54 protein-coding genes and 1 pseudogene (1 of these 55 only partly in view) are annotated in these 55,947 nt (G+C 65.5%); 30 read left to right on the top strand and 25 right to left on the bottom strand.

The window, feature by feature from the left end:
• Window positions 1–76, bottom strand: the 5' end (the start) of a protein-coding gene (locus QDT69_RS27420) for a PA0069 family radical SAM protein (protein WP_279709583.1). It extends 1,091 nt beyond the left edge of the window; the window shows 76 of its 1,167 coding nt (coding positions 1–76); its start codon is at window positions 74–76; the stop codon falls past the left edge of the window.
• A gap of 164 nt (window positions 77–240) precedes the next feature.
• On the opposite strand from QDT69_RS27420, the gene QDT69_RS27415 reads away from it, so the two are divergent.
• Window positions 241–810 (top strand): glycosyl transferase, encoded by a 570-nt coding sequence (locus QDT69_RS27415; protein ID WP_146987164.1) that lies wholly within the window; start codon window positions 241–243, stop codon window positions 808–810.
• Between the two features lie 42 nt (window positions 811–852).
• The gene (locus QDT69_RS27410; RefSeq protein WP_279709582.1) at window positions 853–1,794 is read left to right on the top strand and encodes a helix-turn-helix domain-containing GNAT family N-acetyltransferase; all 942 of its coding nucleotides are present in this window, start codon (window positions 853–855) and stop codon (window positions 1,792–1,794) included.
• Between the two features lie 326 nt (window positions 1,795–2,120).
• Here the strand turns inward: QDT69_RS27410 and moaB are convergent, their stop codons facing one another.
• The 3 genes from moaB to QDT69_RS27395 all read right to left on the bottom strand — a co-directional run bounded on the left by moaB (window position 2,121) and on the right by QDT69_RS27395 (window position 4,071).
• Window positions 2,121–2,684 (bottom strand): molybdenum cofactor biosynthesis protein B, encoded by a 564-nt coding sequence (gene moaB / locus QDT69_RS27405; protein ID WP_279709581.1) that lies wholly within the window; start codon window positions 2,682–2,684, stop codon window positions 2,121–2,123.
• Window positions 2,685–2,862: 178 nt separating this feature from the next.
• Entirely contained in the window at window positions 2,863–3,798 is a 936-nt protein-coding gene (locus QDT69_RS27400) for a zinc metallopeptidase (protein ID WP_279709580.1), read from the bottom strand.
• Between the two features lie 96 nt (window positions 3,799–3,894).
• Entirely contained in the window at window positions 3,895–4,071 is a 177-nt protein-coding gene (locus tag QDT69_RS27395) for a hypothetical protein (RefSeq protein WP_279709579.1), read from the bottom strand.
• Window positions 4,072–4,179: 108 nt separating this feature from the next.
• On the opposite strand from QDT69_RS27395, the gene QDT69_RS27390 reads away from it, so the two are divergent.
• From QDT69_RS27390 to QDT69_RS27380, 3 genes are all read left to right on the top strand, one after another.
• Window positions 4,180–5,313: a site-specific DNA-methyltransferase gene (locus QDT69_RS27390; RefSeq protein WP_279709577.1), complete on the top strand. Its 1,134-nt coding sequence runs from the start codon at window positions 4,180–4,182 to the stop codon at window positions 5,311–5,313.
• Between the two features lie 162 nt (window positions 5,314–5,475).
• A complete protein-coding gene (locus QDT69_RS27385; protein ID WP_279709576.1) occupies window positions 5,476–5,802 on the top strand; it encodes a hypothetical protein in 327 nt (108 codons plus the stop codon).
• Between the two features lie 135 nt (window positions 5,803–5,937).
• Window positions 5,938–6,624, top strand: coding sequence for a glutathione S-transferase N-terminal domain-containing protein (locus QDT69_RS27380; RefSeq protein WP_279709575.1), 687 nt, complete (start codon window positions 5,938–5,940; stop codon window positions 6,622–6,624).
• A 75-nt stretch (window positions 6,625–6,699) separates the two neighbouring features.
• Here QDT69_RS27380 and QDT69_RS27375 read toward each other — a convergent pair whose 3' ends face one another.
• Complete coding sequence (locus QDT69_RS27375) at window positions 6,700–7,122, bottom strand: nuclear transport factor 2 family protein (RefSeq protein WP_279709574.1); 423 nt, start codon at window positions 7,120–7,122, stop codon at window positions 6,700–6,702.
• Window positions 7,123–7,273: 151 nt separating this feature from the next.
• Between QDT69_RS27375 and QDT69_RS27370 the strand changes: the two genes are divergently transcribed.
• A complete protein-coding gene (locus tag QDT69_RS27370; protein WP_279709693.1) occupies window positions 7,274–8,191 on the top strand; it encodes a LysR family transcriptional regulator in 918 nt (305 codons plus the stop codon).
• A 157-nt stretch (window positions 8,192–8,348) separates the two neighbouring features.
• Here QDT69_RS27370 and QDT69_RS27365 read toward each other — a convergent pair whose 3' ends face one another.
• Window positions 8,349–8,969, bottom strand: a complete 621-nt coding sequence (locus tag QDT69_RS27365) for a glutathione S-transferase family protein (protein ID WP_279709573.1) — start codon at window positions 8,967–8,969, stop codon at window positions 8,349–8,351.
• 174 nt (window positions 8,970–9,143) lie between these two features.
• On the opposite strand from QDT69_RS27365, the gene QDT69_RS27360 reads away from it, so the two are divergent.
• Complete coding sequence (locus tag QDT69_RS27360; protein WP_279709572.1) at window positions 9,144–10,409, top strand: flavin-dependent oxidoreductase; 1,266 nt, start codon at window positions 9,144–9,146, stop codon at window positions 10,407–10,409.
• 150 nt (window positions 10,410–10,559) lie between these two features.
• Here QDT69_RS27360 and QDT69_RS27355 read toward each other — a convergent pair.
• Both QDT69_RS27355 and mutY read right to left on the bottom strand, forming a co-directional pair.
• Window positions 10,560–10,979 (bottom strand): annotated as a pseudogene (locus QDT69_RS27355) (PaaI family thioesterase).
• Between the two features lie 99 nt (window positions 10,980–11,078).
• A complete protein-coding gene (gene mutY / locus QDT69_RS27350) occupies window positions 11,079–12,170 on the bottom strand; it encodes an A/G-specific adenine glycosylase (RefSeq protein WP_279709571.1) in 1,092 nt (363 codons plus the stop codon).
• Between the two features lie 141 nt (window positions 12,171–12,311).
• On the opposite strand from mutY, the gene QDT69_RS27345 reads away from it, so the two are divergent.
• The 8 genes from QDT69_RS27345 (at window position 12,312) to QDT69_RS27310 (ending at window position 22,400) form a co-directional block, all read left to right on the top strand.
• Complete coding sequence (locus QDT69_RS27345; protein WP_279709570.1) at window positions 12,312–12,791, top strand: DciA family protein; 480 nt, start codon at window positions 12,312–12,314, stop codon at window positions 12,789–12,791.
• A gap of 123 nt (window positions 12,792–12,914) precedes the next feature.
• Complete coding sequence (locus QDT69_RS27340) at window positions 12,915–13,571, top strand: DsbA family protein (protein WP_279709569.1); 657 nt, start codon at window positions 12,915–12,917, stop codon at window positions 13,569–13,571.
• A gap of 333 nt (window positions 13,572–13,904) precedes the next feature.
• A complete protein-coding gene (smc, locus tag QDT69_RS27335; protein ID WP_279709568.1) occupies window positions 13,905–17,369 on the top strand; it encodes a chromosome segregation protein SMC in 3,465 nt (1,154 codons plus the stop codon).
• A gap of 102 nt (window positions 17,370–17,471) precedes the next feature.
• Window positions 17,472–18,437, top strand: a complete 966-nt coding sequence (locus QDT69_RS27330; RefSeq protein WP_279709567.1) for a small ribosomal subunit Rsm22 family protein — start codon at window positions 17,472–17,474, stop codon at window positions 18,435–18,437.
• Between the two features lie 273 nt (window positions 18,438–18,710).
• On the top strand, window positions 18,711–19,271 hold the full coding sequence (locus QDT69_RS27325; RefSeq protein ID WP_092124555.1) for a LemA family protein: 561 nt from the start codon (window positions 18,711–18,713) through the stop codon (window positions 19,269–19,271).
• Window positions 19,272–19,404: 133 nt separating this feature from the next.
• The gene (locus tag QDT69_RS27320; RefSeq protein WP_279709566.1) at window positions 19,405–20,655 is read left to right on the top strand and encodes a M48 family metallopeptidase; all 1,251 of its coding nucleotides are present in this window, start codon (window positions 19,405–19,407) and stop codon (window positions 20,653–20,655) included.
• 224 nt (window positions 20,656–20,879) lie between these two features.
• Complete coding sequence (locus QDT69_RS27315) at window positions 20,880–21,623, top strand: hypothetical protein (RefSeq protein WP_146987181.1); 744 nt, start codon at window positions 20,880–20,882, stop codon at window positions 21,621–21,623.
• Between the two features lie 108 nt (window positions 21,624–21,731).
• Window positions 21,732–22,400 carry a hypothetical protein gene (locus QDT69_RS27310; RefSeq protein WP_279709565.1) on the top strand — a complete coding sequence of 223 codons (669 nt, stop codon included), beginning with the start codon at window positions 21,732–21,734 and terminating at the stop codon, window positions 22,398–22,400.
• 140 nt (window positions 22,401–22,540) lie between these two features.
• Here QDT69_RS27310 and QDT69_RS27305 read toward each other — a convergent pair whose 3' ends face one another.
• Both QDT69_RS27305 and QDT69_RS27300 read right to left on the bottom strand, forming a co-directional pair.
• Window positions 22,541–23,080 (bottom strand): adenine phosphoribosyltransferase, encoded by a 540-nt coding sequence (locus QDT69_RS27305; protein ID WP_074131621.1) that lies wholly within the window; start codon window positions 23,078–23,080, stop codon window positions 22,541–22,543.
• A 118-nt stretch (window positions 23,081–23,198) separates the two neighbouring features.
• Window positions 23,199–25,364 (bottom strand): anthranilate synthase component I, encoded by a 2,166-nt coding sequence (locus QDT69_RS27300; RefSeq protein WP_279709564.1) that lies wholly within the window; start codon window positions 25,362–25,364, stop codon window positions 23,199–23,201.
• Window positions 25,365–25,708: 344 nt separating this feature from the next.
• Between QDT69_RS27300 and QDT69_RS27295 the strand changes: the two genes are divergently transcribed.
• Window positions 25,709–26,707: a VOC family protein gene (locus QDT69_RS27295; RefSeq protein WP_279709563.1), complete on the top strand. Its 999-nt coding sequence runs from the start codon at window positions 25,709–25,711 to the stop codon at window positions 26,705–26,707.
• A 147-nt stretch (window positions 26,708–26,854) separates the two neighbouring features.
• Here QDT69_RS27295 and QDT69_RS27290 read toward each other — a convergent pair whose 3' ends face one another.
• From QDT69_RS27290 to petA, 3 genes are all read right to left on the bottom strand, one after another.
• Window positions 26,855–27,529, bottom strand: a complete 675-nt coding sequence (locus tag QDT69_RS27290; protein WP_050422030.1) for a dienelactone hydrolase family protein — start codon at window positions 27,527–27,529, stop codon at window positions 26,855–26,857.
• A 206-nt stretch (window positions 27,530–27,735) separates the two neighbouring features.
• On the bottom strand, window positions 27,736–29,808 hold the full coding sequence (locus QDT69_RS27285) for a cytochrome c1 (protein ID WP_279709562.1): 2,073 nt from the start codon (window positions 29,806–29,808) through the stop codon (window positions 27,736–27,738).
• Between the two features lie 72 nt (window positions 29,809–29,880).
• Entirely contained in the window at window positions 29,881–30,411 is a 531-nt protein-coding gene (gene petA / locus QDT69_RS27280; RefSeq protein ID WP_279709561.1) for a ubiquinol-cytochrome c reductase iron-sulfur subunit, read from the bottom strand.
• A gap of 278 nt (window positions 30,412–30,689) precedes the next feature.
• Here petA and QDT69_RS27275 point away from each other — a divergent pair, with 278 nt between their 5' ends.
• From QDT69_RS27275 to QDT69_RS27255, 5 genes are all read left to right on the top strand, one after another.
• Entirely contained in the window at window positions 30,690–31,175 is a 486-nt protein-coding gene (locus tag QDT69_RS27275) for a tRNA (cytidine(34)-2'-O)-methyltransferase (RefSeq protein ID WP_279709560.1), read from the top strand.
• Window positions 31,176–31,185: 10 nt separating this feature from the next.
• Window positions 31,186–31,818, top strand: coding sequence for a 7-carboxy-7-deazaguanine synthase (queE, locus tag QDT69_RS27270; RefSeq protein ID WP_279709559.1), 633 nt, complete (start codon window positions 31,186–31,188; stop codon window positions 31,816–31,818).
• A 95-nt stretch (window positions 31,819–31,913) separates the two neighbouring features.
• Complete coding sequence (locus QDT69_RS27265) at window positions 31,914–32,279, top strand: 6-carboxytetrahydropterin synthase (RefSeq protein ID WP_050404001.1); 366 nt, start codon at window positions 31,914–31,916, stop codon at window positions 32,277–32,279.
• 2 nt (window positions 32,280–32,281) lie between these two features.
• Window positions 32,282–33,178 (top strand): oxygen-dependent coproporphyrinogen oxidase, encoded by an 897-nt coding sequence (gene hemF, locus QDT69_RS27260; RefSeq protein WP_279709558.1) that lies wholly within the window; start codon window positions 32,282–32,284, stop codon window positions 33,176–33,178.
• The gene (locus tag QDT69_RS27255) at window positions 33,169–33,900 is read left to right on the top strand and encodes an HAD family hydrolase (RefSeq protein WP_279709557.1); all 732 of its coding nucleotides are present in this window, start codon (window positions 33,169–33,171) and stop codon (window positions 33,898–33,900) included. The genes hemF and QDT69_RS27255 overlap by 10 nt, the downstream gene beginning before the upstream one ends.
• A gap of 15 nt (window positions 33,901–33,915) precedes the next feature.
• On the opposite strand, the gene QDT69_RS27250 is transcribed toward QDT69_RS27255, so the two are convergent.
• Window positions 33,916–35,274: a hypothetical protein gene (locus QDT69_RS27250; RefSeq protein WP_279709556.1), complete on the bottom strand. Its 1,359-nt coding sequence runs from the start codon at window positions 35,272–35,274 to the stop codon at window positions 33,916–33,918.
• Between the two features lie 43 nt (window positions 35,275–35,317).
• On the opposite strand from QDT69_RS27250, the gene QDT69_RS27245 reads away from it, so the two are divergent.
• Entirely contained in the window at window positions 35,318–35,584 is a 267-nt protein-coding gene (locus QDT69_RS27245) for a DUF2158 domain-containing protein (RefSeq protein ID WP_279709555.1), read from the top strand.
• Between the two features lie 92 nt (window positions 35,585–35,676).
• Here the strand turns inward: QDT69_RS27245 and QDT69_RS27240 are convergent, their stop codons facing one another.
• Genes QDT69_RS27240 through QDT69_RS27225 form a run of 4 tightly spaced genes read right to left on the bottom strand, consistent with a single transcriptional unit; the run spans window position 35,677 to window position 38,499 of the window.
• Window positions 35,677–36,933, bottom strand: coding sequence for a CCA tRNA nucleotidyltransferase (locus QDT69_RS27240; RefSeq protein ID WP_279709554.1), 1,257 nt, complete (start codon window positions 36,931–36,933; stop codon window positions 35,677–35,679).
• Window positions 36,930–37,193, bottom strand: a complete 264-nt coding sequence (locus tag QDT69_RS27235) for a DUF6111 family protein (protein WP_050421967.1) — start codon at window positions 37,191–37,193, stop codon at window positions 36,930–36,932. Before QDT69_RS27235 ends, QDT69_RS27240 begins: the two co-directional genes overlap by 4 nt.
• Complete coding sequence (locus QDT69_RS27230) at window positions 37,190–37,861, bottom strand: CoA pyrophosphatase (protein ID WP_279709553.1); 672 nt, start codon at window positions 37,859–37,861, stop codon at window positions 37,190–37,192. The genes QDT69_RS27235 and QDT69_RS27230 overlap by 4 nt, the downstream gene beginning before the upstream one ends.
• Window positions 37,858–38,499: a DUF1285 domain-containing protein gene (locus QDT69_RS27225; RefSeq protein WP_279709552.1), complete on the bottom strand. Its 642-nt coding sequence runs from the start codon at window positions 38,497–38,499 to the stop codon at window positions 37,858–37,860. The genes QDT69_RS27230 and QDT69_RS27225 overlap by 4 nt, the downstream gene beginning before the upstream one ends.
• A gap of 253 nt (window positions 38,500–38,752) precedes the next feature.
• On the opposite strand from QDT69_RS27225, the gene QDT69_RS27220 reads away from it, so the two are divergent.
• The 6 genes from QDT69_RS27220 (at window position 38,753) to QDT69_RS27195 (ending at window position 48,806) form a co-directional block, all read left to right on the top strand.
• Window positions 38,753–39,757: a MoxR family ATPase gene (locus QDT69_RS27220; protein ID WP_074131611.1), complete on the top strand. Its 1,005-nt coding sequence runs from the start codon at window positions 38,753–38,755 to the stop codon at window positions 39,755–39,757.
• A complete protein-coding gene (locus QDT69_RS27215; protein ID WP_279709551.1) occupies window positions 39,757–40,698 on the top strand; it encodes a DUF58 domain-containing protein in 942 nt (313 codons plus the stop codon). The genes QDT69_RS27220 and QDT69_RS27215 overlap by 1 nt, the downstream gene beginning before the upstream one ends.
• Window positions 40,698–43,508, top strand: coding sequence for a DUF4159 domain-containing protein (locus QDT69_RS27210; RefSeq protein ID WP_279709692.1), 2,811 nt, complete (start codon window positions 40,698–40,700; stop codon window positions 43,506–43,508). The genes QDT69_RS27215 and QDT69_RS27210 overlap by 1 nt, the downstream gene beginning before the upstream one ends.
• Before the next feature lie 146 nt (window positions 43,509–43,654).
• On the top strand, window positions 43,655–45,718 hold the full coding sequence (locus tag QDT69_RS27205) for a hypothetical protein (protein ID WP_279709550.1): 2,064 nt from the start codon (window positions 43,655–43,657) through the stop codon (window positions 45,716–45,718).
• A 172-nt stretch (window positions 45,719–45,890) separates the two neighbouring features.
• Complete coding sequence (locus tag QDT69_RS27200; protein WP_279709549.1) at window positions 45,891–46,316, top strand: DUF2946 family protein; 426 nt, start codon at window positions 45,891–45,893, stop codon at window positions 46,314–46,316.
• Between the two features lie 111 nt (window positions 46,317–46,427).
• Complete coding sequence (locus QDT69_RS27195) at window positions 46,428–48,806, top strand: TonB-dependent receptor (protein WP_279709548.1); 2,379 nt, start codon at window positions 46,428–46,430, stop codon at window positions 48,804–48,806.
• Between the two features lie 152 nt (window positions 48,807–48,958).
• Here QDT69_RS27195 and QDT69_RS27190 read toward each other — a convergent pair whose 3' ends face one another.
• The 3 genes from QDT69_RS27190 to QDT69_RS27180 all read right to left on the bottom strand — a co-directional run bounded on the left by QDT69_RS27190 (window position 48,959) and on the right by QDT69_RS27180 (window position 50,431).
• Window positions 48,959–49,276, bottom strand: coding sequence for an EthD family reductase (locus tag QDT69_RS27190; RefSeq protein WP_029083699.1), 318 nt, complete (start codon window positions 49,274–49,276; stop codon window positions 48,959–48,961).
• 114 nt (window positions 49,277–49,390) lie between these two features.
• Complete coding sequence (locus tag QDT69_RS27185) at window positions 49,391–49,903, bottom strand: N-acetyltransferase (RefSeq protein ID WP_279709547.1); 513 nt, start codon at window positions 49,901–49,903, stop codon at window positions 49,391–49,393.
• A gap of 39 nt (window positions 49,904–49,942) precedes the next feature.
• Window positions 49,943–50,431, bottom strand: a complete 489-nt coding sequence (locus QDT69_RS27180) for an NUDIX domain-containing protein (protein WP_279709546.1) — start codon at window positions 50,429–50,431, stop codon at window positions 49,943–49,945.
• A 159-nt stretch (window positions 50,432–50,590) separates the two neighbouring features.
• Between QDT69_RS27180 and QDT69_RS27175 the strand changes: the two genes are divergently transcribed.
• Complete coding sequence (locus tag QDT69_RS27175; protein WP_279709545.1) at window positions 50,591–51,478, top strand: metallophosphoesterase; 888 nt, start codon at window positions 50,591–50,593, stop codon at window positions 51,476–51,478.
• Between the two features lie 100 nt (window positions 51,479–51,578).
• On the opposite strand, the gene QDT69_RS27170 is transcribed toward QDT69_RS27175, so the two are convergent.
• The 3 genes from QDT69_RS27170 to QDT69_RS27160 form a co-directional block, all read right to left on the bottom strand.
• Window positions 51,579–52,349, bottom strand: a complete 771-nt coding sequence (locus QDT69_RS27170; protein ID WP_279709544.1) for a hypothetical protein — start codon at window positions 52,347–52,349, stop codon at window positions 51,579–51,581.
• A 112-nt stretch (window positions 52,350–52,461) separates the two neighbouring features.
• Window positions 52,462–53,037 (bottom strand): hypothetical protein, encoded by a 576-nt coding sequence (locus tag QDT69_RS27165; RefSeq protein WP_279709543.1) that lies wholly within the window; start codon window positions 53,035–53,037, stop codon window positions 52,462–52,464.
• 290 nt (window positions 53,038–53,327) lie between these two features.
• Window positions 53,328–53,537 carry a hypothetical protein gene (locus QDT69_RS27160; RefSeq protein WP_016839740.1) on the bottom strand — a complete coding sequence of 70 codons (210 nt, stop codon included), beginning with the start codon at window positions 53,535–53,537 and terminating at the stop codon, window positions 53,328–53,330.
• A 243-nt stretch (window positions 53,538–53,780) separates the two neighbouring features.
• On the opposite strand from QDT69_RS27160, the gene QDT69_RS27155 reads away from it, so the two are divergent.
• Entirely contained in the window at window positions 53,781–55,223 is a 1,443-nt protein-coding gene (locus tag QDT69_RS27155; RefSeq protein ID WP_279709542.1) for an XRE family transcriptional regulator, read from the top strand.
• A gap of 189 nt (window positions 55,224–55,412) precedes the next feature.
• On the opposite strand, the gene QDT69_RS27150 is transcribed toward QDT69_RS27155, so the two are convergent.
• Window positions 55,413–55,670, bottom strand: a complete 258-nt coding sequence (locus QDT69_RS27150) for a hypothetical protein (protein ID WP_279709541.1) — start codon at window positions 55,668–55,670, stop codon at window positions 55,413–55,415.
• Between the last annotated feature and the right edge of the window lie 277 nt (window positions 55,671–55,947).

The raw sequence follows: 55,947 nt of genomic DNA, 5'->3' as shown, positions 1-55,947 counted from the left end.
TGGGTGCACCCGCCGGGTTATCGGAGGGCGCCGTTACCGGCGGGTGCTTGAGGGCATGAGAGGATGCTCGGCTCATGTTCCGAAGCTAACACAGCACAAGAACAAATCAAGAACATGAGCGGAGAAATTCCACAGAACCTTGCTACAAAATTCCGCAGGCGAACAGGCTGCTTTGAATATGACAAGGTGATAACACGGCCGGAGTTTCCAGAACCATTTGAGCCACCGAAGCCTCAAATCATGCTGAGCGTGATCATTCCAACCGACGGGATCGAGCGCACCGCGGTCGCGACATTGGCCGCGCTGGTGCCGGGCGCGGCCGCCGGCGTGATCCGTGAAGTGCTGCTGGTCGACCGCACCAATACCGACATCATGGAGCGCGTTGCCGACGTCGCCGGCTGCCGGTTCCTGCGTTTCGAGGGCACGCGCGCTGCGGCGCTCGCGGCCGGCGCACGGCAGGCGCGCTCGCCCTGGCTGATGTTCCTGCATCCGGGCGCGGTGCTCGATGCCGGCTGGATCGAGGAGACCACCCAGTTCATCCAGATGGTGGCGGCAAGCGGCAAGGACCGCGCCGGCATCTTCCGCTACGCCCGCGCACCCTACTCCGACCCCGGCCTGCGCGACGGTCTCAAATTCGTTGCCCGGATGATCGCCGGGCCTTCGGCCGAACAGGGCCTGCTGATCGCGCGCGAGCATTACGAGCGGATCGGCGGCTACCGGCCGGACGCCCGCCGCTCCGAGGCGCGGCTGCTGCGCCGGCTCGGCCGCTCCTCCCGCACCATGCTGCGCAGCCGGATCATGGTCGCATAAAGGCTATTGCATATTATTTGATTCCGTCAAATAATATATTTGATGAAATCAAATTCCTACGACGCCGCCCTCGAGAGCCAGGTTGCCGCGGTCCGCGGCTTCAGCCGGTTCTATACCCGCAAGCTCGGCATCATCGAACCGAAGCTGCTGCACTCCCCGTTCACGCTGCAGGAAGCGCGGATCATCTACGAGCTTGCGCACCGCGAGCACTGCATCGCGACCGACCTGGTGCGCGATCTCGACCTCGATGCTGGCTTCGTCAGCCGCACGCTGGCAGCGCTGCAGCGCCGCCAGATCGTGACGCGCAAACCGTCGAAGGCCGACAAGCGCGTCAACGAGGTGGCGCTGACCGCCAAGGGCCGCGCCACGGCCGCAGACCTCGACAGCCGCTCGCGCGACGAGGTCGCGGCGCTGCTGATGCAGATCGACAGCAACCACCGCGCCGCGGTGGTGCATGCGATGAGCACAATCGAACAAGCGTTGGAGCCAACCATGCAAAAACCCACCGGCTTCCTGCTGCGCAGCCACCGCGTCGGCGACATGGGCTGGGTCGTCTCGCGACAGGGACAAGCCTACGCCGCGGAATACGGCTGGGACATCAGCTACGAGGCGTTGGTAGCCGAGATCTGCGCGCAGTTTCTGCGATCGTTCGATCCTGTCCGCGAGCATTGCTGGATCGCGGAGGTCGATGGCGAGCCGGTCGGCTCGATCTTCCTGGTCAACGGCGGCGACGGGGTCGCCAAGCTGCGGCTGTTGCTGGTCGAGGAGAAGGCGCGCGGGCTCGGCGTCGGCCGCGCCTTGGTCGAGCAATGCATCCGCACCGCGCGCGAGAAGGGCTACAAGAAGATGACGCTGTGGACCCAGAGCATCCTGCTCGCCGCGCGCGGCATCTACGCCCGCGCCGGCTTCCAGCGCATCAAGGAAGAGAAGCACCAAAGCTTCGGCGCCGATCTGGTCGGCGAGACCTGGGAGCTCGAGTTGTGAAGCCGCAGCGCCGCGACACCGGGCGGCGCGTGACGGCTGAGCTGATCTCATTCTATACGCGCAGGGCGCATGCGCTGCGGGCCGAGACGTATCGCGACGCGGTTCGGACGTTGTGGCGCGGCTTGATCAGATTGATCGGCGGTTGATAGCTTCCCGATCGCGGAATCTTGACTCCGTAGCCCGGATGGAGCGCAGCGCAATCCGGGAACGCTACCGCCGCGGGGAAACTGCCCCGGATTTCGCTTCGCTTCATCCGGGCTACGGGGACCGGGCTCGAAATTCCGGCTTCGTGCTTCGCAGCCCCGGAATGACGAGGGGATAAAAGCCTACGCACTCGACCCCTTCGCCTTCGGGCGGCGCAGATGCTCGTCGAGCCGCGGCATGATCTCGACGAAATTGCAGGGCCGCGTGCGGTAGTCGAGCTGCGCGGCCAAAATGCCGTCCCAGCCGTCGCGGCACGCACCAGGCGAACCGGGCAGGCAGAAGATGAAGGTCGCGCCGGCAACGCCGGCGGTGGCGCGACTCTGGATCGTCGATGCGCCGATCTTGGCATGGCTCAGCATGTGGAAGGCGATCGAAAAGCCGTCCATCCGCTTCTCGAACAGCGGCTCGACCGCCTCCGGCGTCACGTCGCGGCCGGTGAAGCCGGTGCCCCCGGTGGTGATGACGGCATCGACGCCCGGATCCGCGATCCAGCGCCGGATCACCGCACGGATCGCCTCGACATCGTCGGTGACGATCTCGCGGCCTGCGAGCTTGTGGCCGGCCGCGGTGAGGCGGTCGGCGAGCGTCGTGCCGGACTTGTCATCCGCCAGCGAGCGGGTGTCGGAAATCGTCAGCACCGCGATGTTGAGCGGGACGAATTGCTTGGTTTCGTCGATCGAAGACATGGCCTGCTCTCTCGCTCCCTCTCCCGCTTGCGGGGGAGGGTTGGGGTGGGGGTGGCACCGCGAGTCATATAGTGGAGAGAGCCCCCACCCGCATCGCATCTAACGATGCGATGCGACCTCCCCCGCAAGCGGGAGAGGTGAACTGAACTCGCGGCCTTGCCCCTCTTGAACCGGCTTCCTAACCGCCGCCGAACGTGTTGCAGGCCTGCACGGTGCCCTGCTGGTAGCCGGTCATGAACCATTGCTTGCGCTGCGCGGCGGAGCCGTGGGTGAAGGAATCCGGCACCACCCGGCCCGTGGCCTGCCGTTGCAGCGTGTCGTCGCCGATCGCGTTCGCGGTGGTCAGCGCGGCGTCGATATCGCCGGCCTCGAGGAAGCCCGGCCGCTTCTTCTCCTCGCGATTGACCCAGACGCCGGAGAGACAATCGGCCTGCAGCTCGACCTTGACCTGCAGCGCGTTGGCCTCGGCCTTGCTGCCGGCCTGCTGCTGCAACCGGTTCACGCGCGGAATGATGCCGAGCAGGTTCTGGATGTGATGGCCGGCCTCATGCGCGATGATATAGGCCGCGGTGAATTTGCAGGCGTTGCCCGAGCAGCCGCGGAAGCGCGTCTCGACCTCGCGGAAGAACCCGGTGTCGAGGAAGATGGTCTTGTCCGGCGGGCAATAGAACGGTCCCATCGCCGACTGCGCCATGCCGCAGCGGCCGCCATTGGTGGCGTTGCGGAACAGCACGATCTTCGGACCGGTGTAGGACTGACCGCTGGCCTTGAAGATCTCGCTCCAGCGATCGTCGATCTCGCCGAGGATGCCGGCGATCATGCTGCCCATCTCGTCGGTCGGCGCGCCGCGCTTGGCCTGCCCGCCCGACGACTGCCGATCGGTCTGGTAGGTCGGCGCCTGGCCGCCGCCGGTGAGAATCTCGGCGCCGCCGATCAGGATGCGCGGGTCGATGCCGAAAGCATAGCCGAGCAGGCCGAGCACGATGACCGTGCCGATGCCGAGCCCGCCACCGCCGCCCATCGGAATGCCGAAGCCGCCACCACCGCCGCCGCCTCCGCTGTCGTCGCGACGGTCTTCGATGTCGTCGCTGCGGCGGAAATCATCATAACGCATGGCGGTTTCCCTTCATCCCCGTCGGCGACCCATTGCGGGACACACCAACCTAAAATTTCCATTCTGTTAATCAATATCCTGCCCGGCAAAAATTGCCTAGCCCGTTGCACGCGCATCCTTTGCGCCGCGAACGCTGCAAACGCCGGCCAATTTACCGGCCGAATCGTGCCGGTTTGATGATCCGAAAAATTTTTCGCAGAACGCGCTGATGTTGCAGCACAACGCCGACGACAATGCGCCACGTCGTTCAAAAACTGCTGCAATCTTTTGCATGAACATTTCCAATTAAGTCGATTTTTACTTTGCCGGGTCAATGTGGCGCCAGTCGGTTGTTTAGTCCCGCGTCGCCGACAGCGTCGCCTGAGTCAGAGTTCTTGAGTCATGGTAGTGTCGCGTCGCGGGGCGTCTGCAAGGGCGCCCCGCACTAAATTTGAGAGTGCCCCGTCGAGCCACATCGTCATTGGCGATTGCGTGGCCGAATTGTCGAAGCTTCAGGCCGGCTCGGTCGATCTGGTCTTCGCCGATCCTCCCTACAATCTGCAGCTCAAGGGCGATCTCAAGCGCCCCGACGAATCGCATGTCGATGCCGTCGACGACGACTGGGACAAGTTCTCGTCGTTCGCTGCCTATGACGATTTCACCCGCGCCTGGCTGCTCGCCTGCCGCCGCGTGATGAAGCCGTCGGCAACGCTGTGGGTGATCGGCTCCTATCACAATATCTTCCGCGTCGGCGCGATCATGCAGGACCTCGGCTTCTGGCTCCTGAACGACATCGTGTGGCGCAAGTCCAATCCGATGCCGAACTTCCGCGGCCGCCGCTTCACCAACGCGCACGAGACCATGATCTGGGCCGCGCGCGACGAGAAGGCCAAAGGCTATACCTTCAACTATGAAGCGCTGAAGGCGTCCAACGAGGACGTCCAGGCGCGCTCCGACTGGCTGATCCCGCTGTGCACCGGCGAGGAGCGCCTCAAGGGCGACGACGGCAAGAAGGTTCATCCGACGCAGAAGCCCGAGCAGCTGCTCGCGCGCGTGCTGCTGTCGTCGTCGAAGCCCGGCGATCTCGTGATCGATCCGTTCAACGGCACCGGCACCACCGGCGCCGTCGCCAAGCGCCTCGGCCGCAACTATATCGGCTTCGAGCGCGACCGGACCTATGCCGCCGCCGCCGAAGCCCGCATCGCCGCGATCGAACCGCTGCCGGAGGCAACGCTGGCGCCGTTCATGACCGCGCGCGAGGCGCCGCGCGTCGCGTTCTCCGAACTGATCGAGCGCGGCATGATCGTGCCCGGCGCAAAACTGGTCGACGCCAAGAAGCGCCACGGCGCCCTGGTGCGCGCCGACGGCGCCATCATGCTCGGCGACAAGGTCGGCTCGATCCACCGCATCGGCGCGGTCGCGCAGGGCTCCGGCGCCTGCAACGGCTGGACCTTCTGGCACGTCGAGACCAAGACCGGCCTCAAGCTGATCGACGAGCTGCGCGCCGAGATCCGCTCCGAAATGGCGGTGGGCTGAGCGGGCCGTAGAACTCCCCACTCGTCATTCCCCCGATGCGCAATTGCGCATCTGGGGATGACGCATGGAAATGACGCCGTCTTGAACGCGGGCCGCCTTGTTGCATCATATCGGCGGGGCTAGATTGAGCGACGTCACTTGCCGTTTCGATTGGTCGCCCCGATGCGAAGACAATCCGAGACTTTGCTGCTGGTGCCGCTGCTGCCGATCTTCCTGCTCGGCATGTTTCCGATGCTGCTGATCGGCCTGCTCGGATTCTTCGGCCTGATCATTTTCGGCATCCTGCTGGTCTGCGTTGGGCTGACGCTCGCGCTCGAGGCGCATGGCGAATTCAACGAAGAGATCATCGTGCATGGCTTTGCCCGCGGCTCCGAGCGCGCGACGCAGCTTTCGCACCTGCATGCCGCGACCCGCTCCGCCGCTTTGCTGGACCTTGCGGGAATTGCGCTGGTCGTCGTGGGTATCCTGGGCTTCTTCTGGGCCGGCTGACCAGCGCAGCACGCGACCCTGATTCACAAACTCGTCGCTTGCGCGTTGCGGCGAAATTTGCGCAAGAGGGACGCGTCTGCGGCCTTCCCCGCCGCGTCCCGTCTCGCCGGTCGCAAGAACCAAGGGAGTCACTTCATGATCAAATTCTATTTCAATGGCGCGCCGAACCCGAACAAGGTCGCACTGTTCCTGGAAGAATCCGGCCTGCCGTTCGAGGCGATTCCGGTCGACACCCGCAAGGGCGAGCAGTTCGCGCCTGATTTCCTGAAGGTCAATCCGAACGGCAAGGTGCCGGCGATCGACGATGACGGCGTGCTGGTGTTCGACAGCAACGCCATCCTGCTTTACCTCGCCGAAGAGCACGGCAAGTTCCTGCCCGCCAACACCCCGGCCAACCGCGCCGCGACTCTGTCATGGCTGATGTTCATCGCGACCGGCCTCGGCCCGTATTCCGGCCAGGCCGTGCACTTCAAGCATTTCGCGCCGAAGGACCTCGACTACGCCAACAACCGCTACCAGTATGAGGCGCACCGCCACTACAAGATCCTCGACGATCACCTGGCAAAATCGCGCTACATGGTCGGCGACAGCTACACGATCGTCGACATGGCGTTCTGGGGCTGGGCGCGGATGGCGCCGTTCATCCTCGGCGAGGAAGGCTACGCGAAGTATCCGAACGTGAAGCGGCTGGTCGACGAGATCTCGGCGCGGCCGGCGGCGACGCGCGCGATCGCGCTGAAGGACAAGCACACCTTCAAGGCCGAGATGGACGACGCGGCCCGCGACATCATGTTCGGCCACCTCAAGAACAAGGTGGCGTAAGCCGATCGATACGACAGCAAGACGGCGCCCTCACGGGCGCCGTTTTCATTTGTGCGGCCTTCTTGCGGTGCGCGGCTATGCCGGAAACGCGCCGAGCGCCTTCTCGGTCAGGACCGAGTCGCAATATTCCCGCACCTCCTTGATCCGGCCGCCGTCGAAGCGGAACACCAGGCAATAGTCGTTATCGTAGCGCTGGCCTTCCTTGGTGAGGTTGTTGCCCTTGGCCTCGACCACGACGATGTCGCCGTCAGCAATGATGCGATGCGCGACGGTGCGGCCGCGCTCGACCAGCTTCGAGCGGACGTGCCCATGCAGGTCGGTCATGATCGATTGCTTGCCGGTGAAGGTACGCGACCAGGAATACTGCCCGGTCACGGTCCAGATCGCGTCGTCGGCAAGGACAGTCATGAACAGCGATTTCTCGCGCACCGCGGGATCGGGACTGCCCGCGATCACAAATATCTCCTGCACCAGTTTCTTGTTGTCGGCTGCGCTCATGGCGCGTCTCCTTGCGATGGGTTGACTCTGATCTCGGGCGCTGCTGCGCGCGAACCGCGGTTCGCTACGCGTGAGAACGCCTTGCCTCCTGACCATGCGGCACCGACGCGCATTCTTCCAATCGATAGGTGATATGATATATATTCACCTGATGAATTTGAATTCGCTTGACCTCAATCTGCTGGTCGCACTCGACGCATTGCTGCGCGAGGCCAATGTCAGCCGCGCCGCGATGCGGCTGCGTTTGTCGCAGCCGGCGACCAGCCACGCGCTACAGCGGCTGCGCGACCTGATCGGCGACCCGCTCTTGGTGCGCAACGGCGCGCGCATGGAGCTGACGCCGCGGGCGCAGGCGCTGCGGCTGCCGCTGGCGCAGGCGCTCGACCAGGTGCGCACGCTGTTCATCTCCGACGAGTTCGACGCCGCGCGCAGCGAGCGGCATTTCCGCCTGATGATGCCCGATCTCGCGGTCGAGCTCTTGATGCCGTCGCTGATGGAGAAGGTGACGCGGCTTGCGCCCAACGTCACCATCGACGTGGTGCCGTGGCGGGGACCCGCGATCTTCGCACCCGAATTCGCCCGCACCATCGATCTCGTGATCTCGATCGGTGACTCCTTCAAGGGCTTTCACCGCCAGCGGCTCTACACCGACAGCGACGCGCTCGCGGTGCGCCGCGGCCACCCGGCCGGCACAAAGCTGAAGAAGCGCGAGGCATTCCTCGCCGCACGCCATGTCGCCGTCATCATCCGCGGCCAGAACGAGGATTTGATCGACACTTGGCTGCGCACCAAGGGCATCGAGCGGCCGATCGCGCTGGTGGTGCCGGGCTATATCGAGGCGCTGCACGTCACCGCGCGCACCGACCTCGTCGCCTTCGTGCCGCGCCGGCTGATCTCGGCGCTGTCGAAGCAGCTCTCGCTGGTGACGGTGACGCCGCCGCTCGATCCCGGGATCGACGAGCAGCACATGTTCTACCCGACGCGAGCACAGATGGATCCGGGCTCGATCTGGCTGCGCAAGCTGATGCTGGAGACAGGACGGGAGCTGGAGACGGGGAAGGCCACATAGCGCGGCGCTCTATCCCCGTCGTCCCTGCGAAAGCCGGGACCCATAACCACGGCTGTGAATTGGGGATGAAGGGTTGTGGCCCCAGCGTCGCGCCACAAAGAAGATTTGGGGTTATGGGTCCCCGGCCTTCGCCGGGACGACACCGAATGTTTGGCGTCTACGCTCTCTGCTCGGCCAGCACCTTCTGCACCGCCGGCCGCTGCTCCATCGCCGCGCGATGCGCCTTCACCTTGGGCAAGGTCGCGATGTCGACGCCGTCGCCGTCGAGCCAGAGCGTCAGCGTATAGAGGTAGGCGTCGCCCACCGTGTAGCTGTCGCCCATCACCCACGGTCCCGCGAGCATGTCGCGCTCGATCAGGTTGAAGCAAGCGCCCATGGTCTTCGGGATCATCGTCTTCATGTCGGCGAACGACGTCTCCTGCGTCGCCCAGCGCGCGCCGCGCATCTTGTGGGCGTGGCAGACATGCACCGTCGAGCACAGATAGGAATTGAAGGACTGCAGCCTGGCGAATGCGAAGGCGTCGTCGAGCGGTGCGAGCTTCGCCTGCGGATAGGTCTGCGCGATGTAGGCCAGCATCGCAGGGGTCTCGGTCAGCACGCCGCGATCGGTCACCAGCGTCGGCACGCGGCCCTTGGGGTTGATCTTGAGATACTCAGGGCTGTTCTGCTGGTTGACCTTGAAGTCGAGCCGCTCGACCGTATAGGGCGCGCCGGCTTCGGCCAGCGCGATGTGGGAGGCGAGTGCACAGGTGCCGGGGGCGGTATAGAGCTTGAGCATGACGTTGTCCTCTGCGGGCCTTGTCGGTTCGCTCTGAACCCGGCCCTTACCTTTTTATGGGATGCGGCGGACGTTAGCGGCAGCATCCCCTGCCGTCCACCCCGCGCGCTGCCGCGGACCTTGCCCGCGGCGCCGCCGCCGTGCGATGACCATGGCCAATCGAGAGGGCTTTTCATGACTGTACTGATTGCAGGTGGCGGAATTGGCGGGCTGACGCTGGCGCTCAGCCTGCACCAGATCGGGGTGCCCTGCCGCGTATTCGAGAGCGTGCCCGAGCTGAAGCCGCTCGGCGTCGGCATCAACGTGCTGCCGCACGCGGTGCGCGAACTGATCGAGCTCGGCCTGCACGATGTGCTCGATGCGTCGGCGGTGCGCACGCGCGAGCTCGCCTATTTCTCCAAGCACGGCAAGCCGATCTGGAGCGAGCCGCGCGGGCTCGAGGCCGGCTACAAATGGCCGCAATTCTCGATCCATCGCGGCCGGCTGCAACAGCTGCTGCTCGATGCCGCGACCGCGCGGCTGGGCGCTGCGAACATCCTGACCAGCCATCACCTCACCGGCTGGAGCGAGACGGCGGACGGCGTCCGCGCCGACTTCATCGACCGCGCCACCGGCAAGCCGGCGGGCGGCCATGACGGCGCGGTGCTGATCGCCGCCGACGGCATCCACTCGGCGGTGCGCGAGAAGCTCTATCCGAAGGAAGGACCGCCGATCTGGAACGGCCGCATCCTGTGGCGTGGCATCACCCGCGGCAACGCCTTCCTGACCGGCCGTACCATGATCATGGCCGGCCACGAGACGTTGAAGTTCGTCTGCTATCCGATCTCGAAGGAAGCCGGCGCCGACGGCAAGTTCGACATCAACTGGGTCGCCGAGCGACACATGCCGCCGACCTATCAGTGGCGCCGCGAGGACTATAACCGCACCGCAAAACTCGACGAGTTCCTGCCGTGGTTCGAGAGCTGGAATTTCGACTGGCTCGACGTACCCGGCCTGATCCGGAACTGCCCGCATGCCTACGAATATCCGCTGGTCGATCGCGATCCGATCCCGCAATGGACCTTCGGCCGCGTCACGCTGATGGGCGACGCTGCGCATCCGATGTACCCGATCGGCTCCAACGGCGCTTCGCAGGCGATTCTGGATGCGCGCACGCTGACGCGCGAGATCCTGGCGCATGGCGCGACGCAGGCGGCGCTATTGGCCTATGAGGCCGAGCGGCGGCCCGCGACCACCGATCTCGTGATGCTGAACCGCCGCAACGGCCCGGAGCAGGTGATGCAGCTGGTCGAGGAGCGCGCGCCTGATGGCTTCAAGGTCGTCACCGACGTGCTGTCGCAGCAGGAGCTGGAAGACATCGCCGCCAACTACAAGCGCGTCGCCGGCTTCCAGGTCGAGGGGCTGAACGCCAAGCCGCCGATCGTGCAGCGGCCGGGCTGACCTAGGCTCGGCTGCAATCTATCCCCGTCATGCTGAGGAGCGCGGTACGCGCGTCTCGAAGCATGCACGGCCCGGCCGGTGGCCGTCGACCCTTCGAGGCTCGCAAGAGCTCGCACCTCAGGGTGACGGATTAAGCTGGAGCGCAAGCCGCTAGCGCAGCGCCCGCGCCGCTTCCACCAGGCGGATACTGCTGCTCGCCGTCGCGAGCAGCGTGCCTTCAGCCGAAGTCAGCCGGCCCTCGACAAAGGCGATTGTCTTGCCGAGCTGCGTCACGGTGGCCTCGCCGGTGATCGGTCCGGGCTTGGCGGGCGCGAGGAAGTTCACGGTCATCGTGATCGTCGTGGTGTAGAGCCTGCCCTCGGTCATCACGAACACCGCCGGTCCCATCGTGTCGTCGAGCATCGCCGAGAGCATGCCGCCCTGGATGAAGCCGGCCGGATTGCAAAAATCCTGCTTGCCGTCGAAGACGATCCTGATCCAGCCGTCCTGCGGACGCGCGTCGACAAGCTGTCAGCCGAGCAGGTCTGCGCAGGGCGATCTCGGAATGTGGTCGAGTGCGGTTGCGATCATGGCGGCCTCCATTGTGACGGAGGTCGTAACCGAGCGCTGCTGCCAGCATGGTGTCAGCAGGTCAGAGCCTGATCCGGAAAAGCGGGAACCGGTTTTGCGTCAGAGGTCGAGCCCGTGTGCGACCACCTTGCGCATCACGTTCGGAAACGCCTCGCCGTCCAGCGTCGCCACCGGCACCCAGCGCATGCCCTCCGGCGCGCGGGTCCGCGCCGCAACGCTCGCGGTGTAGACGACGAGCTCGAGCGGAAAATGCGTGAACACATGCGTGACGACGCCGGCCTTGCGGTGCCAGCGCGCCATGCCCTTGAGTTCCGGCGCCTGTGCAAGTGCGGCAGCATCTTCCAGCCCGGCCTGCCATTGCGATCCGGGCACCTCGGTCATGCCGCCGAGCAGGCCTTTTTCCGGGCGCGAGCGCACCAGGAGTTCGCCGCCGCGCGTCACCACGAAGGCAGCGCCGCGGCGCAACGTGCCGCTCTTCTTCGGTGCCTTGCGCGGGAACGTCTCCTGGTCGCCACGGGTGCGTGCAGCGCAATCGTCATTCAGCGGACACAATGCGCAGGCCGGTTTCTTCGGCGTGCAGATGGTAGCGCCGAGATCCATCAAGGCCTGCGCGCTGTCGCCGGCACGAGCCGGGCCGAGCAACGTTGCCGCCATCTGCTTGATCAGCGGCTTGGCCTGCGGCAGCGCCTCCTCGATGGCGTAGAGCCGGGTGACCACGCGCTCGATATTGCCGTCCACCGGCATGGTGCGACGGTCGAACGCGATCGCGGCGATCGCGGCCGCCGTGTAGGGCCCGATCCCGGGCAGCGCGCGCAGGCCCTCCTCGGTGTTCGGAAATGCCCCGCCATGATCGCCCGTCACCGCGACCGCGCAGGCGTGCAGATTGCGCGCCCGCGAATAATAGCCGAGCCCGGCCCACATCCTCAGGACGTCGTCGAGCGAGGTGCGGCCGAGCGCGGTGACGTCGGGCCAGCGCGCGACGAATTTCTCGAAGTAAGGCCCGACCGCCCGCACCGTGGTCTGCTGCAGCATGATCTCCGACAGCCACACCCGGTACGGATCCGCCCGCTCCCCGGCCTTCGCGCGCCACGGCAACGTGCGGCGATGCCGGTCATACCAGGCGAGCAGCCGCGCCGGGCGGTTGGCCTGCTGGTCGGTCGATCTGGTTTTGGCGGCCGCGCGCGAACTCATGGACGCATCTTAAGGCACATCCCGCTACGTCATGCCCAGGCTTGACCCGGGCATCCACGTCTTTCTTTGCTGGCCGCGGAAACGCCGCCACAATGATGAACATTGTTTCGGCCACATCGCCACCGCTGCTATAACCCCGTCATGTCCAAACCCGGCCCGATCAGCGCAAAGCCCCTGTCGATCCTGCTCAGCGACGTCTTCACCGACGCCTACGCCAAGCAGGGCTTTGCCGCGCGCGAACTGGTGACGCGCTGGACCGAGATCGCGGGCGAGCGGATCGCCACCTTTTGTGAGCCATTGAAGATGCAGTGGCCGCGGCCGGTGGAGGGCCAGCCCCAGGAGCCGGCGACGCTGGTGCTGCGGGTCGAGGGGCCGATGGCACTCGAGATCCAGCACTCCTCCGACGTGATCCTGGAACGAGTCAACCGATTCTTCGGCTGGCACGCGGTCGGCCGCCTGACGATCCGGCAGGCGCCCCTCTCGCGCCGCAGCCGCCCGGCGCGGCCGCGCCCGCCCGACGCCAAAATCGTGGCCCGGGAGGCGGCAAATCTCGGGGCCGTGGAGGACGACGATCTGCGAGCGGCGCTGGCCCGGCTGGGTGCCTCGATCAAGCGAAATTGACGCTTTTCCGCAGGCCGGCCGCGAGACCCCGGCATTGCCACAATGGCCGTTTCAAGCTAGCGAAGGCTTCTTTTTCGGGACCCCCTTCATTGTGGCGTGAATGCGCCAATCCGGGAGCTGACCTTGATCATCACGCGCCGCGCTTTCACCACCGCTCTCTCGCTGACCGGGCTTGCCGCCCTCGCCGGCCTGTCGCCGCTGCGCCTGATCTCGGACGCGTTCGCGCAGACCGCCGCCGAGGTCGCCAAGCCGCAGTCGCTGCCGGACATGGGCCTGGGCCCGCAGGACGCCAAGGTGACCATCGTTGAATACGCCTCGATGACCTGCCCGCACTGCGCCAATTTCAACGAGACCGTGTTCCCGAAGATCAAGTCGACCTACATCGACAGCGGCAAGGTCCGTTACGTGTTCCGCGAATTCCCGCTCGACATCAAGGCCGCCGCCGGCTCGATGCTGGCGCGCTGCATCGCCAAGGATGACGCGCCGAAGTACTTCGCCGTGATCGACCTGCTGTTCCGCCAGCAGAACGACTGGGTGATGAAGAACACCACCGAGACGTTGACCCGGATCGGCAAGCAGGCCGGCCTCAGCCAGCAGGAGGTCGAGGACTGCCTGAAGGATCAGACGCTGCTCGACAAGATCGCCGCCGACCAGAAATACGCCAACGACGTGCTGAAGGTGAACTCGACGCCGACCTTCTTCATCAATGGCGAGATGCTGAAGGGCGAGACCTCGTTCGAGGAATTCAGCAAGCACATCGATCCGCTGCTGAAGAGCTGATCGCACGCCCTCGAGCCTGACATCGTCGTGCCCGATTTTGAGTCGGGCACGATAATTGTGGACGACTTGCGATCGCACATGCGGCGATCGCATTATTTCGTTGTTGAAAACTTGATTCGCCAGATGCGAATCTCCGCGGACATGCAAGGGCCATAAAACCCCTGCAAATCCCTTGGGAAAAGCTAGGTCAAGCGGTTGCCCTGACGCGCAGGCATCGCCATTGTCGCCGCTCATGAGAGCTGCACGCAGCTATTCACCCCAGACACCGACATTGCCATCCATGGTATTGTCACGGCAGGGAGATTCGCGCCCGGCCAAACGAGATTTGTGTACATGAAGCTCACGCGCCTCCGCCTGCACGGTTTCAAGTCGTTCGTTGAACCCACCGATTTCATGATCGAGCCGGGCCTGACCGGCGTCGTCGGACCGAACGGCTGCGGCAAATCCAATCTCGTCGAAGCGCTGCGCTGGGCGATGGGCGAGACCTCGCACAAATCGCTGCGCGCCGCCGACATGGATGCGGTGATCTTCGCCGGTTCCGGCAACCGTCCCGCGCGCAACCACGCCGAAGTCGTGATGACGATCGACAATTCCGATCGCTCGGCGCCGGCCGCGATGAATGACAGCCAGCTGCTCGAAATCTCCCGCCGCATCGAGCGTGAGGCCGGCTCGGTCTACCGCATCAACGGCCGCGACGTGCGCGCCCGCGACGTGCAAATCCTGTTCGCCGACGCCGCCACCGGCGCGCGTTCGCCGGCGCTGGTCCACCAGGGCAAGATCGGCGAAATCATCCAGGCCAAGCCCGAGCAGCGCCGCCGCGTGCTGGAAGACGCCGCCGGCGTCGCCGGCCTGCACGCTCGCCGTCACGAGGCGGAACTGCGGCTCAAGGCGGCCGAAACCAACCTCACCCGCGTCGAGGACGTGATCGGCCAGCTCACCGGCCAGATGGAAGGCCTGAAGAAGCAGGCGCGCCAGGCGATTCGCTACCGTGAGGTCGCGGCCAAGGTGCGCAAGTCCGAGGCGATGCTGTTCCACCTGCGCTGGATCGAGGCCAACGCCGACGTCAACGACGCCGCGCGCACCCACGATCTCGCCGTACGCGAGATGGCCGAGCGCACCCAGCATCAAGCGGAAGCCGCGCGCATCCAGGCGATCCGCGCCACCGAGTTGCCCGCGCTGCGCGATGCCGAGGCGCGCGCCGCCGCCGGCCTGCAGCGCCTGACCAATGCGCGCGAGATGCTCGACCGCGAGGAGCAGCGCGCCAAGGAGCGCGTCGGCGAACTCGATCGCCGCCTCACGCAATTTGCCCAGGACATCGCGCGCGAGCAGCAGCAGACCTCCGATGCCGACATCGCGCTGCAGCGGCTCGACACCGAAGACGCCGAGCTGAAGGAAGAGATCAAGTCGCGCGTCGAGAAGCGTTCCGGCGTCGACGAGCGCGTTGCCGAGGCCGAAGAGATGCTGGCCGCGACCGAGCGCCAGTTCTCCGAGCTGACCACGCAGCTCGCCGACCTCACCGCCAAGCGCAACCAGCTCGAAGCCGGCGTGCGCACGCATCGCGACCGGCTGGCGCGGCTCGATCAGGAGATCGCCAACGTCCAGGCCGAGGAGACCAAGCTCGCGCAGGAGACCGGCAATCTCGGCGACATCGACGCGCTCGCCGCCGCCATGGAGATGGCGCAGCAGGCGCTCGCCGAATCCGAGGCCGCGGTGCAGGAGAGCGAGGCGCACCACGCTGCCGCACGGCAGACGCTGGAAGCCTCCCGCAATCCGCTCGTTGAGGCCGAGAAGCGCGTGCAGCGGCTGGAGACCGAAGCCCGCACCATTTCCAAGCTGGTCACCAGCGAGACCAAGAATCTGTGGCCGCCGATCATCGACGGCATCACGGTCGCCAAGGGCTATGAAAAGGCGATCGGCGCCGTGCTCGGCGACGACCTCGATGCGCCGGTGGATTCATCCGCGCCGATGCGCTGGACCAATGTCGGTGAGGCCGCGGGCGATCCCTCGCTGCCTGACGGCGTCGAGCGGCTGGCCGATCACGTCCAGGCGCCGCCGGAACTGGCGCGTCGTCTGGCCCAGATCGGCGTCGTGGCGAAGGAGCGCGGCGCGGCGCTGGTGTCGCAGCTGAAGACCGGCCAGCGGCTGGTGTCGCTCGAAGGCGACGTCTGGCGCTGGGACGGCTTTGTCGCCGACGCGCATGCCCCGACCGGCGCGGCCCGCCGCCTCGCCGAGCGCGCCCGCCTGGTCGACATCGAGCACGAGCTGGAGCAGGCCCGCATCGACGCCGCCGCCAAGCGCCAGGCGCTGGAGACGGCCGAAGAAGAACTGCGCTCGGCGTCCGCCGCCGAGGGTGCCTCGCGTGAAGCCGTGCGCGCCGCCCGCCGCGAGACCGATGCCGCGCGCGAACGCCATGCCGCGACCGAGCGCGAGATCAACCGCCATGCCGCGCGCAAATCGGCGCTGACAGAGGCGCACAGCCGCGTCGCCGCCGACCGCGCCGAGGCCGAGGCTGCGCATGAGAGCGCGGCTGCCGCGCTCGCCGAGCTGCCGCCGGGTGTCGAGACCGAAGCCCAGCTCGCCGCCGTTCGCGCCGAGATCGACAATCAGCGCCGTGCCGCGGCGCAGGTCCGCGCCGAGGCGCAGGCGCTTGCCCGCGAGGCCGAGCTCGCCGACCGCCGCGTCCAGGCCATCGTTGCCGAGCGCAATGAATGGCAGAACCGCAAGACCAGCGCCGCCTCGCAGGTCGAGACCGTCGAGGCCCGCATCGCCGAGGTGTCGATCGAGCGTGAAGAGCTTGCCAATGCGCCGGAAGTGTTCGCCGAGAAGCGCAGCGCGCTGATCTCGGAGATCGAGCACGCCGAAGGCGATCGCCGCATTGCCGCCGACGCGCTCGCGACCGCCGAAGCCGCGATGGCGGAAACCGACCGCGTCGCCAAGGCCACGCTCGAAGCGCTGTCGTCGTCCCGTGAAGCCACCGCGCGCGCCGAGGAGCGCATGGAAGGCACCCGCCGCCGCCTCGCCGATATCGAGCGCGAGATCCACGACATGCTCGAGGTCGAGCCGAGCGCAGTCGTCGGCATGGCCGAGATCGAGCCGGGCCAGGAGCTACCGCCGGTCGCCCAGGTCGAGGAAGAGCTCGAAAAGCTGCGCCGCGACCGCGAGCGCCTGGGTGCCGTCAATCTGCGCGCCGAAGAAGAGCTCAAGGAAGTCGAGACCCAGCACACCGCGCTGACCACCGAACGCGACGACCTCGTCGAGGCGATCAAGCGGCTGCGCCAGGGCATCCAGAGCCTCAACCGCGAAGCGCGCGAGCGCCTGCTGACCTCGTTCGAGACCGTCAACAACCATTTCAAGCGGCTGTTCACCGAACTGTTCGGCGGCGGCGAAGCCGCGCTGCACCTGATCGAGAGCGACGATCCGCTCGAGGCCGGCCTCGAGATCATCGCCAAGCCGCCGGGCAAGAAGCCGCAGACGCTGTCGCTGCTGTCGGGCGGTGAGCAGGCACTGACCGCGCTCTCGCTGATCTTCGCGGTGTTCCTCACCAACCCGTCGCCGATCTGCGTGCTGGACGAAGTCGACGCGCCGCTCGACGACCACAACGTCGAACGGTTCTGCAGCCTGCTGCACGAAATGACCGGCTCGACCGACACGCGCTTCATCATCATCACGCACAATCCGATCACGATGGCGCGGATGAACCGGCTGTTCGGCGTCACCATGGCCGAGCGCGGCGTGTCGCAGCTGGTGTCGGTCGATCTGCAGGGCGCGGTCGACATCCTCGACCAGAACGTGGCGTAGGATACGATGTCGTCATTCCGGGGCGGTGCGTAGCGCCGAACTCGGATCTCGAGATTCCGGGTTCGGCTGCGCCGCCCCGGAATGACGTAGAAATGACGGCACATGACCTCACCTGACCTTCCCGCCGAACTGCGCGCCGCCCTCAACGCCCGGCTCGAAGGCCTGTCGCGCAGCGACGCCGCCAGCCGAGCGGCCATCATCTCGCAGACCTATCGCGAAGGCGGCGGCTCCTCGACGATCCGGACCGAGACCGATGCGCTGGCCTACGCGCTGGCGCGGATGCCCGCGACCTATGCCGCAGTCGTGGCGAGCCTCAATGCACTCTCCGAAATCAGGCCGGACTTCGCGCCCACGAGCGTGCTTGATGTCGGCGCCGGGCCGGGGACAGCAAGCTGGGCGGCCGCGGAAGCCTTCTCGTCGTTGCAGTCGTTCACGCTGCTCGATGCCAATGAAGCGCTGCGCACGCTGGCGCTCGACCTCACGCGCCGGAGTGACCGCCTGCGCCGCATCACCTACGAGCTCGGCCAGGCCCGCACCTATGCGGCGCATGCTGATGCCGCTGATCTCGTGATCGCGAGCTACGTCATCAACGAGCTCAATGATGCCGAGCGCGACGCGCTCACCGATGTCATGTGGGAGAAAGCCAGGGATACCCTGCTGGTCGTCGAGCCCGGCACGCCGGCGGGCTACGCCCGGATCATCGCACTCCGCGCACGATTGATCGCAGCCGGCGCGCATGTCGCCGCGCCCTGCCCGCATGACGTCGACTGTCCGCTGGTTGCACCGGACTGGTGCCACTTCTCGCAGCGCCTGCAGCGCTCGCGCGCGCACAAGCAGGTCAAGGGCGCCGACGCCCCGTTCGAGGATGAACGCTTTGCCTATGTCGCGCTGAGCCGCGCGCGCGTTGAGAACAGGCCATCGCGCGTGCTGGCGCAGCCGGATGTCGGCAAGGTCGAGATTGCAGCCAAACTCTGCACGCCGGAGGGCGTCGCGGTCGCCAGGGTCCCCCGCCGCGCCAAGGCCGATTACGCCAGCGCCCGGCGCTGGCGCTGGGGCGATGCGGTCTAGCCCAACAGCCTGAGTCGTCCCGGCGAAGGCCGGGACCCATAACCACCGATCTCAATTGTGAAGCAAAGCCGTCGCCCCTTGTGCCGCTTCCGCGGGCCGCGGCGTATGGGTCCCGGCCTTCGCCGGGACGACGTAGAGCCAGCGGGACGACGATGTTGAACCAATCGCGGCCAGCCCCGACCAACCCTTTGCCCACCTCTTCGCGGCGGGCTGCCCTGCGCCCCGATCTTGGGCTACGGTGCCGCCGTCTCGTCCATCAGGAGTTGCCCTGTCATGTCGACCAGCTGGATCGTTATCGGCGTCATCGTCCTTCTCGTGCTGTTTGCGTTCGGCGCCTACAACCGCCTGGTCGCGCTCGGCCAGCGGGTCAGCCAGGCCTTTGCCGACATCGACGTGCAGCTCAAGCAGCGCCACGACCTGATCCCGAACCTGGTCGAGACCGTGAAGGGCTATGCCGCGCACGAGCGCGGCACGCTCGATGACGTCATCAAGGCGCGCAATTCGGCCATCTCGGCGCAGGGTCCGGCCCAGGTCTCGGCTGCGGAGAACCAGCTCTCCGGCGCGCTCGGCCGGCTGATCGCGCTGTCGGAGGCCTATCCGGACCTCAAGGCCAACGCCAATTTCCAGCAGCTCGCATCGGAGCTTTCCGATCTCGAGAACAAGATCGCCGCCAGCCGTCGCTTCTTCAACAACGCGGTCCAGGAATACAACACCGGCATCCAGCAGATGCCGGCCGCGCTGTTCGCCGGCATGTTCGGCTTCACCCGCAAGGATTTCTTCGACCTCGGCGCCAGCCGCACGGAGGTCGAGGCGGCCCCGAGCGTGAAGTTCTGAGCGGCATGGTGTCCGCCTTGTCCCGTCATTCCGGGGCGATGCGAAGCATCGAACCCGGAATCTCGATCCACCAAAACACCTCTGGATTCCGGGTTCACGCCGTTGGCGTGCCCCGGAATGACGATGGTTAGTCATGGCCGCCTATGGTCTCTACACGCATATCGCATCGAACAAGTTTCGTTCGATGCTGCTGCTCGGCGGCCTGTTTCTGCTGATCTACGTGCTGGTCTATGCCGGTGCGCTGGTCGCGGAGGTGATGATCGATAGCGGCCGCACCGTCGACTATTACCTGACGCGGGCCTCGCGCGACCTGGTGTCCGCCCTGCCATGGGCGACGATTGCGGCGGTGGCCTGGATCGTGATCGCCTATTTCTTCCACCAGAAGATGATCGACGCCGTCACCGGCGGCCAGAGCGTGACGCGGCAGCAGCAGCCGCGGCTCTACAATCTCTTGGAAAACCTCTGCATCTCGCGCGGCATCCCGATGCCGAAGCTGAAGGTGATGGACAGCCCGGCGCTGAATGCGTTCGCGACCGGCCTCAACCCGCGCCAATATGCCGTCACGGTCACCACGGGTCTGTTGCGTGCGCTGAACGACCAGGAGATCGAGGCCGTGCTCGGCCACGAGCTCACCCATATCAAGAACGGCGACGTGCAGCTGATGGTGATCGCGGTGATCATCGCCGGCGTGGTCGGCTTCTTCGGCGAGCTGTTCTTCCGCCTGTTCACAAACCTGTCGTGGAACTCGAGCGGCGGCGGAGGCGGCTGGTCGTCGTCATCCTCCTCATCGTCGAGATCGTCCTCGGATCGCGACAGCAAGGGCTCGGGCGGCGGCGCGATCGTCGTGATCATCATCGCGGTCGCCTTGATCATGCTGGCCTGGCTGCTGTCGCAGGTGGTCAAGCTCGCGCTGTCGCGGTCGCGCGAATTTCTCGCCGATGCCGGATCGGTCGAGCTGACCAAGAACCCAGATGCGATGATCTCGGCGCTGCGCAAGATCGAGAACCGCGGCGAGCTGCCGGACGCCACCTCGGCGGTGATGGAACTCTGCGTCGACAATCCGCGCGAGGGCTTTGCCGACCTGTTCGCGACCCATCCGTCGGTGAAGTCCCGGGTCGATGCGCTGGTGAAATATGCCGGCGGCCACGATCCCGGACCGCTGGCGCTGCCGGATGAGACCTCGGACCAGACCGCGACGCAGGACCAACCGACCGCGGCCGGCGAACAGCCTCCACCGGTCACCCATGGCCCGTGGGGCGACACGCCGCCCGCGCAGCCGAACAGCCCGCCGCCGCTACCGGGCACCGGGCCCAGGCAGGGTCCGTTGGGGCCGCTGGACCCACTCCAAGGTCCTCTCCAAGGTCCTTGGGGCCGGCACCGCTGATCGCGCCGGCGCTTTGATTTGGGCGTGATTTTCCCGGAAAACCGCTGCGCCATTTTCCGGATCACGCCCTAGCCTACTCAGTCCATTAAGGAATTCCCCACCAAACCGATTGTGGGCGCCTTAAGGAATTGAATTCTCCCTCGTTTCTGCCATGTTCGCGCCCAAAGCAGTGTGGGGACTTGCCGGCCGCCATCGCGGTCGGGAGCGCGCTTTAAGGGACTTCCATGGCAAAGCCGGTTGTGATCGTGGTGGGTGCTGACAAGGGCGGGGTCGGCAAGACCACCGTCTCGCGGACGCTCCTGGACTATTTCAGTGCCAACAATGTGCAGACCCGGGCGTTCGACACCGAGTCGCCGCGCGGCACGCTGAAGCGCTTCCATCCCGACATCACCGAGATCGTCGACATGACGACGACCGCGGACCAGATGAAGATCTTCGATACCCTGAACTCGGGCCCCGCAGTCACCGTGATCGACGTCCGCGCCGGCCTGCTGTCGCCCGCGCTGGCCTCGCTGCGCGACATCGGCTTCCTCGACGCGGCGCGCTCCGGCCAGATCACCTTCGCCGTGTTCCATATCCTCGGCCCCTCGATCGCCTCGCTGGACGAGATCGCCGAGACCGCCGGCTTCATGGGCGGCGCAAAATATTTCCTGGTGAAGAACTTCATCAACGACACCCAGTTCTTCCAGTGGGACCAGGCGACCTACAATTCCTACTTCCATCGCATCAAGGACGCGACCGACCTCACGATCCCCAAGCTCAACGAAATGGCCTATGAGCAGGTCGAGGTGTCCTCGGTTCCGTTCCTGAAATTCGTCGCCAACAAGCAGATCAACGACGACGCCGCGAATTATTCGTTCGTCTTGCGCGGCTATGTCCGGCACTGGCTCGCCAATGTCTGGAGCGAGTTCGACCGGATCAAGCTGACCGACCTGGTCGGCGCCAAGTCGGCCAAGGGCGAAAAATAGTCGCTGCCAAGGCGGCGAGAAAGTCGTGCCCCGGGGCAACGAAAAAAGTCGCGCTCGGGACGGCGATGGGGCTGGATTAGGCGAAAATTTGGCCTGATATAGCGGGCGATGTCATCGACGCCCGTCTACATCATCTGCTCGCCCCGCCCGCAGGTCGGCAAGACGCTGATCGCGCGGCTGCTCGGCGAATTCCTGCTGCTCAAGAACGGCGACGTGGTCTGCTACGACATCAATTTGAAAGAGCCGTCGCTGCTCGACTATCTGCCGCGGATCACGGAAACCGCCGACGTGATCGACACCTACGGCAAGATGCAGCTGATGGACCGCGTCATCGTCAATGACGGCATCGCCAAGGTGATCGACCTCGGCTACCACGCCTTCGACGAATTCTTCAAAATGTGCGACGAGATCGGGTTGATGAAGGAGGCGCTGCGCCGCCGCGTCTCGCCCGTGATCCTCTATGTCGCCGACACCGACCGCGCCTCGGTGCGCGGCTACCAGACGCTGCAAGGCCTGATCCCGCCGAACGGGCTCGTCGTCATCGACAATGAATTCGTGGTGCGCGGCGAGCTGCCGCCGGTCATGACCGCAAGCAAGGTGCTGCGCTTCCGCGCGCTGCCGGTGTTCCTGAAGACCTATATCGACCGGCTGACCTTCTCCTTCACCGGCTATCTGCGCCAGGAGAAGGATTCATCGACCGAGCTGCACCAGTGGATCCGGCGGAATTACACGACGTTCCGGGATCTTGAGCTGAGCATGCTGCTGCAACGGGGTTAGCCGTCATCCCGGCCAAGCGAAGCGCGAGCCGGGACCCATAACCACAGCTGTGCGTTTGGCGAAAGCTGGAGCCGCAGCATTTTCCCACAACCAGCATCGTGGTTATGGGTCCCGGCTTTCGCCGAGACGACGCGGAGGGGTTAATGCCCCTCGAACGCCATCAGCGTGCGCACCGGCACGTCCATCGCGCGCAGCTTTGCCGCGCCGCCGAGATCGGGCAGATCGATGATGAAGCAGGCCGCGACCACATTGGCGCCGATCTGGCGCAGCAGCTTCACCGCGCCCTCCGCGGTGCCGCCGGTCGCGATCAGATCGTCGACCAGGATCACGCGCTCGCCGGGCTGCACGGCGTCGGCATGCATCTCCATCTCGTCGATGCCGTATTCCAGCGAGTAGGCGATCCGCACCGTGGTGTGCGGCAGCTTGCCCTTCTTGCGGATCGGCACGAAGCCGGCGGAGAGCTGATGCGCCACCGCGCCGCCGAGGATGAAGCCGCGGGCCTCGATGCCCGCGACCTTGTCGACCTTCGCGCCCGCCCAGGGATGCACCAGCTCATCGACCGCCCGGCGGAAGGCGCGGGCATCCGCCAGCAACGTCGTGATGTCGCGAAACAGGATGCCCTTCTTCGGGTAGTCCGGGATGGTGCGAACGGTCGCCTTGATGTCGTGGTCGAAGGTCATTGCTGTCTCGCCCTAACTGTCATTCCGGGACGATGCGAAGCATCGAACCCGGAATCTCGAGATTCCGGGTCTGGTGCTGACGCACCATCCCGGAATGACGATGGTGAAAATCCGTCTTTCAATTCGTGCTCACATTCAACCGGAATGCATTCTCGACAATGCGCAGGCCGACCTCGTTGCCGAGCGACATCAGCGATTCCGGATGGAATTGCACGCCGCCGACCGGCAGGGTCTTGTGCTCGATCACCATCGCGACGCCGTCTTCGGTGGTCGCGGTCACCGCCAGCACCTCGGGCACGCTGTCGCGCTCGACATAGAGCGAGTGATAGCGGCCGATCACGATCTCATTCGGCAGATTGTGCATCAGCCGACCGCCGCGCACCTGGACGCGCGACGGGCGGCCATGCGCCGGCTGGCCGAGCTGGCCGAGCTGGCCGCCGAAATATTCGCCGATCGCCTGCACGCCGAGGCAGACGCCGAAGATCGGCAGCTTCTTCTCGAGCGCGGTGTCGATGGTTTTCGCGATGCCGAAGTCCTCCGGGCGACCCGGCCCGGGTGACAGCACCAAGAGGTCCCAGCCCTTCTTCTTAAGCATATCCTGGGCATGGACGTGCCGGACCACGGTGACATTGGCGCCGACCTGGCGGAAGTAGTCGGCCAGCATGTGCACGAAACTGTCGTCGTGATCGATCAGCAGCACGTTCTTGCCGGAGCCGGTGGCGTCGGGCGCGAAATCCGACAGCGGCTTCGGCGGATCGCCGCGCAGCGCCTGGAACAGCGCCGCTGCCTTGACCTGGCATTCGCGGTCCTCGGCGGCGGGATCGGAGTCGAACAGGCAGGTCGCACCGACGCGCACCTCGGCGAGACCGTCCTTCATGCGGATGGTGCGGATGGTGAGCCCGGTGTTGATGCTGCCGTCGAAATTCACGCAGCCGATCGCGCCGGCATACCAGCGCCGCGGCGACCGCTCATGGTCCTCGACGAACTGCATCGCCCACAGTTTCGGCGCGCCGGTCACCGTCACGGCCCAGGCGTGGGTCAGGAACGCGTCGAGCGAATCGAAGCCCGGCCGCAGCATGCCCTCAACGTGGTCGACGGTGTGGAACAGCTTCGAGTAGGTCTCGATCTGCCGCCGCGCCAGCACCTTGATGGTGCCGGGCACGCAGACCCGCGCCTTGTCGTTGCGGTCGACGTCGGTGCACATGTTGAGCTCGAACTCGTCCTTCTCCGAGTTCAGCAGCTTGCGGATCTGCTCGGCATCGCCGATCGAATCCGAGCCGCGTGCGATGGTGCCGGAGATCGGGCAGGTCTCGACTCGGCGGCCGTCGGAGCGCACGAACATCTCGGGCGAGGCCGAGACCAGGAATTCGCCATCGCCGAGATTCATCAGCGCGCCATAGGGCGACGGATTGATGCGGCAGAGCCGCTGGAACACTTCCGCCGGCGAGCGCTCGCAGGGCTCGGCGAACAGCTGCCCGGGCACCGCCTCGAACAGGTCGCCGCGGGCGAACGCAGCGCGCGCCACCTCGACGGTCGCCTGGTATTCGCCCGGCGCGTGATCGGCAAAGCCCTGCCGGTCGGTCTTGGCATAGAGGCTCGGCGCGGTCTCGTGCGACTGGCCGGCGGTCGACCGGCCATTCCACGCAAACTCGTAATTCAGCGCCACGCCGCGGCCGGTGGCGCGGTCATAGGCCAGCAGCCGGTCCGGCACGTAAAGCACGATGTCGCGCTGGTCGGCCTCGCGGGTGCGCTTCTGCTTGAGGTCCTCGATCTGGAACACGAGGTCGTAGGCGAAGGCGCCGAACAGGCCGAGCAGCGGATCGGCATTGGAGGTGAACGCCGCCACCATGTCGCGCACCAGCGACATCACGCTGGCGCGGCGGGTGCGCTGGTCTTCCTCGACCGGTGCTTCACCGCGGATGATATGGCCGGCAAGCTTCGTTGCGCTCCGCTCCGAGATCACGACGCAGGGCTCGCGCAGCGCGTCGCCGAGGAAAGCGATCAGCACCTCGCCGCGTGGGTTCAGCGCCTGCAACGAGAAGTCGGTCCCCGAGGTGTCCAGCACCAGCGGCGGATCGGCGAAGCCGAGGTCGAAGCTCTCGTAGCGGCCCGGCACGGTCGTGCCCGAGGACAGCACCACGCCGCGGCGGCGGTCGAGCAGCGCGATCAGTTCGTCGAGGCGATTGGCGCCGCCGGTGAACTGCTCGACCACGCGCGCGACCGCAAGGCCACCATTGGTGAGGTATTCGCTCTTGGCCGGCAGGGAGAAGACTGTCCTGTTCATGTGATCCTCTTACGAGACTTGCCGAGAGAGCGCCACACAGGACAAACGAAGGGGACCGTCGCACTGCGATGGCGACCTTCGACGTTTTTGAGAAAATGAAAACGCACCGGCCACCTATGAGAAGGTGGGCCACCAACGACGCGATGGACTGGCGACAGTGCTCATGGCCGTTACACACCACCCGGCGCGGGCCGTGTCAAGGGATGGCCCGACACCCCTGCCCCAATCCTGGACGCCCCTCCAGGCGGCATTTTCGGGGTTTGAAGGGACGGGATTCCGCGTAGGATTTGTGGAAATGGCGGCCTGCCAGCCGCCCAAAAAACAGACAGATGGCGGAGGCGCAGATGGCGATTTTGGGTCTCGGATATGCCGGCTTCGGCTCCGACGCACTCGACGACTGGCGGCAATTCGGCACCGGCCTGGTTGGGCTGCAGGCGATCGAGCGCGGCAACTCGCTGCTCGCGTTCCGGATGGACGACCGCAAGCAACGCATCGTGATCGACCGCGCGCAGGGCGAAGGGACCAGGTTCTTCGGCTGGGAGGTGGCGGACGCCGCAGCGCTGGACGCGCTGGCGGCGCGGCTCGAGCGCGCCGGCGTTGCCGTGACATCAGAGCCGCAAACCCTCGCCGACGCACGGCGGGTGCGCGGGCTGATCTCGTTCCGGGACCCGGCCGGCAATCGTCTCGAGGCGTTTCATGGCGCCGAGATCGACGACATGCCGTTCAGGCCGGGACGCTCGATCTCGGGCTTCCGCACCGGCGCACTCGGGCTCGGCCATGCGGTGCTGACGGTCGAGCACATCGCGCCTGTCATGAGCTTCTATGTCGACGTGCTCGGCTTCGGGCTCAGCGACTACATCGAGAAACCGTTCCGCGCGTATTTCTTCCACGTCAATGCGCGCCACCACTCGCTGGCGCTGATCGAGACCGGCAGCAATGGCATGCATCATCTGATGGTCGAGCTGTTCTCGCTCGACGATGTCGGTCAGGCCTATGACGTCGCGCAGCAGGAAGACCGCGTCAACGTCACGCTCGGCCGTCACACCAACGATCTGATGACGTCGTTCTACGCCAAGTCACCGTCGGCCTTCATGGTCGAATGCGGCTGGGGCGGCCGCGAGATCGACCCTGCGAACTGGACGCCGTTCGAGATGCATGACGGCCCGAGCCTGTGGGGCCATGAGCGGGTCTGGCTATCGGCTGAGGACCGCGCCGTCGCGCGCGAGATGCGGATGCGCGCCGCCGCCGAGGGCAAGCGCGCACCGGTGCAGGTGATGGAAGGCAATTTCAGGCTGATGTCGGGCACCTGCCCGTGGTGGGACGGGGTGAAGGCGGAGAGCTAATCGCGCCGTCGTCCCTGCGAAAGCAGGGACCCATACGCCGCAGCCTTGGCAAAGGGCACACTGGCAGCCATCTCGCCAGACAACCGCATCCTGTGGTTATGGGTCCCTGCTTTCGCAGGGACGACAGGGCGTGTGCGGGACACGCCTTTACCCCAGATGCTTCTTGAAAAACTCCGTGGCCCGGTCCCAAGCCAGTTCTGCGCACTGGCGGTCGTGCACCGACAGGCGCTGCTCGTTGCCGAAACCGTGGTCGGCGTCATAGCGATAGAGTTCCAGCGATTTGCCGGCGGCCTTCATCGCTTTCTCGAAGCCATCGACCAGCGCCGGCGTGCACCAGTCGTCCTTGGTGGCAAAATGGCCCTGCAGCGGAATCCGAACATCCGCGGGCTTGGCCGCCTGCTCCGGCGGAATGCCGTAGAACACCACACCGGCCGTCAGCTCCGGGATCTTGGTGGCGCCGATGATGGTCACCGCGCCGCCGAGGCAGAAGCCGGTCAGGCCGACCTTGGCGCCGTTCTTGGCGAGATACTGCGCGGCGCCGCGCACCGTCTGCGTGGTGGCGTCCATGAAGTCGAGCGAGTTCATCTCTTTGCCGGCCGCGTCGGTGTCGTGATACGGCACCACTTTGCCCTTGTAGAGATCGGGCGCCAGCGCATCGAAACCGGCCCGCGCGAAGCGATCGCACATGCCCTTGATCTGGTCCTGCAGGCCCCACCATTCCTGGATCACGACGACCCCAGGCGCGTTGCCGCGGGCGGCGTTGGCGAGATAGCCCGACGCTTCCTTGCCGTCCGGACGCTTGAAGCTGATGCTGGTACCCATGAGTTCCTCCGCGATGTTAGCCGGCTGATTGGCCGGCATCTTGTCCGTACTCGGTGGCGGACGCAAATCCATTCGCCGTCATTGCGAGCGCAGCGAAGCAATCCAGATCCCCGCAAGCGGATAGGTGGATTGCTTCGCTACGCTCGCAATGACGTGAGCCAAACAAAAAAGCCCCCGAAGGGGCTTTTTCAAAGTCTCGCCTGAGATCAGTGGGCGTCGGCCCAGACCTTGCGCTTGGTGAAGTACATCAAGAACGCGAAGATGATCAGGAACACAAACACCTGCATGCCGATCCGCTTGCGCGCTTCCATGTGCGGCTCGGCGGCCCACATCAGGAAGGTGGTGACGTCATGCGCGTACTGCTTGACCGTCGCCGGCGAGCCGTCGTCGAACGTCACCTGACCGTCGGACAGCGGCTTCGGCATCTTGATGGCGTGGCCGGGGAAGAACTTGTTGTAGTAGGTGCCATCGGGGACGGTGACACCTGCCGGCGGCTTGTCTTCAAAGCCCTGCAGGATGGCGTCGACGTAATCCGGTCCCTGCTCCTGGTACTGGGTGAAGAAGTCGAACACGAACTGCGGGAAGCCGCGCTTGTAGGACCGTGCCTTGGCCATCAACGACAGGTCCGGGGGCGCCTTGCCACCGTTGGCCGCGGCCGCGGCCTGCTCGTTCGGGAACGGTGCCGGGAAGTAGTCCGCCGTGCGGCCCGGACGCTCGAACATCTCGCCCTGGTCGTTCGGACCGTCCTTGATCTTGTACTCGGCCGCGAAAGCCGCCGCCTGTGCCTCGGAATAGCCGGGACCACCGGGATCGGCGAGGTTGCGGAACGCGACGTAGTTCAGGCTGTGACAGGCCGAGCAGACTTCCTTGTAGACCTTCAGGCCACGCTGCAGTGAGCCGCGGTCATACTTGCCGAAAGGGCCGGAGAACGACCAGCTCTGCGCCGGCGGGGTGTCGCCACCCTCCTCGGCCTTGGCGTTCTGGATGCTGCCGGCGAACAGGCCACCGGCCAGCACCAGCGCGAGCATCACCGAAGCTGCGGTCGCGGCCCTGCCCTTGCTCTTCGCCAGCACGTCGTCGGCGATCGAGTTCGGCACCGGACGCGGCGTCTCGATGCGGGCGAGCAGCGGCAGCACGATCAGGAAGTAGGCGAAGTAACAGACCGTCAGGATGCGGCCGGCGATCACATAGATGCCTTCCGGCGGCTGTGAGCCGAGGTAGCCGAGCCCGATGCAGACCACCACGAAGATCCAGAAGAACTGCTTGGCCAGCGGACGATACTTCGACGAACGGGTCCGTGCGCTGTCGAGCCAGGGCAGGAAGCACAGGATGATGATCGCCGAGAACATCGCCACGACGCCGGCGAGCTTGTTCGGGATCGAACGCAGGATCGCGTAGAACGGCAGGTAATACCATTCAGGCACGATGTGCGCCGGGGTCACGCCGGGATTCGCCGGGATGTAGTTGTCGGCGTCGCCGAGATAGTTCGGCATGTAGAAGATGAACCAGGCGAAGAAGATCAGGAAGCACGACACACCGAACGCGTCCTTGATGGTCGCATAGGGCGTGAACGGAACGGTGTCCTTCTCGGTCTTGGCCTCGACGCCGGCCGGGTTGTTCTGACCCGCGACGTGCAGCGCCCAGATGTGCAGCACGACCACGCCGGCGATCACGAACGGCAGCAGGTAGTGCAGCGAGAAGAAGCGGTTCAGCGTCGGGTTGCCGACCGAATAGCCGCCCCACAGCAGGGTCACGATGCTCTCGCCGAAATACGGCACGGCCGAGAACAGATTGGTGATGACGGTGGCGCCCCAGAAGCTCATCTGGCCCCACGGCAGCACGTAGCCCATGAAGCCGGTCGCCATCATCAAGAGGTAGATGATGACGCCGAGGATCCACAGCACCTCGCGCGGCTCCTTGTACGACCCGTAATAGAGGCCGCGGAACATGTGGATGTAGACCGCGAAGAAGAACATCGACGCGCCGGCGGCGTGCATATTGCGCAGCAGCCAGCCGTAGTTGACGTCGCGAACGATCAGCTCGACCGACTTGAAGGCGAGGTCGGCGTGCGGCGTGTAGTGCATCGCCAGGATCACGCCGGTCAGGATCTGCAGCGCCAGCATCATCGAAAGGATGGCGCCGAAGGTCCACCAGTAGTTCAGATTGCGCGGCGTCGGATAGGCCACGAAGGAGGAGTGGATCAGGCCGAAGATCGGAAGGCGCCGTTCGATCCACTTCAAGGCGGGGTTGCTCGGTTGGAAATCAGATGGTCCGCTCATTGATGCGATCCTGAAGAAGAAAAACGACGCGATGGGTCCAAGGGGAAGCCGAAGCCCCGGAGGGTCCGGAACTTAGCCGATCTGGATTTTGGTGTCGGAAAGGAAGGCGTAGGGCGGCACTGCCAGGTTGGCGGGCGCCGGCCCCTGGCGGATACGACCGGAGGAGTCGTACTGCGAGCCGTGGCAGGGGCAGAAGAAGCCGTCGTAATTGCCCTCATGGGCGATCGGGATACAGCCGAGATGGGTGCAGATGCCGATCACGACCAGCCACTGGTCATGGCCGGACTTGACGCGGGCCGAGTCGGGCTGCGGATCGGGCAGGCTCGACAGCGGCACCTTCTGGGCCTCCTCGATCTGCTTCTTGGTGCGGTGACTGATGTAGATCGGCTTGCCGCGCCAGAACACCTTGATGTCCTGGCCCTCGGCGATCGGGGCCAGATCGACCTGGATCGGCGCGCCGGCCGCGATCGTCGCGGCATCCGGGTTCATCTGGGCAACCAGCGGCCAGACGGTGGCGGCTGCGCCGACCGCGGCGGCAGCTCCGGTTGCAACAAAGAGAAAATCACGGCGTGTCGGATGGTCCGCCGAAGACGCTGTCGTCACGATTCCTAGCCCTTTCTTTTCTGCAGCCGGTGGAACCGCCCCAGAGGCGCTGGGATGCGCCCCAAGAAAGGCTGCCGGCGCCCGCGGCCCCCGCGGCGGCAGAAAACCGCTATTCCCCACCCCAAATGGCGGAACAGCAGTCCAGAATCGTTCTATTGGCACCCTTGCCGGACGAGCGCAAGCCCGCTATCGGCTCGCACACGTGCAATGCACGAAATCCGCGCCGAGCGATGTTTTATTGAGACAATTTCATCCGGATTTCACAGGTCGCCAGCACCATGCAGATCGCGCTGTTCCAGCCCGACATTCCCCAGAATACAGGGACGATTCTGCGCCTCTGCGCCTGCCTGGACGTGTCAGCCCATATCATCGAACCGGCGGGATTCGACACCTCGGACCGGAATTTCCGCCGGGCGGGTATGGACTATCTCGACCATGTGCGGTTGAAGCGTCACGACTCATGGTCGAAATTCGAGGAATGGCGGGCCGAGGCCTCCTGCCGGCTGGTCGTGTTCACGACCAAGGCTGCGAAATCCTACCTTGATTTCGACTATACGGCCTCCGATGTCCTGCTATTCGGGCGCGAAACGGCAGGGGTGACCGACGCGGTGGTGGCCGCGTCCGACGCGCGGCTGGTGATTCCGATCAGGCCGACCATGCGCTCGCTCAATGTCGCCGTCACGGCGGCCATGGCGGTCGGTGAGGCGCTGCGGCAGACGGGTTCAGGACTTGCCGGTTCAGGAATTGCCGGTCCGGTAACTTAAGGGATTTTTGGTGAGCTACGCGGTCAAGGAGATCTTTCTTACCCTGCAGGGCGAAGGCGCCCATGCGGGCCGGGCCTCCGTGTTCTGCCGCTTTGCCGGATGCAACCTCTGGAGCGGCCGCGAGCAGGACCGCGCAGGCGCCGTCTGCCGGTTCTGCGACACCGATTTCGTCGGCACCGACGGCACGCTCGGCGGCCGCTATGCCGACGCCGCCGAGCTCGCCGGCACCATCGCCGCTCAATGGACCGGGGGCGAGGCCGACCGCTACGTGGTGCTGACCGGCGGCGAGCCGCTGCTGCAGGTCGATACCGCCCTGATCGAGGCCCTGCACGGCCACGGGTTTGCGATCGCGATCGAGACCAACGGCACCATCGCCCCGCCCGACGGGCTCGACTGGATTTGCGTCAGCCCCAAGGCCGCCTCCGAGCTCGTGGTGCGCAGGGGGCACGAGCTCAAGCTGGTCTATCCGCAGCCGGAGAATGCACCGGAGGACTTTGCCGGACTCGCCTTCGAGCGCTTCTCGCTGCAGCCGATGGACGGCCCCGACGTGATCGAGAATACCGAGCGGGCGATCGCCTATTGCCTGAAGCACCCGCAATGGCGCCTCAGCGTGCAGACGCACAAGACGCTCGGCATTAGATGAACCAACCGGAGCGTTTTCAAGCGAAGTGGGTACCGGTTCGCATTAAGAAAACGCGACCAAACTAGAGACAAGACAGAACTGGATTGTTGAACGAGATGTGGGAATTGACGAAAGCGTTTCGGTTCGAGGCTGCGCATGCGCTGTCCGGAACGACCTTTGGCACCGCCAGCGAGGAGATTCACGGTCACTCCTTCCGAGCCGAGGTGACGGTCCGCGGCACGCCGGATCCGAAAACCGGAATGGTGATCGATCTCGGCCTGCTCGAACGCGCCATGGCCGAGGTTCAGAAGACGCTCGACCACAAGTTCCTGAACAAGATCGAGGCGATCGGGGTGCCGACGCTGGAGAATCTGTCGCGCTTCATCTGGGAGCGGCTGCAGCACGCCGGCAAGCTGACCCGCGTCAGCGTCCACCGCGACAGCTGCAACGAAAGCTGCACCTACTTCGGCCCGCAAGGTTAGTCATGCTGCCAACAGACCCCGCCATCATCGAGGACCGCAAGGCGCGTGCACGCGGCTGGTTCGAGGCGCTGCGCAACGACATCTGCGCGGCGTTCGAGCAGCTCGAGGACGACGCCTCCCCTACGCTCTATCCCGGCGATGCCGGCCGGTTCGTGCGCACCCCCTGGGATCGCACCGACCATACCGGCAAGCCCGGCGGCGGCGGCGTGATGTCGATCATGAAGGGCCGGCTGTTCGAGAAGGTCGGCGTGCACTGCTCGACCGTGCATGGCGAGTTCGCTCCCGAATTCCGCGCGCAGATTCCCGGCGCGGCCGACGATCCACGATTTTGGGCCTCGGGCATTTCGCTGATCGCGCATTTGCGCAATCCGAACGTGCCCGCCGTGCACATGAACACCCGCTTTGTCGTCACCACCAAGGCCTGGTTCGGCGGCGGCGCGGATCTGACGCCGGTGCTGAACCGGCGGCGCACCCAGGAAGACCCCGATACAGTCGCCTTCCACGCCGCAATGAAAGCGGCCTGCACCGGACCGAACGGCGTCGCCGACTACGACAAGTACAAGAAATGGTGCGACGACTATTTCTATCTGCCGCACCGCAAGGAAGCCCGCGGCGTCGGCGGCATCTTCTATGACTGGCACGACAGCGGCGACTGGGAGGCCGATCTCTCGTTCACCCAGGACGTCGGGCGCAGCTTCCTGAAGATCTATCCCGAGCTGGTGCGGCGCAATTTCGCGGCCGACTGGAGCGCGGAGGATCGCGACGAGCAGCTGATCCGTCGCGGGCGCTATGTCGAATTCAACCTGCTCTACGATCGCGGCACCATCTTCGGCCTGAAGACCGGCGGCAATGTCGATTCGATCCTGTCGTCGCTGCCGCCGGAGGTGAAATGGCCGTGACCAAGCTGCCGCGCGCGATGCTGATCGACATGGATGACACCATCCTGTCGGCCTATGGACGTCCCGAGATCGCCTGGAACACGATCACCGCCGAATTCGCCGCGGAGCTCACTCCCCTGCCCCCGGACATGGTCGCGACCGCGCTCCTCGCCTATGCGCGGCAATTCTGGTCGACCGCTGAGCCGATCTGGCGGATCAAGCTCGGCGAGGCGCGCCGGCTCACCGTGAAGGGCGGCTTCGCTCAGTTGGCCGCAGCCGGCCACCGCGCGCTGCCGGATGAACTCGCGGACCGCATCGCCGATCGCTTCACCGCCTATCGCGAGGAGGAGATGTTCGTCTTCCCGGGCGCGCATGAAGCGATCGATGCATTCAAGGCGCTCGGCATCAAGCTTGCGCTGGTCACCAACGGCGCCGCCGACATGCAGCGCGCCAAGGTCGAACGCTTCGCGCTCAGCCATCGCTTCGATCACATCCAGATCGAGGGCGAGCACGGTTTCGGCAAGCCCGAGGAGCGCGCCTATCTGCACGCGATGCAAGCACTTGGCGTCACCGCAGCCGACACCTGGATGATCGGCGACAATCTGGAGTGGGAAGTCGTGGCGCCGCAGCGGCTCGGCATCTACGCGATCTGGATGGATGTGCACGGTGTCGGGCTGCCGGTGGGATCGACGATCAAGCCGGACCGCATCATCCGCTCGCTGACCGAGCTTGTTCCGGGCTGAACGCGACCGACTTCGTCAAAACCACTCATCGCGATCGAAGCGCGAACGTGCCCGAGCGCGCTTGATATTTTTGAGCCACATCCTAAGAGTATTGGGGTCGTCGAGTACGCGAAGATCCCTCTCGATTTCGCGGATGTGCCGGCGGCATTCTCCAACGTCGCCATCGAGGCGGCGCATCACACCGGCGGGTGTGATCGCCCCGAATGGATCGATATCGAAACGAATTCTGAATGCGAGCTCAACGTCATTGATTTCTGCTTTCAGCTCGCCAAGCTGCTCCCTTAGAATGGTGTTGTAGCGCTTGAGACGCTCCTCGCTGAGGCCATTGATGTCATGCTGATCGATGTGCTCAAGCTCAAGTTGCAGCTCCAGCAACTGTAGCAGGTCCTTCTGCTTGTAGGCTGCGTTGGCTCGCTGCATCAGTTCGGTCTTGCGTTCGCGCTCGCGCGGCTCAGGCTCACGATCCGGATGCAAGGCGACTACCAGCTTGTGATAAACTTCACGGATCGATCGGCTGAGTTCCGCCTGCTCTGTCTGAACGCGAGCCTCGGCCGCGAGTTGTCTGGGGGACTTCTTTCGCCTAGCCTGGCGCTCTTCTTCTCGGGAAGCCGCTTCGTCGTGCAGCCGAGCGTCATTTTTCAGGGATTCCTGAATGCGCTGCATCAGGTCGTCGGAGGACTTCACATCGTCACCGGTCTTGACACCGAACAATGCTTCGGTGATCGCCTTCATGTCATCCAGCTCGGCGGCGGCCTCGGTAGCAAAATCCGTCCCGCTGTGCCTGTTGTAGATCTCGGTTAACTCGATCCTCTCCTGCTCCTCTGTATCGGCGAGCAGGCCGCCGACCAGGTCGGTCACGATATCCGAAATTGTTCGCTTTTCAGACTTGCCAAGACCCTTGTCGCGCCATGCACTATCGAGGCAGCGAGCCATCTTCAGTTGCAGCTCTGCCCGGCGCGTTTGCAAAGGCAGCAATGCCTCGTGATATTTCTGCTGGTAGGAACCGTCCAACTCCTCCCAGGCGCGCAGTAAAGCACGCTGTTGCTCTATCTGCAGAATCAATGCGTTGAACGTTTTCTGGCTTCTGGATAGTTTTGGCGCGTCATTGCCGGTCGCAATCGGGATGATTTTGAACGCATTCGTCGTTGTCATCACGACTTCCTTCGATTGAGCGCTAAACCACGATCCGGCGTCCGACGAATGAGGTGCGCGAATTGTTCGCATCAATCTAGCCGGCGACCGCGGAAATTGCGCCATCGGCTCGCAAAGAAACCTGTGCGTATCCCTGCCGCGCGCAAATGGCGCCTCACCGGCCTGTTTCCATGCCGAATCCATCACACGGCGAACAGCCGTGATCGGGCTGTCATCAGCCATCGCTAACCTGCCGCCCGCGTCATCAAGCGCGGAGGGATTACTGATGGAACTGAAACCAGGCGACGTCGTCATGCTGAAGTCCGGCGGCCATCCGATCACGGTGGTGGAAGTCGAGGAAGACAAGGTCGATTGCCTGTGGATGGGCACGGACGGCGATCTGTTTCGCGAAACCCTTCCGCTCGTCGCACTCGAGTCGACCGAGATCGATCCGGAAGACGATGAAGAGGAAGACGTCGAAGACGACGACGAGGAAGAAGAGGACGACGAGGACGACGACGGCGACCGCAAGAAGAAGCGCAAGGCTGCGTAAGCCCCGTTGATGCGATGCTGCCTCTCGCGTGCGGCATCGTCTCCGTACGACGTTCGTCACCGTGCCGCCGATGAACTCGGCGGTACGAAAGTTCAGAGCCGGTGATCGCGGGTGAAACGGGAAACGGTCTGGTCGGCGATGCCGGACAGCACCTGCGGATCGAGCGGAAAATCCGCAGCAAGCCAGGCATCCTCGGCAAGCGTCAGGACATGCCCGAGCGCCGGCCCCTCGGCGATCCCCCGCGCGATGAAATCCGACGCCCGCAACGGAAAATGCGGCGCGCGCCAGCGCTGCGGCAGCGTGGCGAGCGCGCGCCACTGATCGACCTCGCGGCCCACACCGGTTCGCGCCCAGGCGAGTAGCAGGCGGTCACGATAAGGCTCCTCGTCGAGCCGGTAGAGCCGGCGCTTGGCATGCGCCTCGTCCATGCCGGGCAAGCGCCACCAGCGATGGCCCATCGAGTCCAGCGCCTTGGCCTCGGCGTTGGAGAGCCGCAGCCGGCTTGCGATGCGCCGCGCGTCCTCGGTCACGGCGACCGTCAGCGCGGCGAGCCGGCGCATCGCGCTCGGCGGAAGCTCCATCAGCCCTTCGATCTCGATCATCGCCGCGAACGGCCCGGCATAGGCGACGCCGCCGAGCAGCGGCAGCAGCAGCCCGCCATCGCCCATCGCGACCACCGCGCCCGCGGCGCCGTTCGCGACCACGAGCTTGAGCATCTCCATGCGGATGCGCTCGGCCGAGAGGCCGGCGAGTCCGGCGCGCCCGCTGATACAGGCGAGATAGCCGGCGCGGTCGACCTCGCCTGCGCCATAGGCGGCGTGGAAACGGAAGAAGCGCAGGATGCGCAGATAATCCTCGGCGATCCGCTGTGCGGGGTCGCCGATGAAGCGCACGCGGCGAGCCTCGATGTCGGCGAGACCGCCGACGTGATCGTGCACGACGCCCGAAGCGTCGACCGACAGGCCGTTGATGGTGAAGTCGCGCCGCTCGGCGTCGCGCACCCAGTCGCGCCCGAACGACACCTTGGCCTTGCGGCCATAGGTCTCGGTGTCCTCGCGTAGCGTCGTTACCTCGAATGGCTGGCCGTCGACCACCAGGGTCACCGTGCCGTGCTCGATGCCGGTCGGCACGCTCTTGATGCTCGCCCGCTTGGCGCGGCGGATCACCTCCTCCGGCAGCGCCGTGGTGGCGATGTCGATGTCGGCGAGCGGAATCCGCATCAGCGCGTTGCGCACGGCGCCGCCGATCACCCGCGCTTCCTCGCCGTCGGCATTGAGCAGGCCGAGCACGCGCGCCGCCGGCCCGGAAGCGAGCCACGGCGCGTCGGACAGCAGGCGCACCTCGCTCATCGCTCAGCTCCCGGCACCAGCCTGCCATTCTCGATGTGAGCCGGAACGTAGGTCGAGTTCGGCGGCGCGCCGGTCAATTCGGCCAGCAGCACAAAGCTCACGATGACCATCACCAGCGCCGCCAGCGTCAGCTTCATGATCATGTCGAGCGGCCAGGACGCCGGCAGCGTCACGCCGGACCGCGTCGCGATGAGGAAGATGGCATAGACCGCGAAAGGGATCAGGAAGATTCCGATCTCGGTCAACACCGTGCGGATCATGACAGATAGATCCGCTCAAACAGCACGCGCAGGATGCCCGCAGTCGCGCCCCAGATGTAACGCTCGGCGAACGGCATCGCATAGTAGGAGCGGTCCACGCCGCGGAATTCCTTGGTGTGGATCTGATGATTCTCGGGGTTCATCAGGAAAGCGAGCGGCACTTCGAACGCATCGACGACTTCGGCCTCGTTGATCTCAAGGGTAAATCCCGGCTTCACCTTGGCGACCGTCGGCAGGATGCGGAAGCCGAACGCGGTGCCATAGAGGTCGAGATAACCGACAGGGTCGATGAATTCCCGCCTCAAGCCGACTTCTTCACAGGCTTCGCGCAGCGCGGCATCGAGCGGCGAGGCATCGGTGGCGTCGATCTTGCCGCCGGGAAACGAAATCTGGCCGGCATGGCTCGACAGATGGGGCGAGCGCTGCGTCAACAGCACGGTCGGCTCGGGATGATCGACCACCGGAATCAGCACCGCGGCCGGCCGCACCGGTTGCTCCTGGGCGACGATCTCGAGCATGCGGTCATTGCCGGAATCTCCGGTGCGCGGAATGATATGCGGATCGACCAGGCCCGGCGGCACTTCGAAATTGAGCCGCGTGCGGGCCCGCGCGAAGAATTCCGTCGAGCTGATCGTCGCCGGCTTCACCTTCAGCAACGGCTCGTTCAAAGTGCGCCCCTCACCTGACTGGCATCGGCCATCGCGAAAAACTCGCCGCCGGACTCGATGCCGAACATCTCCTGACCATCGACCATCCGCTCCTCACCCATGTCAACCAGATCGTAGTAGAGCGCGCGGGTGACCTTCGCCCACAGGTCGGCGCGAACATGCAGATAGGGCGTCAATCCGCCATCCTCGGCGGCTTCGAATCTGAGGCCGTGGCCCTTCTCGCAATCGACCCAGTCATCGACGTTGGTGCGGAACCTGAGCAACCGGCCGCGCGCGTCTTCCTCGGTCTGCATTTCCACGGCGAGGAACGGTGCGTCGTCGACGCGGATGCCGACCTTCTCGACCGGTGTCACGAGAAAGTGCTTGCCGTCCTCGCGCTTCAGGATCGTGGAGAACAGCCGCACCAGCGCCGGGCGTCCGATCGGCGTTCCCATGTAGAACCAGGTGCCGTCAGGCGCGATTCGCATGTCGAGATCGCCGCAGAACGGCGGATTCCACAGGTGAACCGGCGGCAGGCCCTTGCGTCCGGCCGGACCCGACGTCGCAGCTCGGTTGGCAGCATTGGTGAGGCCTTCGAGGCCCTTGCCTCCGAGGCCCGTAGTTTCACCGCCGGAATCACTCTGCCCTTGCTTCGCCATTGTTTGCCCTGAAGTTTCCGACCTTCAATCTGGCACGTTTGGTGCACATATCGTGAGATGTGGTCGGGATGTCATTCTCGCCACATCGTGATGCCGTTCATACCCTGAAATACCGATAAGGTGGGGATAGTTTAATTCAACGAATACATGGCCTTCGCATAGGTTTAGCATGCGGGCCATGCGATGACGACCAAGAGATGATGGCAGATGCCGGCGCGCCAATGCGCGCATCGCCGAGTAAGGAGCGGATCGAATGGCTGGTGCAGACAGCGTCGAGAAACTGGAGGATGTGATCGTCCGTTCGGCCGAGCAGGTCGCGGGCCAGATCAAGGCCGCCAAGGAAGCGGTGTCCACGGTCATCTTCGGCCAGGACCAGGTGATCGAAAACACGCTGGTGACGATCCTGTCAGGCGGCCACGCGCTCCTGATCGGCGTCCCCGGCCTTGCGAAGACCAAGCTGGTGGAGACGCTCGGCGTCACGCTCGGGCTCGACGCCAAGCGCATCCAGTTCACGCCTGACCTGATGCCGTCGGATATTCTCGGCGCCGAAGTGCTCGACGAGAGTTCGGCCGGCAAGCGTTCGTTCCGCTTCATCTCGGGCCCCGTGTTCGCGCAGCTCTTGATGGCCGACGAGATCAACCGCGCCAGCCCGCGCACCCAGTCGGCGCTGCTGCAAGCCATGCAGGAGCAGCACATCACCATTGCCGGCGCGCGGCATGATCTGCCGAAGCCATTCCACGTGCTCGCGACGCAGAACCCGCTCGAGCAGGAAGGCACCTATCCGCTGCCCGAGGCGCAGCTCGACCGCTTCCTGATGGAAATCGACGTCGACTATCCCGATCGCGACGCCGAGCGCCGCATCCTGTTCGAAACCACCGGCGCCGAAGAGGCGCATGCCAAGCCATCGATGGACGCGGAGACGCTGCTCACGGCACAACGCCTGGTGCGGCGCCTGCCGGTCGGCGATTCCGTGGTCGAAGCGATCCTGACGCTGGTGCGCGCCGCGCGCCCCGGCACTGAGGGCGGCGAGGCCGGCAAGCTGATCGCGTGGGGACCCGGTCCCCGCGCCAGCCAGTCCCTGATGCTCGCGGTGCGCGCCCGCGCGCTGCTCGACGGCAGGCTCGCGCCGTCGATCGACGACGTGCTCGACCTCGCCGAGCCCGTGCTCAAGCATCGCATGGCGCTGACCTTCTCGGCGCGCGCCGAGGGCCGCACCATTCCGGACGTGATCAAGCAATTGAAGACGCGGATCGGTTGATGGCAGCAGACAACAGGCACCAGAACGAGGAGATTCTGGCGGTCCGACGTGCAGATGGCGAAAGCCGAACGCTCGCCGCGTCGCTGCCGCGCCTGGTGCTTGAGGCCCGCCGTGTTGCCGCCAACGTCATCCATGGCCTGCACGGCCGCCGCCGCGCCGGCTCGGGCGAGAACTTCTGGCAGTACCGCCGCTTCGTCTCCGGCGAGCCGTCGCAGCGCGTCGACTGGCGCCGCTCGGCACGCGACGACCATCTCTATGTGCGCGAGCAGGAGTGGGAAGCCGCGCACACCGTGTGGATCTGGCCCGACCGGTCGCCCTCGATGGCCTTCGCATCGCGCGATGCGCGCGACAGCAAGCTGGAGCGCGGACTGATCGTCGCGTTCGCGCTTGCCGAGTTGCTCGTTGCGGGCGGCGAACGCGTCGGCATTCCCGGCCTGATGAACCCGACCGCAAGCCTCAACGTGATCGACAAGATGGCGGAAGCGATCTTGCACGACGAGACGACGCGCGCGAGCCTGCCGCCGTCCTTCGTGCCGTCGTCGCTGGCCGAAGTCGTCGTGCTGTCGGACTTCTGGTCGTCATTGGCCGAGATCACGGCGATGTTGGGCGGGCTTTCCTCCTCGGGCGCGCACGGCACCATGATCCAGGTCGTCGATCCCGCCGAAGAGACCTTCCCCTATTCCGGCCGCGTCGAATTCGTCGAGCCCGAGGCCGGCAGCGCCATCACCGCGGGCCGTGCCGAGAGCTGGGCCAGCGACTATGTCGCGCGCGTCGCGCTGCATCGCGAGCAGATCCGGGCCGAGACTAACCGGCTCGACTGGCTGTTCTCGACCCACACCACCAGCCGCTCCGCGGCCGAGCTGCTGCTGTTCCTGCACGCTGGCATGATGGTGAGCAAGGGCGGCGGACGTTCAACCGTCAAGGCGGGACGCAGCGCATGATCGCAGGCCTCCCGCTCTCCTTCGCCGAACCGCTGCTGCTGCTGGGGCTGGTCAGCCTGCCGGTGCTGTGGTGGCTGCTGCGCGTGATGCCGCCGCGGCCGCGCCGGATCGAATTCCCGCCGACGCGGCTATTGTTCGACATCGCGCCCAAGGAGGAGACGCCCTCGCGCACGCCGTGGTGGCTGACGCTGCTGCGGCTCGCCGCCGCCGCGCTGGTCATCCTCGCCGCCGCCGGCCCGATCTGGAATCCGCAGACCGGCGTTGCCGCGGGCAAGCAGCCACTGGTGATCCTGCTCGACGACGGCTGGAGTTCGGCTTCGAGCTGGGATGCGCGGATCAAGGCTGCCGACGAGCTGGTCACCAATGCCGACAGCGACCGCCGCGGCGTTGCGCTGGTGCCGCTGTCCGAGCCGACGCGCGACATCACGCTGATGCCGGCCGGCGCCGCGCGCGTCGCGTTGCGCCAGCTTGCGCCAAAGCCGTACTCGATCGATCGCGTTGAAACCCTTGCGACGCTGGAACGTTTCCTCAAATCGACCGGCGACTGCGACATCGCCTGGCTGTCCGACGGCGTCGACACCGGCCGCGGCAGCGAGTTCACCGAAGGTCTCGGCAAGGTGATCGAGAGCCGCAATCTGACGATCTATGCCGGCGGCGCGCAATCTGCGCAGGCGCTGGTCGCAGCCGAGAACGCCGCCGCCAAGATGACCGTGAAGGTGCTGCGCACCGAGAGCGGCATCGCGGCCGGGACGGTGCGCGCGGTCGACGCCAAGGGCTCGCCGATCGGCGAGGCCCGCTACACGTTCGGCCCGCAGGACCGCGAGACCGAAGCCGCGTTCGATCTACCGGTCGAATTGCGCAACGACATCGCGCGGCTCGAAATTTCCGGCGAGCATTCGGCCGGCGCCGTGCAGCTGCTCGACCGGCGCTGGCGCCGCCGCGCCATCGGCGTGGTCTCCGGTGCGAGCAACGACACCGCACAGCCGCTGCTGGCGTCGACCTTCTACCTCTCCCGCGCGCTGTCGCCGTTCGCCGATGTCAGGCTCGGCGATCGCGGCGCGCCGCAGCAGGTGATCGGGCAATTCCTCGATCAGCGGCTGCCGATGATCGTGATGGCTGATGTCGGCACGCTGTCGCCGGAGATTCGCGACCGGCTCAACGCCTGGATCGAGCAAGGCGGCGTGCTGGTGCGCTTCGCCGGTCCCCGCCTCGCGCAAGCCGACGACGACCTCGTTCCCGTCAAGCTGCGCCGCGGCGGGCGCACGCTCGGCGGCAGCCTGACCTGGGAGAAGCCGCAACACATGGCCTCGTTCGCTGCCGATGGTCCGTTCGCGGGCCTCACCGTGCCGAAGGACATCACCGTGAGCCGCCAGGTGCTCGCCGAGCCCGATGCCGTGCTCGCGACCAAGAGCTGGGCCTCGCTCGAGGACGGCACCCCGCTCGTCACCGGCGAGCATCGCGGCAAGGGCGTGGTCAGCCTGTTCCATGTCGGCGCCGACATGCGCTGGTCGGACCTGCCGATGTCCGGCACCTTCGTCGAGATGCTGCGGCGGCTGATCGACATGTCCGGCTACACCTCGAAGCCCGGCCCGGGCGTCGCCAGCGATCCCAATGCCGAGACGGTTGCGCCGCTGCGCACGCTCGATGGCTTCGGCGTCTTCGGTCCGCCGCCCTCGACCGCCAAGCCGATGTCGGCGGACTACCGCGACCGCGGCACCGCCGACCATCCGCCCGGCTTCTACGGCACCGCCGAGAGCCCGATCGCAGTCAACACGCTGGCCTCCGCCGACCGCATCGCGCCGCTCGACACCTCCGGCCTGCGCGCCAAGCGTGCGACCTACACCAACGCCGAGCCGCGGGACCTGCGCGGCATCATGCTGTCGACGGCGCTGGCGCTGTTCCTGCTCGACGCCATCGTGGTCGCGATGCTCGGTGGCGGCCTCGCCGCGCTGATCCGGCGCCGCGCCGCACCCGCGGTGCTTGTGTTGGCCTTCATCCTTGCGACGACGATAGTGCCCTCGCCGACGCGCGCGCAGAACGCCAGCAGCGACGATTTCGCCATCAAGTCGGTGTCGCAGACCCGGCTCGCCTATGTCGTGACCGGCAATGCCGACGTCGATTCCATCGTCAAGGCCGGGATGTCCGGACTGACGCTGTTCCTTGGGCAGCGCACCGCGCTGGAAGCCGGCGATCCCGTCGGCATCGATCCCGCGCGCGACGAGCTCGCGTTCTTCCCGCTGATCTACTGGCCGATCGTGCCGGGCGCGCCGAAGCCGCCGCAGGACGCCATCAACAAGATCGACGCCTACATGAAGCAGGGCGGCACCGTGCTGTTTGACACCCGCGACGCCGTCGAGGCGCCGCCGGGCGACAACGGCGCCTCGCAGACGCCGGGCATGCAGACGCTGCGCGAATTGCTGTCGACCCTCGACGTGCCCGAGCTCGAGCCGGTGCCGCGCGAGCATGTGCTGACCAAGACGTTCTATCTGCTGCGCGACTTCCCCGGCCGCTTCAACTCGGGCCAGACCTGGGTCGAGGCGCTGCCGCGCGAAGACGACGAGGAGGCTGCGCAGCGCCCGGCGCGCGGCGGCGACGGCGTCTCGCCGATCATCATCACGTCCAACGACCTCGCCGGCGCCTGGGCGATCCGCCCCGACGGCCAGCCGATGCTGCCGCTGACGCCGGGCGAGCCGCGCCAGCGCGAATTCGCATTCCGCGCCGGCGTGAACATCGTGATGTACACGCTGACCGGCAACTACAAGGCCGACCAGGTGCACGCACCTGCGTTGATCGAGCGGCTGGGACAGTAGAGATGCGAGTGTTGTGTTCAGCTGCCCAGACCGTCATTCCGGGGCGATGCGACAGCATCGAACCCGGAATCTCGAGATTCCCCGATGCGCGATTGCGCATCTGTGGTCTGGTCCTACGGACCATCCCGGAATGACGGAGTAACGCCATGAACTACGGTATCGCGTTCACACCGCTGGTTCCCTCGATCGTGCTGTGGATCGCGCTCGGCGCGATCGTCGTCATCGCGGCATTGCTTTTGCTGTCGCGCGCGCGCGGCGCCGCGGTGCGTGTCGCCGCGCTGGCGCTGATCCTGCTCGCGCTGGCCAATCCGTCCTTCACCCGCGAGGACCGCGAGCCGCTGACCTCGGTTGCAGCCGTGGTGGTCGACAAGAGCCCGAGCCAGAATTTCGGCACGCGCAACCAGGAGACCGACAAGGCGCGGCAGGCGCTGGTCGACAGCCTGAAGCAGATCAAGGGCCTCGAGGTCCGCGTCGTCGAGGCCGGCCAGGCCGACGGCGAAACCGACGGCACCAAGCTGTTCGGCGCGCTGACGTCGGCGCTGTCGGACGTTCCGGTCGAGCGCGTCGCCGGTGCGTTCATGATCACCGACGGCCGCGTGCACGACATTCCCGGCAACGCCCAGGCGCTCGGCTTCCAGGCGCCGGTGCACGCGTTGATCACCGGCCGTAAGGACGAGCGCGACCGCCGCATCGCGATCACGGCGGCGCCGCGCTTCGGTATCGTCGGCCAGACCCAGACCATCACCTACCGGCTCGACGACCAGGGCGTCACCGGCGAGCGCGCCAAGGTCACGATCCGCCGCGACGGCGAGGTGATCAACGAGCGCACGCTGACCTCAGGCCAGACCTCCAGTGTCGACATCGACATCAAGCATGCCGGCCCGAACATCGTCGAGATCGAGGCTTCGCCGCTCGAGAACGAGCTGACGCTGGTCAACAACCGCGCCGTGGTCGCGATCGACGGCGTGCGCGACAAGCTGCGTGTGCTGCTGGTGTCCGGCGAGCCGCATGCCGGCGAGCGCACCTGGCGCAACCTGCTGAAGTCGGACCCCAGCGTCGATCTCGTGCACTTCACGATTCTGCGTCCGCCGGAGAAGCAGGACGGCACGCCGATCAACGAGCTGTCGCTGATCGCGTTTCCGACCCGCGAGCTGTTCCAGCAGAAGATCAACGAATTCCAGCTGATCATCTTCGACCGCTACGCCCGTCAGGGCGTGCTGCCGATCGCCTATTTCGACAACATCGCGCGCTATGTCCGCTCCGGCGGCGCGGTGCTGGTGTCGGCCGGCCCCGACTACGCCTCGACCACCAGCATCTGGCGCACGCCGCTGGATTCGGTGCTGCCGGCCGAGCCGGTCGGCGTCACCGAGAAGCCGTTCTATGCGCATTTGAGCGACGCCGGAAAGCGCCATCCGGTGACGCGCGGGCTCGAAGGCTCGAATGCCGAGCCGCCGCATTGGAGCCGGTTCTTCCGCACCGTCGACACCCGCAACGCGATCAACCCGCCCGTCATGACCGGTGCCGACGGCAAGCCGCTGCTGCTGCTGTCGCGGTTCGGCGAAGGCCGCGTCGCGCTGCTGCTGTCCGACCAGATCTGGCTGTGGGCGCGCGGCTATGAAGGCGGCGGACCGCATCTCGATCTGTTGCGGCGGGTGTCGCACTGGCTGATGAAACAGCCCGACCTCGACGAAGAGGCGCTGCGCATGCAGGTGCAGGGCAAGGACCTGATGGTGGTGCGGCAAACCATGGCCGACACCGTGTCGCCGGTCACCGTGACGTCGCCAAGCGGCGCCACGCATGAACTGACCTTGACCGCCGGCGATCCCGGCGAATGGCGCGCGACCTTGTCCGCGAACGAGCTCGGGCTGTGGCAGGCCACCGACGGCACGCTGAAGGCGCTGATCAATGTCGGCCCGACCAACCCGAAGGAATTCTCGGAAGTCACCTCGACCACCGACATGCTGAAGCCGCTGGCGCAGGCGACCGGCGGCGACGCGCGGCGCATCGTCGACGGGTCGAGCCTCGACATGCCGCGCATCGTGCCGGTGCGCGCGTCCTCGATCTTCCGCGGCGACGGCTGGCTCGGCGTCAAGATGCGCGACGCCAGCGTGGTCAAGGGCGTCGGCGTGCTGCCGATGTTCGCCGGCCTGGTCGGCCTCTTGCTGCTGCTCGGCGGATTCGCGGCAACCTGGCTGCGTGAGGGACGCTGAGACCAATAGCGCTGAGTGTCCAATCGGCCCCGTTGCTGCAATCACACACCAGCAACGGATCGATACAGTGTATCTGAACCACCGTTGACATCCCGGTCGCCCTCCGATGTTATAATGTAACATCGGAGGGCCGGGGAATGAGCGCCGTGCCGACGGGTGGGGCTCAATCGGCATGAACTGGTTCCGAAGACACATCAAGACTGGCTCGCGGCTGGCGCTGTTCGCGCTCGCCGTCCAGTTCGTGCTGTCGTTCGGGCACTTCCACCCCATCGCAGCCGCGCAAGCAGCACCAGCCGTCCAGAACGGCCTGTCGCTGCTCGATCTCGCCTATATCGGGACCTCGGCGACGCCGGACCTCGCGGTCCAGGTGACCGGGACCGAGCCACCCGTCAGGCACGACAAAGACCGGCATCATCCCGCCGACAATTGCGCGATCTGCACCGTCATCTCGCTCGCGAGCAGCATGCTGTTCACCGCGCCGCCGGTGCTGTTGCTGCCGGAAGCTGTCGAGCTTCTGTTCCGCACAACCAATGCCGAATTCGTCCATCTGAAGTCGGCGCCTGCGGCCTTCCGCTCCCGCGCACCTCCTGTGTCCTGACATCGACTGATTGCTGCACGCCCTGAGCGGACGGCCGCGTCACAGTTGCGGCCTCCCGCAGGGCAAATCGGGATCGATCCGTCGTCATTTCGACGGGACTGGACCAGGACAATGACACTTCAGAAGACACGAGCACTCCACATCGGAGGCGCGAGCTGGCTGCTGCTCGGCGCCATGCATGGCAGCGCGCTGGCCGATGACACGCCGACGCAACTCCCTGACATCACCGTAACGGCGCCGAGCCCGATCCAGCGGCACCGCACCGTGCCAACACGCGCGCCGGTTCACGTCGTCCGGGCTGCACCGAGCCGCAACCGCGAACGCACCGCGGCAGCACAACCGGCGCAAGCGGCGCCAGCGCCGGCACCGCAGCAGGGCGTGCTGCCTGTCGTCACCGACCAGTTCGCGACCGTCACCGTGGTGCCCAACGAGGAGCTGCGGCGCTCCGGCGGCGCCACGCTCGGCGATCTCCTGTTCTCCAAGCCCGGCATCACCGGTTCAAGCTTCGCGCCCGGCGCATCGAGCCGGCCGATCATCCGCGGCCTCGACGTCAACCGCGTCGGCATCGTCGAGAACGGTCTCGGCGGCGGCGGCGTCTCCGATCTCGGCGAAGATCATTTCGTGCCGATCGATCCGTTCTCGACCAACCAGATCGAGGTAGTGCGGGGACCTGCCGCGCTGCGCTACGGCTCGACCTCGATCGGCGGCGTGGTGAGCGCGACCAACAACCGGATTCCCGACGCGATGCCGACCTGCGCGGCAGCGCCGTTCCAAACTTATGGACTGCCCGTGAAGGCGCCGCTGGCCGACGCCGGCGGCCCGGGTTGCCTCAATGTAGAGACCCGCACCTCCGTGAGCTCGGTCAATCGCGGCGTCGAAGGCGGCATGCTGCTGGATGCCGGCGGCAACAATGTCGCCGTGCATGCCGACGTCTATGGCCGCACCACCAGCGATTACAGCATCCCGAGCTATCCGTATCTGTTCGACCAGACCCGGCCGGTGGGCGGCCGCCAGCCGAACTCGGCGACGCAGTCGGACGGCGCTTCGGTCGGCGCGTCGTATTTCTTCCAGGGCGGCTATATCGGTGCGGCGATCACCCAGAACGACTCGCTTTATCACATCCCCGGTATTGATGGCTCCGACCACAAGACCCGGATCGACGCGCATCAGACCAAGATCGCGGTCAAGGGCGAGTACCGGCCGGATGCCGCTGCGATCGACGCCGTGCGGTTCTGGGTCGGCGCGACCGACTACCGCCACAACGAGCTCGGCCTTGCCGACCCAACCGATCTGTTCAGCGACGGCGTGCGCCAGACCTTCACCAGCAAGGAGCAGGAAGCCCGCGTCGAGGTGCAGATGATGCCGTTCAACGCACGCTTCGCCACGGTGACCACCGCTTTCGGCCTGCAGGCCGGGCATCAGGAATTGACGGCCCCAAGTCCGGACGATCCAGGCAGCCCGCTCAACGGGTTGTGGGACCCCAACAACAACAACAGGGTCGCCGGTTACGTCTTCAATGAGCTGAAATTCAGCGAGACCACCAAGGCGCAGATCGCCGGGCGCATCGAACACGTCAACCTGTCCGGGACAACGCCGGCATTCATACCTGACGTGTTCGACGTCAACATCGATCCTGCCAGTGTTGGTCCCGCTACTCCGCGCAATCCGCGCTTCACGCCGAAAAGCGCGAGCATTGGCCTGATCCAGAACCTGCCGTGGGATCTAGTTGCGAGCATTACCGGTCAATACGTCGAACGTGCCCCGAAACCGGCAGAGCTGTTTTCGCGCGGCGCTCATGATGCGACCGCCACCTTCGACATCGGCAATCCCAATCTCGGCATTGAGACGGCAAAATCGATCGAAGTGGGATTGCGGCGGGCAACAGGGCCGTTGCGATTCGAACTCACCGGCTACTACACGAAGTTCAACGGCTTTATCTACCGCCAATTGACCGGCAACACCTGCGACAGTGCGGCTTGCGTGGACATAGCCAATCCGGACCAGCTTGAGCTGAACCAGGCGAGATACGCACAGCGTGACGCGATCTTCCGCGGTGCCGAATTCCAGAGCCAGCTCGATATCGGCCCGCTCAACGGCGGCATCTGGGGCATCGAGAACCAGTTCGACGTGGTGCGCGCCACCTTCACCGACGGCAGCAACGTGCCACGGATTCCACCGGTGCGGCTCGGCGGCGGCATGTACTGGCGCGACAGCAACTGGTTCACCCGCATCAACCTGGTGCACGCCTTCGCGCAGAACGACATCGCGGTGATCCGCGAAACCCCGACCGCGGGCTACAATCTCTTGAACGCGGAGGTGACCTACAACACCAAGCTCAATTCGTCTTGGATCGGCGCGCGCGAGATGACGCTTGGGCTGGCCGGCAACAACCTGCTCAACCAAAACATCCGCAACTCCGTCTCCTACACCAAGGACGAGGTGCTGATGCCGGGCCTCGGCGTGCGGGCTTTTGCGAACTTGAAGTTCTGAGACACGCAAATCCCTCTGCCGCAGGCGGCAGAGGGATTTTTGTCGCGTAGCCCGGATGGAGCGAAGCGCAATCCGGGGAGACTGCCTCCGCGGCAGAACTGCTCCCGGATTTCGCTACATCCGGGCTACGAATCCGTGCGGGCGCTTGGCGTTCAGTGGCCGACGACGACTTCGCTGATCTGGATCACCGGCTGCAGGTCGGTGTAATTCGGAATGTCGCCCATGATCTCCTGGGCGTGCTTGCCCATGCCGGCCGCGAAGGCCTCGACCGAGTCGCAGAAGATGTGGCACATCCCGACATAGGTTGCGGGCGTCCCCGGGGCGCCGCCCGCGAGACCTTTGTCGACGGTGTAGTATTTGCAGGCGTCGCCCAGCCGCGCCTTCACCAGGGGCATGTGCTTGTCGCGATAATAATCGTGATCAAAGCGTGCGCCTGGATTGTTCGGATACATCACACTGACCTTGATCATGGCGCGCACTCTCCCTGTTGATATGACATGCGCCGGTCTTGTCCCGGCGCTTACCTCAACTGTGCGTCAGATTGTCGGAGGGTGCAACCGTTCCGGCGATGGCTCGCGCGGATGTCAGATCGCCTTGCTCCAGTCCGGCTGGATCGGGCCGGACACGCCCTCGAACGCGCCGTCGACCAGTTCCATGACAAGCAGACGACTGTAGTCGACCGGGCCGGGCATCGTCATCCGCCCCTTCGCCACCGGCTTGAAGCCGACCCGCGCATAATACGGCTCGTCGCCGACCAGCACGATCAGCCGATGGCCCTTGGCGCGGGCGTCATTGATCGCACGCTCGAGCAGCGCGCGGCCGACGCCGCGGCTGCGGAACGGCGGCTCGACCGTCAACGGCCCGAGCATCAGCGCCGGCGTGTCGCCGATGCAGACAGGAAGCTGGCGTACCGAGCCGACCAGCAGCGTGCCGATCCGCGCGGTGAAGGAGACATCGAGCAGATGATCGACATGCTCGCGCAGCCGATAAGCGCTGAGCGCGAAGCGGCCGGGCCCGAAGGTGCGCTCGTGCAGGCGCTCGATCGCCTGGGCGTCTTTCGGGGTCTCGGGCAGGATGGTCAGGGACAGTTCGGTCATTGTGGGGCGCGGGATAGCATCTGGCGCGGGCGCGGTCCATCACCGCCATGTCGCCGGCGGCGGTCTGCCCTCGAGCACCTCCGCGATCCGCAGCCGGGTCCCGGGGGTGGTCTCCTCCGGCAGCGCGGCCGGATCGAAGAAGCCACAGGCCACGATCTCGCGATTCGGCTCCGGCAGCCGGTCCTGCCGGTAGTTCCGGACGACATAGACCGCGACATGATCGCGCGGCGAGACGTGGCTGTTGTGGAAGATGCCGTGCAACACCGGCTCGCCGGTGAGCTCGATCCGCCCCTCCTCCTCCAGCTCGCGCCGCAGCGACTCGATAAAACTTTCGCCAACCTCGACCCCGCCGCCGGGCAGATACCAGCCATGGACATAGCTGTGCTTGACCAGGAACACCTTGTTGTCGGCGTCGAGCACCACGGCGCGGACCCCGAGCGTCATGCTGCGGACCAGCCGCCAGTAGAAATGAAACACCCACCTGATCTGCGGCTCGAAGCGCTTGCGTAAATCCAGCAGGATCGTCACTGAACCCCCGACGTCATGGTGTTTGATCCTTGCTTTGATCCTTGACTTGATCCTTGCGCGCCTGCGCAGCTCTTGCCAATACAGGGCAGGACGTTCGGGATAGCACGACATGACCGGCTGCCGGCCACTTTTCACCGACAATCCGAAGGGAATCGCGTGATGGCGGCGTTCCGCCTCGCACATCTGTCTGATCCGCATCTGCCGCCGCTGCCGGCGGCGCGGCTACGCGATCTCGCCGGCAAGCGCGCCTTCGGCTATTTGAACTGGACGCGCAACCGTCACAAATATCACCGCCGCGACGTGCTCGATGCGCTGGTATCGGACATGCAGGCGCAGCAGCCGGATCATGTCGCTGTCACCGGCGACCTCGTCAATCTCGCGCTGGATGCCGAATTCAATCCGGCCCGGCAATGGCTGGAGGGTGTCGGCGGCGCCGCCGACGTCACCGTGGTCCCCGGCAATCACGACGCCTATGTGCGCGCGACCCGGCATCGCTTCGTCAGCCACTTCGGGGACTATCTGCGCGGCGATGCCGATGGCGCGGCGACGCATTTTCCGTTCGTGCGCCGCCGCGGCCCGGTGGCGCTGATCGGCGTCTCCTCGGCGGTGCCGACGCCGCCGCTGATGGCGACCGGCTGGCTCGGCCATGCCCAGCTCACCGCGCTGGAGACGATCCTCGCGCAGCTGTCGCAGCAGGATGCCTTCCGCGTCCTCCTGGTGCATCACCCGCTGCACTCCGACGGACGCGCCAAGCGGCTGACCGATTCGCATCAATTGCTCGCGCTGCTCAAGCGGCACGGCGTCGAGCTGGTGCTGCACGGCCACGACCACATCCATTCGACGATGTGGTTCGACGGCCCCGAGCGGAAGATCCCGGCGATCGGCGTGCCGTCGGCATCGGCGCTGGCGCGCAAGCACTATCCGGCGGCGGCCTACAATCTGTTCTCGATCGAGCGCGACGGCAACGCCTGGCGCTGCGAGCAGACCGTGCGCGGCCTCGGCCATCACGACGGCATTCGCGAGCTCAAGCAAATACGATTGTCCTAGAGCGTTTTTCCGTTCCGATTGCATCGGAACGGAAGCTCTAGATTCTCGTTTTGACGCATTTTCTTCACGCGAACCGGTGTCCACTTCGCTCGAAAATGCTCTAGTCGCCACCGCCGCCGCCGCCACACCCGCCGCCACAGCCGCCTCCGCTGTCGCCGCCACCGCCACCTCCACCGCCGCCGCCGTGGCCACCGCCGTCACCACCATCGCCGCCATGGCTTCCGTCGCTGCCGGCATCGCCGAAACCCGCCGACGATCCGTCGATCGACGAGTCCGAGAAATCGCCGCCGCAATAGGGGCTGCTGCCGGCAATGCCGCTGCGGCGCAGCGCCTCGCAGTCGGTGTGATAGATGAAGCCGTTCGCAATGCTGAGCTTGGCGTCGAGCGCGAACAGCAGCGGCAGCCGCGTCGGCCTGACCGGATCGATGTTCTCGTATTTGCAGCAGTACCACCAGACCCGCCGCAGCCCCTCATTGCTCCGGCGCTGCTCCTTCGCCAGCACGACGGCTGGCCTGTGATGCAGGAAGCCGCCGAAGGCGCGGCGGCAGAACGCGTCGTATTCGCGGGTGTAGAGAATGAATTCGTGCCAGAGGTCGTCGGCCGCCTGCGACGGCATCGAGACGAAGCGCTTTCCGCTCATCAGATAGGCGAGGAAGAACTGGCGCAGGCCGCGCGACACCAGCGCGCTGTCCTTGCGGTTGAAGCCGGGGTGATGCTTCTCGAGCCGGGCCAGCAGCCCCGCCGGCCATTTGAAGGTGCGGATATATTCGGCGCGCCGCAGCGTCTGCCATTTGCCGAACAGCACCGCGCTGCCGATCACGGCGCCTGCTGCCAGCACGCCGAAAAATGCCGAGGCGGGAGTTATGACCACGATGCCCCCGCCCCTCAGCGGCTAAAGCGCGATTGAATCGTCACCGCGCTTTAGCTCCTTGTTTGCGCATGATCTGATCGGAAAACCGCTTCGCACTTTTCCGGATCATGCTTCAGAAATTCTGCACGCTCGCCAGCAGCGCGAAGCCGAACAGCGCCAGCGCGCCCAGGATGAAGCCCAGCACGAACATGCCGACCCGACCGCGGCGCTTCGGCGCCACCACCGGCACGGGCGGCGGCGCTGCCGGCTCGGCGACCGGAAGCGGCGTTGCCACCATCGCGTGCTCGCGCTCGATCAGGCGGCGCGCCACATAGTCGGTGACCGCATTGACGATCACGGCCACGTCGTGCGATTCGGCGAGCACGATGCGGCCGAACCTCGTGTCCTGCACGAAGCGGTAGATGCGCTTGTCGCGTCCCATCAGCACATGCGCGACGACGTCGATCCAGAGCCGCGGCGTCTCGCCCTGGCTGATGCCGCGGTCGAACAGGTCGACCTTCTCCGGCACCTGCGCGAACAGCGGATCGAGCGCGTCGTTGAGGATCTCGAGCCGCGCCACCTCGGCATCGCGCAGTTCGACGACGACACCGGTGCGGTCGGCCGCTTCGATCCGCGCCCGTCGCAGCGCCTCTCGCAGCGTCGGGCGCATCTCGCGCGCCTCGCTGCCGGTGTTCTGCGGATCGGACATGCCTTGCGGTCTCGTGCTGACGGGTTGCCTTACCCATTAACCTATCAGCAACCATGACGTCCGCAAAGGACGTTGGTTCCCAAGCACTTAGGCTGCCACTTATCCCCAGTTCAAAAACGCCCGGCGGTGTCCCAAAAGCGGTCGACCCCACCCGGTTGAAACCGGATGGGGCCGCCGTCCTTGGACGTTTCTTAGCTCCGTCACAATGCGACTGCGCGCCGTGACATGATCTCTTGTTTGAGCATGATCTTTCCGGAAAACCGGTTCCCACTTTTCCGGATCATGCTCGTTCAGGCCGAAACCCGCGACGGCTCCTCAACTATGGAGAAGCGCACGCCCGCCTTGTGGCGGCTCTCTTCCGAGACTTCCTTCCAGCACTCTTCGGCTTCCTTGCGGGTCTTGAACGGACCGCGGACCTGGGCGGAGCCTTCGACGAGCTTGTGGAAGTTCATCGACCCGAACTCGCCGCCGATCACCCAAAAATTGCTGCCTTTGCTCATCGTCAGTCTCCTTTGAAAAAACCGTGCTGCCTTTGCTCAGCCGCCTGAAACCTGATCCCCGCAACCTGCGCGCCGGTTCGACATTCTTGACAGAGCATCGCGAAGTGCGTGTCAGGAGATAAACGCTAAAAGCTGAAGTTCGTACAGATGCCTTGTTTTTTATTGGTGATGTCATGTAACATCTGAACTTGTAATAAATGTCGATTTGTAAATTTTGTCACAAAATAGGTCAGGAAGACTGCCATGCCCGGCAAGTCCGGAAAGAAGCTGTTCGTCGGGCCGCGGTTCCGGCGGATCCGCCAGCAATTGGGGCTGTCGCAGACCCAGATCGCCGAGGGGCTCGGCATCTCGCCCTCCTACATCAACCTGATCGAGCGCAACCAGCGGCCGGTGACGGCGCAGATACTGCTTCGTCTCGCCGAGACCTACGATCTCGATCTGCGCGATCTCGCCACCGCCGACGAGGACCGCTTCTTCGCGGAACTCAACGAGATCTTCTCCGATCCGCTGTTCCGCCAGATTGACTTGCCGAAGCAGGAGCTGCGCGACCTCGCCGAGCTCTGCCCCGGCGTGACGCATGCGTTGCAGCGGCTCTACGCGGCCTACACTGAGGCGCGCCGCGGCGAGACGCTGGTGGCGGCGCAGATGGCCGACCGTGAAGGTTCGCAGTTCGACGCCAACCCGATCGAGCGGGTGCGCGACCTGATCGAGGCCAACCGCAACTATTTTCCGGAGCTCGAGACCGCGGCGGAAAATCTGCGCGACGAGCTCAACGTCCCGACCGAAGGCCTGTTCACGGCGCTCGCGACACGGCTGCGCGAAAAGCATTCGATCGTCACCCGTGTGATGCCGGTCGACGTGATGCGCGAGACGCTGCGTCGCTTCGACCGCCATCGCCGTCAGCTGCTGATCTCCGAGCTCGTCGACAGCTCCGGCCGCAGCTTCCAGCTCGCGCTGCAAATCGGCTTCGTCGAATGCGGCGCCGCGATCGATGCGATCGTCAGCCGCGCCGGCCCGCTCGACGATACGGCGCGCAGGCTCTATCGCATCACGCTCGCCAATTACTTCGCGGCGGCCGCGATGATGCCCTACCAGCCGTTTCATTCCGCCGCCGAAGCGCTGAGCTACGACGTCCACGTGCTGGCGCAGCGCTTCAACGCCGGCTTCGAGCAGGTCTGCCACCGCCTCACCACGCTGCAACGGCCGAACGCGCGCGGCGTGCCGTTCTTCCTGCTGCGCGTCGACAATGCCGGCAATGTGTCGAAGCGGTTTTCCTCCGGCACCTTCCCGTTCTCCAAGTTCGGCGGCACCTGTCCGCTGTGGAACGTGCATTCGACCTTCGACATGCCGGACCGCCTGCTCAGCCAGGTGATCGAGCTGCCGGACGGCACGCGCTACTTCTCGATCGCGCAGACGGTGCGCCGGCCGGTGGCACCCTATCCGCAGCCGCAGCCGCGCTTTGCGATCGGGCTCGGCTGCGAGATCCGTCACGCAGCAAAACTCGTCTACGCCACCGGGATGGATCTGGAAAAGATCGAGGGCACGCCGATCGGCGTCAACTGCCGGCTCTGTGAGCGCGAGAATTGCAGCCAGCGCGCCGAGCCGCCGATCACGCGCACGCTGATCCTGGATGAGACCACGCGGCGGGTGTCGTCGTTCGCGTTTTCAAACGCGCGGGAGCTGTAGTCTCGCTTCCTTATCCTCCGCTGGAGGGGGAGGGTCGACGCGAATGAAATGAGCGGCGGGGTGGGGTGAAGGTCCCTCGTATCGGGTGCTGCCCGTGTTGAGAGATCACCCCACCCCGCTGCGCATTCCGCTTCGCTGCATGCGCAACGACCCTCCCCCTCCAAGGACCTCCAAGGGGAGGGTGAAGAGTCAATCCGCCGCGGCGAAGGCCTTGCACCAGCCGTCCTTGCTGATCGCGCCCTCGACCACTTTGCAGCCATCGGGCGCAACAAACAGCGTGCACAGGCCGCAGGAGTAGATGCCGTTCGGCGTGTCCTGATATTCGGCCTGCGGTTTTGTCATCTTGTCGGAAGCGGCGGCACCTCGCAGCAGGAGCGTTGCGGGAAGTCCTGCGATGGCGGTGCAGATGAAGCTGCGCCGCGAACGATCGGGTTGTTGTTTGGCCATGGTGTTCACCCCACGCGTTGTCCCGGCCTGGTGCGCAATTGCGCGCGGGGGGCCGGGACCCATACTCCGTGACGGACATTGTAGGCGAGACTCTTCGTTGTCGTCCTGGCGAAAGCCAGGACCCATAACCACCGCATTCCGTGATGAACGGGATCGTCGTCCCAGCGTCGCGCGACAATGTGCAGTTGGGGTAATGGGTCCTGGCTTTCGCCAGGACGACGCGGTGGCTAGTTCGCGATTCAAGATGCCAAACAACGCGATGTCATCACCCGCGAAA

Source organism: Bradyrhizobium sp. CER78 (assembly GCF_029846235.1).
GTDB lineage: Bacteria > Pseudomonadota > Alphaproteobacteria > Rhizobiales > Xanthobacteraceae > Bradyrhizobium.
Note: the sequence above shows the minus strand (reverse complement) of the source record. Positions and strands in the feature narration are given on the sequence as shown.

What these genes read in the sequence shown, in the direction of transcription:
- QDT69_RS27415 (WP_146987164.1), top strand. Translation starts at nt 241, where the DNA reads ATGCTGAGCGTGATCATTCCAACCGACGGGATCGAGCGCACCGCGGTC.
- QDT69_RS27410 (WP_279709582.1), top strand. Translation starts at nt 853, where the DNA reads ATGAAATCAAATTCCTACGACGCCGCCCTCGAGAGCCAGGTTGCCGCG.
- moaB (WP_279709581.1), bottom strand. Translation starts at nt 2,684, where the DNA reads ATGTCTTCGATCGACGAAACCAAGCAATTCGTCCCGCTCAACATCGCG.
- QDT69_RS27400 (WP_279709580.1), bottom strand. Translation starts at nt 3,798, where the DNA reads ATGCGTTATGATGATTTCCGCCGCAGCGACGACATCGAAGACCGTCGC.
- QDT69_RS27395 (WP_279709579.1), bottom strand. Translation starts at nt 4,071, where the DNA reads ATGCAAAAGATTGCAGCAGTTTTTGAACGACGTGGCGCATTGTCGTCG.
- QDT69_RS27390 (WP_279709577.1), top strand. Translation starts at nt 4,180, where the DNA reads ATGGTAGTGTCGCGTCGCGGGGCGTCTGCAAGGGCGCCCCGCACTAAA.
- QDT69_RS27385 (WP_279709576.1), top strand. Translation starts at nt 5,476, where the DNA reads ATGCGAAGACAATCCGAGACTTTGCTGCTGGTGCCGCTGCTGCCGATC.
- QDT69_RS27380 (WP_279709575.1), top strand. Translation starts at nt 5,938, where the DNA reads ATGATCAAATTCTATTTCAATGGCGCGCCGAACCCGAACAAGGTCGCA.
- QDT69_RS27375 (WP_279709574.1), bottom strand. Translation starts at nt 7,122, where the DNA reads ATGAGCGCAGCCGACAACAAGAAACTGGTGCAGGAGATATTTGTGATC.
- QDT69_RS27370 (WP_279709693.1), top strand. Translation starts at nt 7,274, where the DNA reads ATGAATTTGAATTCGCTTGACCTCAATCTGCTGGTCGCACTCGACGCA.
- QDT69_RS27365 (WP_279709573.1), bottom strand. Translation starts at nt 8,969, where the DNA reads ATGCTCAAGCTCTATACCGCCCCCGGCACCTGTGCACTCGCCTCCCAC.
- QDT69_RS27360 (WP_279709572.1), top strand. Translation starts at nt 9,144, where the DNA reads ATGACTGTACTGATTGCAGGTGGCGGAATTGGCGGGCTGACGCTGGCG.
- mutY (WP_279709571.1), bottom strand. Translation starts at nt 12,170, where the DNA reads ATGAGTTCGCGCGCGGCCGCCAAAACCAGATCGACCGACCAGCAGGCC.
- QDT69_RS27345 (WP_279709570.1), top strand. Translation starts at nt 12,312, where the DNA reads ATGTCCAAACCCGGCCCGATCAGCGCAAAGCCCCTGTCGATCCTGCTC.
- smc (WP_279709568.1), top strand. Translation starts at nt 13,905, where the DNA reads ATGAAGCTCACGCGCCTCCGCCTGCACGGTTTCAAGTCGTTCGTTGAA.
- QDT69_RS27330 (WP_279709567.1), top strand. Translation starts at nt 17,472, where the DNA reads ATGACCTCACCTGACCTTCCCGCCGAACTGCGCGCCGCCCTCAACGCC.
- QDT69_RS27325 (WP_092124555.1), top strand. Translation starts at nt 18,711, where the DNA reads ATGTCGACCAGCTGGATCGTTATCGGCGTCATCGTCCTTCTCGTGCTG.
- QDT69_RS27320 (WP_279709566.1), top strand. Translation starts at nt 19,405, where the DNA reads ATGGCCGCCTATGGTCTCTACACGCATATCGCATCGAACAAGTTTCGT.
- QDT69_RS27315 (WP_146987181.1), top strand. Translation starts at nt 20,880, where the DNA reads ATGGCAAAGCCGGTTGTGATCGTGGTGGGTGCTGACAAGGGCGGGGTC.
- QDT69_RS27310 (WP_279709565.1), top strand. Translation starts at nt 21,732, where the DNA reads ATGTCATCGACGCCCGTCTACATCATCTGCTCGCCCCGCCCGCAGGTC.
- QDT69_RS27305 (WP_074131621.1), bottom strand. Translation starts at nt 23,080, where the DNA reads ATGACCTTCGACCACGACATCAAGGCGACCGTTCGCACCATCCCGGAC.
- QDT69_RS27300 (WP_279709564.1), bottom strand. Translation starts at nt 25,364, where the DNA reads ATGAACAGGACAGTCTTCTCCCTGCCGGCCAAGAGCGAATACCTCACC.
- QDT69_RS27295 (WP_279709563.1), top strand. Translation starts at nt 25,709, where the DNA reads ATGGCGATTTTGGGTCTCGGATATGCCGGCTTCGGCTCCGACGCACTC.
- QDT69_RS27290 (WP_050422030.1), bottom strand. Translation starts at nt 27,529, where the DNA reads ATGGGTACCAGCATCAGCTTCAAGCGTCCGGACGGCAAGGAAGCGTCG.
- QDT69_RS27285 (WP_279709562.1), bottom strand. Translation starts at nt 29,808, where the DNA reads ATGAGCGGACCATCTGATTTCCAACCGAGCAACCCCGCCTTGAAGTGG.
- QDT69_RS27275 (WP_279709560.1), top strand. Translation starts at nt 30,690, where the DNA reads ATGCAGATCGCGCTGTTCCAGCCCGACATTCCCCAGAATACAGGGACG.
- QDT69_RS27265 (WP_050404001.1), top strand. Translation starts at nt 31,914, where the DNA reads ATGTGGGAATTGACGAAAGCGTTTCGGTTCGAGGCTGCGCATGCGCTG.
- hemF (WP_279709558.1), top strand. Translation starts at nt 32,282, where the DNA reads ATGCTGCCAACAGACCCCGCCATCATCGAGGACCGCAAGGCGCGTGCA.
- QDT69_RS27255 (WP_279709557.1), top strand. Translation starts at nt 33,169, where the DNA reads ATGGCCGTGACCAAGCTGCCGCGCGCGATGCTGATCGACATGGATGAC.
- QDT69_RS27250 (WP_279709556.1), bottom strand. Translation starts at nt 35,274, where the DNA reads ATGGCTGATGACAGCCCGATCACGGCTGTTCGCCGTGTGATGGATTCG.
- QDT69_RS27245 (WP_279709555.1), top strand. Translation starts at nt 35,318, where the DNA reads ATGGAACTGAAACCAGGCGACGTCGTCATGCTGAAGTCCGGCGGCCAT.
- QDT69_RS27240 (WP_279709554.1), bottom strand. Translation starts at nt 36,933, where the DNA reads ATGAGCGAGGTGCGCCTGCTGTCCGACGCGCCGTGGCTCGCTTCCGGG.
- QDT69_RS27235 (WP_050421967.1), bottom strand. Translation starts at nt 37,193, where the DNA reads ATGATCCGCACGGTGTTGACCGAGATCGGAATCTTCCTGATCCCTTTC.
- QDT69_RS27225 (WP_279709552.1), bottom strand. Translation starts at nt 38,499, where the DNA reads ATGGCGAAGCAAGGGCAGAGTGATTCCGGCGGTGAAACTACGGGCCTC.
- QDT69_RS27220 (WP_074131611.1), top strand. Translation starts at nt 38,753, where the DNA reads ATGGCTGGTGCAGACAGCGTCGAGAAACTGGAGGATGTGATCGTCCGT.
- QDT69_RS27215 (WP_279709551.1), top strand. Translation starts at nt 39,757, where the DNA reads ATGGCAGCAGACAACAGGCACCAGAACGAGGAGATTCTGGCGGTCCGA.
- QDT69_RS27205 (WP_279709550.1), top strand. Translation starts at nt 43,655, where the DNA reads ATGAACTACGGTATCGCGTTCACACCGCTGGTTCCCTCGATCGTGCTG.
- QDT69_RS27200 (WP_279709549.1), top strand. Translation starts at nt 45,891, where the DNA reads ATGAACTGGTTCCGAAGACACATCAAGACTGGCTCGCGGCTGGCGCTG.
- QDT69_RS27195 (WP_279709548.1), top strand. Translation starts at nt 46,428, where the DNA reads ATGACACTTCAGAAGACACGAGCACTCCACATCGGAGGCGCGAGCTGG.
- QDT69_RS27190 (WP_029083699.1), bottom strand. Translation starts at nt 49,276, where the DNA reads ATGATCAAGGTCAGTGTGATGTATCCGAACAATCCAGGCGCACGCTTT.
- QDT69_RS27185 (WP_279709547.1), bottom strand. Translation starts at nt 49,903, where the DNA reads ATGACCGAACTGTCCCTGACCATCCTGCCCGAGACCCCGAAAGACGCC.
- QDT69_RS27175 (WP_279709545.1), top strand. Translation starts at nt 50,591, where the DNA reads ATGGCGGCGTTCCGCCTCGCACATCTGTCTGATCCGCATCTGCCGCCG.
- QDT69_RS27165 (WP_279709543.1), bottom strand. Translation starts at nt 53,037, where the DNA reads ATGTCCGATCCGCAGAACACCGGCAGCGAGGCGCGCGAGATGCGCCCG.
- QDT69_RS27160 (WP_016839740.1), bottom strand. Translation starts at nt 53,537, where the DNA reads ATGAGCAAAGGCAGCAATTTTTGGGTGATCGGCGGCGAGTTCGGGTCG.
- QDT69_RS27155 (WP_279709542.1), top strand. Translation starts at nt 53,781, where the DNA reads ATGCCCGGCAAGTCCGGAAAGAAGCTGTTCGTCGGGCCGCGGTTCCGG.
- QDT69_RS27150 (WP_279709541.1), bottom strand. Translation starts at nt 55,670, where the DNA reads ATGGCCAAACAACAACCCGATCGTTCGCGGCGCAGCTTCATCTGCACC.